The organism is Klebsiella sp. 1SOBk5mer, from assembly GCF_046603115.1.
Classification (GTDB): domain Bacteria; phylum Pseudomonadota; class Gammaproteobacteria; order Enterobacterales; family Enterobacteriaceae; genus Klebsiella; species Klebsiella quasipneumoniae.
Genome location: NZ_JBKIUU010000006.1, coordinates 286,611 through 343,218, shown reverse-complemented (window position 1 = coordinate 343,218; position 56,608 = coordinate 286,611). Strand labels below are relative to the sequence as shown.

Genomic DNA, 56,608 nt, shown 5'->3' with positions numbered 1-56,608 from the left:
GAATGATGATCAGTTGTAAATAAATCGCTGGCAAATAATGACTTATGAAAATATTCGCCTGTTATGAGGGAAAAGAATAAGCAAAGGATTTTTTACGTCAGATATTTACCCGTCGCACCGGCTATGGCTAAATGGCGGCCTTATTGACCTGCGAAAAGAACAACATGACTGCATTTTTTCATTTCCTGCTGGCGCTGGCGGTGATCCTCGCCCTGGCCTGGCTTGTCAGCTATGACAGACAAAAAATTCGTATTCGTTATATTCTCCAGTTGATTATTATCGAAATAGCGCTCGCTTTCTTTTTCCTGCACGCCGAAAGCGGCCTGTGGCTGGTGAAAAATATCTCCGGCTTTTTTGCTTCGCTATTAGGCTTTGCCGCCGAAGGGACCAATTTCGTCTTTGGCGGCATGAGCGAAAAAGGCTTAGCCTTTATTTTCCTTGGCGTCCTGTGTCCGATTGTGTTTATTTCCGCGCTGATTGGTATTCTCCAGCACTGGCGGATCCTGCCGATTTTTATTCGCATCATTGGCACCCTGCTGTCGAAGGTCAACGGCATGGGTAAGCTGGAATCTTTTAACGCCGTCAGCTCACTGATCCTCGGCCAGTCAGAAAACTTCATCGCCTACAAAGGCGTGCTGGGCGACCTCTCCTCGCGGCGTCTGTTCACCATGGCGGCGACGGCCATGTCGACCGTATCGCTGTCGATCGTCGGCGCCTATATGACCATGCTGGACGCCAAATATGTCGTCGCGGCGCTGATCCTGAATATGTTCAGCACCTTTATCGTGCTGTCGGTGATTAATCCGACGCGGCCGGGCAGCGAGCAGGAAATAAAGCTGGAGAAGCTGCATGAATCGCAGAGTTTCTTTGAAATGCTCGGGGAATATATTCTGGCCGGCTTTAAGGTGGCGATGATTATTCTGGCGATGCTGATCGGCTTTATCGCGCTGATCAGCGCCATTAACGCGCTGTTCGCTACCCTGTTTGGCCTCAGCTTCCAGCAGATCCTCGGCTACGTCTTCTATCCGCTGGCCTGGCTTATCGGCATTCCGCTGAGCGATGCGCTGAACGCCGGCAGCATCATGGCCACCAAGCTGGTCGCTAACGAATTTGTGGCGATGATTGAGCTGCAAAAGATTGCCGCCAGCATGACGCCGCGCGGGCTCGGCATTCTCTCGGTCTTTCTGGTGTCGTTTGCCAACTTTGCCTCGATCGGCATTATCGCCGGAGCGATCAAAGGCCTGAATGAACCGCAGGGCAATATCGTCTCCCGCTTCGGCCTGCGGCTGGTGTATAGCGCCACGCTGGTGAGCCTGCTTTCGGCCAGCTTCGCCGGGCTGGTGCTGTAAGACAAACGGCGGGGCTGCCCCCGCCGTTAACTCAAAACTGTACGCAGACCGGCTGGTCGACACGCATCACCGACTCCTGCGCGAACCGTGATTTATAGCCCTGGCGCAGCGCCTCAATACCGGCCTCGCTCTGCGCGTCGTTGCCATGGATCACCATCAGCGCCTTACTCTGCTCCCGCACCACCTGTCCATTCTGGCCCAGCCACTGGCCGCGAGCGTCAAACACCGTCAGCCCGTCGCGAAAACGCGGCGTGACGTCGCGGTCGACAAACTGTTGCCACTCATCAGGGGTGATGTCTTTCCCCACCGGGCGGCTCAGGCCGAAGTAAAGCGTGGTTTGCACCATGGACTTATCCGCCGGGCAGGCGCCGGGCTTCGGCGCGCTGGTCGACGAACTTCCACCCGCCGCGCAGCCGCTGAGTAACCCTGCCAGCACCAGCGCCATTGCACCCTGTCTGAACGTCATCTTTGCTATCCTCATTGTTATTAGTCAGGAAATATCAGCGGATTTTCAAATAATTAGCAAGGGTTATAATATTCCGGTCCGGCAACACGCAAAAAAAAGCCCGCCAGCGGCGGGCTCGTGAACATCAGTTGATCTTACTCAGCCGTGGCGCGTACCGGCGGCGGCGTATGGTAGTGGGCATCCGCTTCGGCGAAGCGCTGCTGCATGCTGGCCGACGGCGCTTTATCCAGCAGGCTAAAGACCACGATCCCGATGCTGCCGAAGACAAAGCCCGGAATAATTTCATACAGGCCCAGCCAGCCAAACTGCTTCCAGACGATCACGGTCAGGGCGCCAATCACCATCCCGGCCAGCGCGCCGTTACGGGTCATGCGCGACCACATCACCGAGAACAGCACCACCGGACCAAAGGCGGCGCCGAAGCCGGCCCAGGCATAGCTCACCAGACCCAGCACGCGGTTTTCCGGATTGGCCGCCAGGGCAATCGCCACCAGGGCAACCACCAGCACCATCATCCGGCCCACCCACACCAGCTCTTTCTGACCGGCGTTTTTACGCAGGAAGGCTTTATACAGGTCTTCGGTAATCGCGCTGGAGCAGACCAGCAGCTGACAGCTCAGAGTGGACATCACCGCCGCCAGAATCGCCGACAGCAGGATCCCGGCAATCCATGGGTTAAACAGGATTTGCGCCAGTTCGATAAACACGCGCTCGGCGTTCTGGTTAACCGCGCCCGCCAGGCTCGGGTTGCTATTGAAGTAGGCGATACCAAAGAAGCCGACGGCCACCGCCCCGGCGAGGCAGAGGATCATCCAGGTCATACTAATGCGACGCGCGTGGACGATGCTGTGGTGCGAATCCGCCGCCATAAAGCGCGCCAGAATATGCGGCTGACCGAAATAGCCCAGACCCCAGCCCATCAGCGAAATAATCGCCACGAAATTCAGCCCTTTCAGCATGTCGATATTTTCGATGCTCTTTTGCTTAATGACTTCCAGCGAATCGCCAAAGCCGCCGACGGAAACAATCACGATCACCGGGGTGAGGATCAGCGCGAAAATCATCAGGCTGGCCTGCACGGTATCCGTCCAGCTGACGGCGAGGAAGCCGCCGACAAAGGTATAGATAATCGTCGCCGCCGCGCCGGCCCACAGCGCGGTTTCATAACTCATGCCGAAGGTGCTTTCAAACAGACGCGCCCCCGCCACAATTCCCGAGGCGCAATAGATGGTAAAGAACAGCAGAATAACCAGCGCTGAAATAATTCTCAGCACCCGGCTTTTATCTTCAAAACGGCCGGTAAAATAATCGGGCAGCGTCAGGGCGTTATTATTCACCTCGGTATGCACGCGCAGGCGCCCGGCTACCAGCTTCCAGTTAACCCACGCCCCCAGCGTTAAGCCGATGGCGATCCAGCTTTCGGAAATCCCGGAGAGGAAAATGGCGCCCGGCAGGCCCATCAGCAGCCAGCCGCTCATGTCCGAGGCGCCGGCGGAAAGCGCGGTCACAAATGGCCCCAGACTGCGTCCCCCGAGAATATAATCATCAAAGTTTTTGGTCGAACGCCAGGCAATAAACCCTATCAATACCATACCAAGAATATAAATAATAAATGTCACCAGCATCGGTGTGCTAATAGCCATGCAAAGTCTCCAGAATTTTTATCGACAGCGTCCAACTTCGTCGTTTTTTTCCACTACCGGAACGGGGTAATGGCGCATTGTTTAATTGGGCGACCGTATCCTGACGGAAGCTTCGGTTTTTCACAAATGATTTAACACAGCATTTACACGAAAAACCGACGGCGCAAAACGTCAATTTGCGAGAGGTTGCACTCTCTCACGTTTTTAAAGGTTGCACCAAACAAAAGTGTTAACTCACGCATACAAATACCCTATGAGCCCGGGGTTAAAATTCTGCTATTTTAGGCACTATTTTTAACAAATCCGCCATTTCACGGCTTTCGTCACATGCCTCAATTAACAAGGTTGCACAAAGTTGCAACATAGTGGATATTTCCAGGCAACCGCATAAGCCTAACGATAAATGACAGGAGTTTTGAGCATGGGCACCACCACCATGGGTGTTAAGCTTGACGACGCAACCCGCGAGCGCATTAAGTCCGCCGCGAGCCGCATTGACCGCACGCCGCACTGGCTGATTAAGCAGGCCATCTTCAACTATCTGGAAAAGCTGGAGAACGACGAAACGCTGCCCGAACTGCCGGCGCTGCTCTCCGGGGCCGCCAATGAAAGCGATGAAGCGGGTTCCCCGGCGGAAGAGCCGTATCAGCCGTTCCTCGAATTCGCCGAGCAGATCCTGCCGCAGTCGGTTAGCCGCGCGGCGATCACCGCCGCCTGGCGTCGCCCGGAAACCGACGCGGTGCCGATGCTGCTGGAGCAGGCCCGACTGCCGCAGCCGCTGGGCGAGCAGGCGCATAAGCTGGCGTATCAGCTGGCGGAAAAACTGCGCAACCAGAAGACCGCCAGCGGCCGCGCCGGCATGGTGCAGAGTCTGCTGCAGGAGTTCTCCCTCTCCTCACAGGAAGGGGTGGCGCTGATGTGCCTGGCGGAAGCCCTGCTGCGTATTCCGGATAAAGCCACCCGCGATGCGCTGATCCGCGACAAAATCAGCAACGGCAACTGGCAGTCGCACATCGGCCGCAGCCCGTCGCTGTTCGTCAATGCCGCCACCTGGGGGCTGCTGTTCACCGGCAAACTGGTCTCCACCCACAACGAAACCAGCCTCTCACGCTCGCTGAACCGCATCATCGGCAAGAGCGGCGAACCACTGATCCGTAAGGGCGTGGATATGGCGATGCGCCTGATGGGCGAGCAGTTCGTCACCGGGGAAACCATCGCCGAAGCGCTGGCTAACGCCCGCAAGCTGGAAGATAAAGGTTTCCGCTACTCCTACGATATGCTCGGCGAAGCGGCCCTGACCGCCGCCGACGCCCAGGCCTATATGGTCTCTTATCAGCAGGCGATCCATGCCATCGGCAAAGCTTCCAACGGCCGCGGCATTTATGAAGGCCCGGGCATCTCCATTAAGCTCTCGGCTCTGCACCCGCGCTACAGCCGCGCCCAGTATGACCGGGTGATGGAAGAGCTCTATCCGCGTCTGAAATCGCTGACCCTGCTGGCGCGCCAGTATGACATCGGCATTAACATCGATGCTGAAGAGGCCGACCGTCTCGAGATCTCCCTCGACCTGCTGGAAAAACTGTGCTTCGAGCCGGAGCTGGCGGGCTGGAACGGCATCGGTTTTGTTATTCAGGCCTACCAGAAGCGCTGCCCGTTCGTCATCGACGCGCTGATCGATCTCGCCACCCGCAGCCGTCGTCGCCTGATGATCCGTCTGGTGAAAGGCGCCTACTGGGACAGCGAAATCAAACGCGCGCAGATGGAAGGTCTCGAAGGCTACCCGGTCTACACCCGCAAGGTTTACACCGACGTCTCCTATCTCGCCTGCGCGAAAAAGCTGCTGGCGGTGCCGAACCTGATTTATCCGCAGTTCGCCACTCACAACGCCCATACTCTGGCGGCTATCTACCAGCTGGCGGGCCAGAACTACTACCCTGGCCAGTATGAGTTCCAGTGCCTGCACGGCATGGGCGAACCGCTGTACGAGCAGGTGGTGGGCAAAGTCGCCGACGGCAAACTGAACCGGCCGTGCCGGATCTACGCCCCGGTGGGCACCCACGAGACGCTGCTGGCGTATCTGGTGCGTCGTCTGCTGGAGAATGGCGCCAATACCTCCTTCGTCAACCGTATCGCGGACAATACCCTGCCGCTGGACGAGCTGGTGGCCGACCCGGTTAGCGCGGTGGAAAAACTGGCGCAGCAGGAAGGCCAGGCCGGTCTGCCGCACCCGAAAATTCCGCTGCCGCGCGATCTCTACGGCAGCGGCCGGAGCAACTCCGCCGGTCTGGATCTGGCTAACGAGCATCGTCTGGCCTCCCTCTCCTCTTCCCTGCTCAACAGCGCCCTGCATAAATGGCAGGCATTGCCGATGCTGGAGCAGCCGATGCTGGAGCAGCCGGTGGCCGAAGGCGAGATGCAGCCGGTGGTCAACCCGGCGGAGCCGAAGGATATCGTCGGTTACGTCCGCGAAGCCAGCGATGACGAAGTGCAGCAGGCGCTGACCAGCGCTATCAACAACGCGCCCATCTGGTTCGCCACCCCGCCGCAGGAGCGCGCCGCCATTCTTGAGCGCGCCGCGGTGCTGATGGAAAGCCAGATGCCGACCCTGATGGGGATCCTGGTGCGCGAAGCGGGTAAAACCTTCAGCAACGCCATCGCCGAAGTGCGCGAAGCCGTTGACTTCCTCCACTACTACGCCGGTCAGGTGCGCGACGATTTCGATAATGAAACCCACCGTCCGCTGGGTCCGGTGGTCTGTATCAGCCCGTGGAACTTCCCGCTGGCGATCTTCACCGGGCAGATTGCCGCCGCGCTGGCGGCCGGCAACAGCGTGCTGGCGAAACCGGCGGAGCAGACGCCGCTTATCGCCGCTCAGGGCGTGGCGATCCTGCTGGAAGCCGGCGTGCCGCCAGGGGTGATCCAGCTGCTGCCGGGCCGCGGGGAAACCGTCGGCGCCGCGCTGACATCCGATGAGCGCGTGCGCGGCGTGATGTTCACCGGCTCCACCGAAGTGGCCACCCTGCTGCAACGCAATATCGCCAGCCGCCTCGACGCTCAGGGACGCCCAACGCCGCTGATCGCCGAAACCGGCGGGATGAACGCGATGATCGTCGACTCGTCGGCGCTTACCGAGCAGGTGGTGATCGACGTCCTGGCTTCCGCGTTCGACAGCGCCGGTCAGCGCTGCTCCGCCCTGCGCGTCCTCTGCCTGCAGGAAGAGGTAGCCGACCACACCTTAACCATGCTGCGCGGCGCGATGAGCGAGTGCCGGATGGGCAATCCCGGCCGCCTGACCACCGATATCGGCCCGGTTATCGATGCGGAAGCGAAAGAGAATATCGAACGCCATATTCAGACGATGCGCGCCAAAGGCCGCACCGTCTATCAGGCGGTGCGCGAGAATAGCGAAGACGCCCGCGAATGGAACCACGGGACCTTTGTGCCGCCGACGCTTATCGAACTCGACAGCTTCGACGAGCTGAAAAAAGAGGTCTTCGGCCCGGTGCTGCACGTGGTGCGCTATAACCGTAACGAGCTGGACAAACTGGTGGAGCAGATTAACGCTTCCGGCTACGGCCTGACCCTCGGCGTACATACCCGTATCGACGAGACCATCGCCCAGGTCACCGGCAGCGCGAAGGTGGGCAACCTGTACGTCAACCGCAATATGGTTGGCGCGGTGGTCGGCGTGCAGCCGTTCGGCGGCGAAGGGTTGTCCGGTACCGGTCCAAAAGCCGGCGGTCCGCTGTACCTTTACCGCCTGCTCTCCAGCCGTCCGCAGGGCGCGGTTGGCGTGACCTTCGCCCGCCAGGATGCAGAGCGTCCACTGGACGCCCAGCTGAAAACGCTGCTGGAAAAACCGCTGCAGGCGCTGCAGCAGTGGGCGGCGGGCCGTCCTGAGCTGCAGGCGCTGTGCCAGCAGTACAGCGAGCAGGCGCAAAGCGGCACCCAACGCCTGCTTCCGGGACCCACCGGCGAGCGCAACACCCTGACGCTGATGCCTCGCGAGCGCGTGCTGTGCGTGGCGGATAATGAGCAGGATGCGCTGATCCAGCTGGCGGCCGTGCTGGCGGTCGGTTGTGAAGTGCTGTGGCCGGACAGCGCCCTGCAGCGCGATCTGGCGAAGAAACTCCCGCGGGACGTCAGCGAGCGGATCCGTTTCGCCAAAGCGGAGCAGTTGCCTGGTCAGGCCTTCGACGCGGTTATCTATCACGGCGACTCCGACCAGCTGCGCGAACTGTGCGAGCAGGTGGCGGCGCGCGACGGGGCGATTGTCTCCGTGCAGGGCTTCGCCCGCGGCGAAACCAATCTGCTGCTGGAGCGGTTGTACATCGAGCGTTCGCTGAGCGTCAACACCGCGGCGGCAGGCGGTAACGCCAGCCTGATGACCATCGGCTAAGACGGGCTCCCCGGTGGCGCTGTGCGCCGCCATCCGGGAAATCGGCGATGCGATCAGCTAATGACAGCCGACGTCAGCTGTGCTTAATTAAGGCTCCCGGACGGGAGCCTTTTTTATGGGAGCAGAACAATGAAACGCATGTTATTTGCCGCGGCGGTCTTGCTGGCCAGCGGCGCGGCGCTGGCGGACGAGTGCAGCAACGCCAACACCCAAACCGAAATGAATCAGTGCGCGGCCGCGCAGTATCAGGCAGCCGACAAAAAGCTGAACGACACCTGGCAGCAGGCTCTGCAGCGTGCGGTGGGTAAACAGCAGACATTACTGAAGCAGGCCCAGCAGGCATGGATCGCCCTGCGCGACGCCGACTGCGCTTTCCTCGCGTCCGGAGCCGATGGCGGCAGCATGCAGCCGATGCTGGTGAGCCAGTGCATGACCGATAAGAGCGTGGAGCGGGAATCTTTCCTCGCCTCGCTGCTACAGTGCGAGGACGGCGATCAAAGCTGCCCGCTGCCGCCGGCCAATTAACGGACGCGAATGCCTTCGATAATCATCCGCTGGACATTATCGACCGTTTGCTCAAAAAAGGCCGCGTCCTGCAGCGTGGCGCCGGTGACCGCCTCCACCTGGGTGGCGAAGTCGGCGTAATGCTGGGTAGTGGCCCAGATCATAAAGATTAAATGCTGCGGATCGACCGGCGCCAGCTTGCCGCGGTCGATCCAGCCGGAAACAATCGCCGATTTCTCATCGACCAGCGCTTTCAGATCCCCGGTCAGTTCGCCCATCAGCAGCGGCGCGCCCTGCAACATCTCAAGGCAGAAGAGCTTCGAGGCCTGGGGGTGATCGCGGGACACCTCCAGCTTCAGACGAATATACTCGCGGATCGCCACCAGCGGGCTGATATCCTCGCGAAAGGCCTTCAGCGGCGCCAGCCAGATGGCGAGGATCTGCTGCAGAACGGCCACGTACAGCGCCTCTTTCGAAGGGTAGTAATAGAGCAGATTGGTTTTCGACACCCCGGCGCGCTCAGCCACCTGCTCCAGCCGCGTACCGTGAATACCAAATTGCGAAAATGCCTCCAGCGCGGCGGCCAGAATGGCCTCCTTTTTGGCGCTGACCGCTTGTGAACGTTTGCCGTTTTTCTTCACCGCGCCCTGTGCCATACATCCTCTCCTTCAGTTGACGCCACCAGCATAGCAAAAGCCCTTCGCCGACACGACCCCATGCACCCTGATTGCGCATGACTGCCGTTTTTTCGTGCACTGATTTTGACCATCCAGTCCACTTTTTTATCGTCCTTTTTAGCAACCCAATAGTAACACATTAATAACATTAGCATTTATAAAACTGGCATCGCGTTTGCTTTACCTCTTCTGCGAGGTGGTCCAGGGAGAGGCAGGATGCCGCGCCACCGCAACCCATCTTCCATGACTGTAGAGAGGTAGGTATGAAAATTGGTGTTTTCGTTCCCATTGGCAACAACGGCTGGCTGATCTCCACCCATGCCCCGCAGTATATGCCGACCTTCGAACTGAATAAGGCTATCGTACAGAAAGCCGAGCACTACCATTTCGACTTCGCGCTCTCCATGATCAAGCTGCGCGGCTTCGGCGGGAAAACCGAATTCTGGGATCACAACCTGGAGTCCTTCACCCTGATGGCCGGCCTGGCCGCGGTGACCTCGAAGATCCAGATCTACGCCACCGCCGCCACCCTCACGCTGCCGCCGGCGATCGTCGCCCGGATGGCCTCCACCATCGACTCCATCTCCGGCGGCCGGTTTGGCGTCAATCTGGTGACCGGCTGGCAAAAACCGGAATATGACCAGATGGGCATGTGGCCGGGGGATGACTATTTCGCCAGCCGCTATGACTATCTCACCGAATACGTTCAGGTGCTCCGCGACCTGTGGGGCACCGGGCGCAGCGATTTCAAAGGCGACTACTTCACCATGAACGACTGCCGGGTCAGCCCGCGCCCTTCGCAGCCGATGAAGGTGATCTGCGCCGGGCAGAGTGACGCCGGCATGGCCTTCTCCGCCCAGCACGCCGACTATAACTTCTGCTTTGGCAAAGGGGTCAACACGCCAACGGCCTTCGCGCCGACCGCGGCGCGCATGATGCAGGCGGCGGAAAAAACCGGCCGTGACGTAGGCTCCTATGTGCTGTTCATGGTGATCGCTGACGAAACCGACGAAGCGGCGCGCGCCAAATGGGAGCACTACAAAGCGGGCGCCGATGAAGAAGCGCTGGCGTGGCTCACCGAGCAGAGTCAGAAAGACACCCGCTCCGGCAGCGATACTAACGTGCGCCAGATGGCCGACCCCACCTCGGCGGTCAATATCAACATGGGCACCCTTGTCGGATCCTATGCCAGCGTCGCCCGTATGCTTGATGAAGTCGCGAGCGTGCCCGGCACCGACGGCGTGCTGCTGACCTTTGATGATTTTCTTGCCGGCATCGACGCCTTTGGCGAACGCATTCAGCCGCTGATGCGCTGCCGGGACCATATTGCTCCTGTTACCCGTGAGGTGGCCTGATGATTACCCTTCCCGCTCGCCCGGAATCCCTGACCTTCGCGCCGCAGCAGAGCGCGCTGATTGTTGTCGATATGCAGAACGCCTACGCCAGCCTGGGCGGTTATCTGGATCTCGCCGGATTTGACGTCTCCGCCACCCGGCCGGTTATCGACAATATTAATACCGCCGTCGCCGCCGCCCGCGCCGCGGGCATGCTGATTATCTGGTTCCAGAACGGCTGGGATGACCAGTATGTTGAAGCCGGCGGCCCGGGCTCGCCGAACTACCATAAGTCCAACGCGCTGAAAACGATGCGTCAGCGCCCGGAACTGCAGGGCAAGCTGCTGGCGAAAGGCGGCTGGGATTATCAGCTGGTGGACGAGCTGACGCCGCAGGAAGGCGACATCGTGTTGCCGAAACCGCGCTACAGCGGCTTCTTTAACACTCCGCTCGACAGCATTTTGCGCAGCCGCGGCATCCGTCATCTGGTGTTCACCGGGATCGCCACCAACGTCTGCGTCGAATCGACGCTGCGCGATGGTTTCTTCCTCGAATACTTCGGCGTGGTGCTGGAGGATGCTACCCATCAGGCCGGACCGGCCTTCGCCCAGCAGGCGGCGCTGTTCAATATAGAAACCTTTTTCGGCTGGGTCAGCGATGTCGAGAGCTTCTGCCGCGCGCTGTCCCCTGCCACCCCGCTGTCTTTAGCCAAGGAGAAACGTTATGCCTAAACAGGTGATTATTCCGCCAGGCACCACCACGCCGATTGCCCCCTTTGTTCCGGGGACGCTCGCCGATGGCGTGATCTACGTCTCCGGCACTCTACCGTTTGATAAGCAAAACAATGTGGTGCACATCGGCGACCCAAAGGCGCAAACCCGCCACGTGCTGGAGACCATCAAGAGCGTTATCGAAACGGCGGGCGGGAGTATGGCGGATGTGACTTTCAACAGCATCTTTATCACCGACTGGACAAATTACGCCGCGATTAACGAGGTTTACGCCGAGTTCTTCCCCGGCGATAAACCCGCGCGCTTCTGCATTCAGTGCGGGCTGGTGAAGCCCGATGCGCTGGTGGAAATCGCCAGCGTCGCCCATATCGGCACCCCGACATGATGAGGCTCAATATTGCTCCGGCCCCATGGCCCGGCGCGCCGGTGGTGGTCCTCAGCGCAGGTCTGGGCGGCGGCGGCGGCTACTGGCTGGCGCAGCGCGCGGCGCTGGAGGAACAGTATCAGCTGGTAAGTTATGACCATAACGGGACCGGGGAGAACGCCGGTCCGCTGCCCGCCGACTACAGCATGGCGACGATGGCCGGGGAGCTGTTCAGCGCTCTGCAGGCGGCGGGGATCGCCCGCTTCGCGCTGGTGGGCCACGCGCTGGGGGCGCTGATTGGCCTGCAGCTGGCGCTCGATCGCCCCGAGGCGGTGAGCGCCCTGGTGCTGGTCAACGGCTGGCTGTCGCTGTCGCCGCACACCCGCCGCTGCTTCCTGGTGCGCGAGCGTCTGCTGCATGCCGGCGGCGCGCAGGCGTGGGTCGAAGCGCAGCCGCTGTTTCTCTACCCGGCGGAATGGATGGCCGCGCGCCTGCCGCGCCTCGAAGCCGAAGATGCGCTTGCCATCAGCCATTTTCAGGGCAAGGAGAACCTGCTGAAGCGGCTGCAGGCCCTGAAGCAGGCTGATTTTTCCCGTCGCGCGGCGGCCATCGCCTGCCCGACGCTGATGGTTAGCGCCGCTGACGACCTGCTGGTCCCGGCCTCCTGCTCCCGCGTGCTGCAGACGGCGATCCCCGGCAGCCAGCGCGTGGAAATGCCGTGGGGCGGGCATGCCTGCAACGTCACCGACGCCGATACCTTTAATACCATTTTACGCGACGGGCTGGCCGCTATGCTGCCGGTCGCCAGGGAGACCCGATGAACGACGCGATAAACCAGACGGCCTGCGAGACGCTGTTTACCCAGGCCCGGACCCACAACGGCTGGCTGGATAAGCCAGTGAGCGATGCGCAGCTGCAGGCAGTCTGGGACCTGATGAAAATGGGGCCGACTTCCGCCAACTGTTCGCCGGCGCGCATCGTGTTCGTGCGCAGCGCGGAAGGCAAAGAGAAGCTCCGCCCGACGCTCTCCAGCGGCAATCTGCAGAAAACCATGCAGGCGCCGGTGACCGCCATCGTGGCGTGGGACAGCGCCTTTTACGACCGGCTACCGACCCTGTTTCCCCACGGCGATGCCCGCAGCTGGTTCACCTCCAGCCCGCAGCTGGCGGAAGAGACGGCGTTTCGCAACAGCTCCCTGCAGGCGGCGTATCTGATTTTCGCCTGCCGGGCGCTGGGACTCGACACCGGGCCGATGTCCGGTTTCGATCGGGAAAAAGTCGATGCAGCGTTTTTCGCCGACAACGGCTGGAAAAGCAACCTGCTGGTGAACATCGGCTATGGCGACCCCAGCAAACTGTATGGACGCCTGCCGCGTCTGTCCTTTGATGAAGCCTGCCTGCTGGCATAAGGAGTTGGCGATGAAGTTAGCGGACAAAGAGAGTTTTCGTGACGCCATGGCCCGCGTCGGCGCCGCGGTTAACATTATTACCACCGATGGCCCGGCGGGCCGGGCGGGCTTTACCGCCAGCGCGGTCTGCAGCGTGACCGACACCCCGCCGACCCTGTTGGTCTGTCTGAACCGCTCAGCCTCCGTGTGGCCGGTGTTCAGCGAACACCACACGCTGTGCGTCAATACCCTGGCGGCGGGACAGGAGGCGCTGTCAACGCTGTTTGGCGGTAAAACGGCGATGGACGAGCGCTTTGCCGCCGCCGACTGGCAGACCGGCGCCACCGGCTGCCCGCGGCTGGAGGCGGCGCTGGTCAGCTTTGACTGCCGCATCGACCAGCGCGTCAGCGTCGGCACGCACGACATTCTGTTTTGTCACGTCGTGGCCATTACCCGTCACCCGGAACCCCGGGGTCTGATGTGGTTTGACCGCGGCTATCACACGCTTATGCGACCCGCTTGTTAACCTTTAACCCGGGATATCATCATGGCACTCTTCGATTTTCCTCGCTGGAAGCTGACCTCCCCCGCCGCCGAATCCGGCGTTGTCGCGCCCGATGAACGCTTATCGGCCGGGCAAACGCTGGTGATGGGCGTGCAGCACGCCGTTGCGATGTTCGGCGCGACGGTGCTGATGCCGTTGTTGATGGGGCTCGACCCAAACCTGTCCATACTGATGTCGGGGGTCGGCACCCTGCTGTTCTTTGTCGTCACCGGCGGACGGGTACCGAGCTATCTCGGCTCCAGCGCCGCCTTTGTCGGGGTGGTGATCGCCATTACCGGCTTTAACGGCCAGGGACTCAACCCTCACCTCAGCGTCGCCCTTGGCGGGATCATCGCCTGCGGGCTGGTCTATACCCTGATCGGTCTGGTGGTGATGAAGATCGGCACCCGCTGGATCGAGCGCCTGATGCCGCCGGTGGTGACCGGGGCGGTGGTGATGGCTATCGGCCTGAACCTGGCGCCGATTGCCGTGCGCAGCGTCTCCGCCAGCGCCTTCGACAGCTGGATGGCGGTGTTAACCGTGCTCTGTATCGGCATAGTCGCGGTATTTACCCGCGGGATGCTGCAGCGTCTGCTGATCCTGGTCGGCCTGATCGTCGCCTGCGCGCTGTACGCCCTGCTGGCTAACGGCTTTGGCCTCGGCAAACCGCTGGACTTCTCTCCCCTCGCCCAGGCGGCGTGGTTCGGGCTGCCGCACTTTACCACCCCATCCTTTAACGGCCAGGCGATGATGTTGATTGCCCCGGTCGCGGTGATCCTGGTGGCCGAGAACCTCGGGCACCTGAAGGCCGTCGCCGGGATGACCGGGCGCAATATGGATCCGTACATGGGGCGCGCCTTCGTCGGCGATGGTCTGGCGACCATGCTCTCCGGCTCGGTCGGCGGCAGCGGGGTCACGACCTATGCGGAGAACATCGGCGTCATGGCGGTGACCAAGGTCTACTCGACGCTGGTGTTTGTCGCCGCAGCGCTGATTGCCATGCTGCTGGGCTTCTCGCCGAAATTCGGCGCATTAATCCACACCATTCCCGGGCCGGTGATCGGCGGCGCCTCGATCGTGGTCTTTGGCCTGATCGCCGTCGCCGGGGCGCGGATCTGGGTGCAAAACCGCGTCGACCTCAGCCAGAACAGCAATCTGATCATGGTGTCTGTGACCCTGGTGCTGGGCGCCGGCGATTTCGCGCTGTCGCTGGGCGGCTTTACGCTGGGCGGGATTGGTACCGCCACCTTCGGGGCGATCCTGCTGCACGCGCTGCTTCATCGCGGGACGCGTGAGGCGAAGGAGGCCAGGGTAACACCGGTTTAAGCCACATTAGCGCGGCGTTGGCGCAGGGAGCGGTGGGGGCCGGATAAGTCGATACAGTTATCGGTTTGCAACGGTTTCGCCCCGGAAAAACGGCTGTTCTGGGTTATATCCAGGCAGATGGCGCTCCCGATATGTCTTCTGCGTTATGTCTCTCATGGCGCCGGGAGCGCACAGGGGGCGGCCAGTCGCCGCCGCCCCCTGTACCCCCGGGCTCCGGCCAGCAAAATCGCCACTGCGTGGTCCCTTCGACTTATCCCTGCAGGCTTCGGGTCGGGCCGAGGCAGCGTCCATGCAAAACACGGCCCTCAGCCCGCATCCATGCGGGCTGCCCCGGCCTTCCGGGAACGTCTCAGCGATTTTGAGGCCGTCAGCACCGGCAGTTTCAGCAACAATGGTGAATAAATTAACGGCAGGTCGTACGAACGTAGGCCGGGTAAAGCGCAACCGCCACCCGGCATAAAAGCGACGCCGTGCCTGATGCCATCGCCCGGCGGCGCTGCGCTTGCGCGGGCCTACGATGAGAGTTAACCATCTGATATAGAAATGGTTATGTAGGCCGGATAAGGCAGTTATGCCGCCATCCGGCACCGCCGCGGGTATGGAGTCTGACCGCCCGGCGGCGCTGCGCTTGCGCGGGCCTACGATAAGAGTTAACCATCTGATATAGAAATGGTTATGTAGGCCGGAGAAGGCATTTATGCCGCCATCCGGCACCAGGACGGGTACGACGGCTGAGGGATATGGCCTGATGGAACCTCGCCATTTGCCTGGCAGAATAAGCGCCGCTGCCGGGACAGAAAGAAAGATTACGGCTCGCGACGATCGGCCAGGTCCGGGAGCGGTTGCGCATCGTTATTCGTTGACATCTGCGGCGGCGGTTTGCGCTTCCACTTCAGCTCGCTCACCAGCACTCCCGCGAGGATAAAGACGCAGCCGAGGAGGGCCAGCAGCGGCAGACGCTCACCGGCCAACCGGCCAAAAATACCGGCCCACACCGGTTCGCCGGTATAGATCAGCGTGGCCCGCGTCGGCGAGACGCTGCGCTGCGCCCAGTTCATGGTCACCTGAATGATCGCGCTGAAAATGCCCAGCCCCAGCGCCACGCCGAGCAGCGCCGGCGTCAACGGCGGCACTGACTCACCGGCCGGCTTCATGGCGGCGAAAGCCACCAGCGACGCGGTCGCCAGCTGCACCACCGTCACCCGCCGAACATCCACTTTCCCGGCCCAGGCGCTGATAAGGATAATCTCCGCGGCAATCGCCAGCGCGCTCGCCAGCGTGATCATCTCCCCCACGCCAAGCGCCAGCAGATTGTTTTCCGGCCCGGCCAGCAGGATCAAACCGATAAAGGCCAGCACAATCCCCACGCAGGACATCACCCCCGGCATACGACCCAGGCACAGCCACTGCAGCAGCGGCACCAGCGGCACATACATCGCCGTGATAAAGGCAGACTTACTGCTGGAGATCGACTGCAGTCCCCAGGTCTGCAGCCCATACCCCAGCGCAATCGCCACGCCAATCGCCACCCCCGCCTTCACCTCCAGCCATGTCATACCGCGCAGGGTGCGCAGCGAGAGCAGACCCACCGCCAGCGCGGCGGTCGCGAAACGCAGGCCGACAAAAAACAGCGGCCCGCTGAGGCTGACCGCATACTGCACGGCAAGGAAGGTCCCTCCCCAGAACATGGTGATCATGATAAGGAGCGCTTCCTGGCGGCAAACGGAGAATTTTAACGAAGACATAAAACAGCCATGACGATTAACGGGCGACCAGTGTGCAATCGGCCCGGCGGGAGCGCAACCTCCGACTGCTAAAAAAAAACCGCCGGCTGATGCCGGCGGCGAGGGCGATGCGGTTGGGTCGGGGAGATTAACACCGCATCAAAGAGAACAGTGCGAGTCGCGCGTTAACTCTCACGACTACCGTGACTGTTTTTACCCCCTTTTTTACCAGCCTCTGAGGCGCGCTGAGGGTCATTTTTAAAATTCCCCCCGCTATGCTGGCCACCTTTACGTCCTGCTTCTGATGCTCTTTCACGGTCTTCAGCAAAGTTGCCAGAACCGCCACGATGGTTTGCCATTACTGACCTCCATTAGGTTAGACATCATAGTGCATTACGCGGGAGCGGCGACGCCGCTGTCCTGCCGCGTATCTATAAGGTTAGTGAATGACTGCCGCTGACGATGGCAAATGTCACATTCAGAAACAAAGCCTGGCGAAAAAAATCCCCTCGCGCCGCGTGATGGCGCTAACCTCCTCTGCTGACGAAGAAAAAATAGTTAGCGAAAATGTATCCTGATGCTACATCCTCGCCGCACCGGCCAGAATGGCGGAGGCATCGCTTCCCGCTTCTCCGCCGCTCAGGCCGCGCTGCGCAAGGAAAAGTAAATAATGCTTTGTCATTTTGTTATAAATCAAATAAATGCCCGTTGGATTTGCACTCTTCGGCAGAGGCTTTATCTTTAAAGGTACCAGCTATTTGGCTGGCTTATAATGCAACCGAGGAGTGATGGAAATGGCTAAAATTCTGGTGCTTTATTATTCCATGTATGGACACATTGAAACCATGGCTCACGCCGTCGCCGATGGGGCGAACCGGGTGGACGGCGTTGAGGTGGTTGTGAAGCGCGTGCCGGAAACCATGCAGGCAGAAGCGTTTGCCAAAGCAGGCGGTAAAACGCAAAACGCGCCTGTCGCTACGCCGCAGGAACTGGCTGAGTATGACGCCATCATCTTTGGTACCCCGACTCGTTTCGGCAATATGTCCGGACAAATGCGCACCTTCCTCGATCAGACCGGCGGCCTGTGGGCATCCGGCGCGCTGTATGGCAAGATCGCCAGCGTATTCAGCTCAACCGGCACCGGCGGCGGCCAGGAACAAACCATTACCTCCACCTGGACGACGCTGGCCCACCACGGCATGATCATCGTGCCGATCGGCTACGGCGCCCAGGAGCTGTTCGATATCTCCCAGGTCCGCGGCGGGACGCCTTATGGCGCAACCACTATTGCCGGCGGCGACGGCTCGCGTCAGCCAAGCGAGGAAGAGTTAGCCATCGCCCGCTATCAGGGTGAACATGTCGCCAAACTGGCCGTTAAACTGCACGGCTAATCTTCCGCAGGAGGAGCACTATGCCAACTCAAGAAGCAAAAGCACATCGCGTCGGCGAATGGGCAAGTTTACGTAACACCTCGCCGGAGATCGCTGAGGCGATTTTCGAAGTCGCCCACTATGATGAAAAACTGGCGGAGCAAATCTGGGAGGAAGGCAGCGACGAAGTGCTGGCGCTGGCCTTTGCCAAAACCGATAAAGATGCGCTGTTCTGGGGTGAACAGACGATTGAGCGTAAAAACGTTTAGGACGTTTATCCCTGCCGAGTCTCACCCTAACCTGCTAAAAAACCCGGATTGCTCCGGGTTTTTTCGTTATTTCGCCGCCTCGTTGATCACCTTTTTAAAGGTCTCCAGCGGGCAGAAACCCTGGTCATCGACCGGGCAGCCGTTAAGCGCCAGCGTGACCCGCTGCGGCGGGGTCTGCAACGTCAATGGGTCGGCGTTACGCAGCTGCTCGGTGCTCTGGTACACATACTCAATCTTCATCAGATCGCGGTTGCTGCCGCTGTCGTGCCAGCGTTGAAACAGCAGTTTGCCGCCGATAGGCGTGCGCTCATACTGGCCGGGCAGTTGATAGGGCTTAAAGTCCAGCGCCGTCAGCAGCGAGGCAATATTCGAGTCGTGTCCCACCAGCAGCGTGACTTTCGCCTTGCTGGCCCCCTCGCCCACCAGCGCGTTATCGATATAGTTGACCAGCGGCTTGGCCACGTTTTGCGCCACCGCCACCGAAGTAAACAGACTATCCTGATAGCCGTTTTTCAGCTTCGACAGCACCTGCCACTGCTTATCGCTGGTGATCTCCCCCCACGCCACCTGGTCTTTGGGGAAGCCTTCATAATATTGCAGGGTGAAGGCGTCCACCAGCGAGTTGCCCACCTTCAGCGGCCCGGACACCCCCGGCTCCTGCTGATAACCGGCGCTAAAGGTATCTTTACCCTCGCTCAGGGAACAGACCTGCTTCTCTTTGCAGGAGGGCGAGTTGCGGTAATCGATCATCGTCTCCAGCAGCTTGTAACTCTCGGTCAACTGCATCCCCTGGCGCTCTTTTTCCATCGCCTGCAGCGCTTTCTCACGAAACGCCGGGGAGTCGTCGGTGATAACCGGGTTGAAGGTCGGGTCCATGGTGCCCATCTGCGGCTGATGATGCACCGCAATGCCGCAGCCCGGGAACGCGCCGGTGATAAAGAACTGCGCGGTGGCGACGGTGCGTTGCAGGCTGTTAGCGTAGGCGTAAACGGCGTTTTCCGGCGGGCACTCGCCGCTGGTCACCAGCTTCTGCTGCGCCAGCCATTCGCGCATATAGTGGCCCATATACACCTCCAGCACGCCACCCTTGGTGGTCAGCTGGCCGCCCGGCACATCCCACTGCGGCCAGGCTTTGGCGGTGGACTGCTCCAGCACGCTACCGTTATTGGCCAGCGGCGCGCGCAGGTTGTGACGACTCATGATCAGCACCTGCTGCAGCTGATACCCCTCCGGGGCGGCCGTGTCCTGCGCCAGAGCGCCGGCGGATAACATGACCGCGCCGGCTACGGCGGCGGCGAGTAGACGTTTGTTCATCCCTTCATCCTTAGTCATTTATTATCATCGGGTTAATTGTGACGGATTTATGCCATTTTTCCTGGCATTCGCTCGCAAACTTAGACCGCCGCCGAAAATTTCCTCTGCCGACCAAATAGTTTTATAATGAAACAACTAACCCGGAGGCTTTCGTGAAACGTACCCGTCTTGAAAACAGCTGCTGTCCTGTCGCCCGCTCCCTCGACGTTATCGGTGACTGGTGGTCGCTGCTTATCGTCCGCGATGCCCTGCGCGGGGCGTGCCGTTTTAGTGAATTCCAGAAAAACCTCGGCATTGCCAAAAATATGCTCGCCGGACGCCTGAAAATGCTGGTGGATGAAGGCATCCTGCGTCTGCAGCCGGCCTCCGACGGCAGCGCCTGGCAGGAGTACGTCCTGACGGATAAGGGCCGCGCCCTGCAGACCGTGCTGGTCGCCCTTTCCCAGTGGGCGGATGACTTTCTGTTCGATCCTGACGAACCGGCAACCCGGCTCATTGACCGCCAGCAGCGCCAGCCCCTGCGTAAACTGGTCCTGCAGGCGGCGGATGGCCGTGAGCTGGCCCCGGCGGATATCACCATCGCCGTTCCGCTGAACGACTAATCGCTGCCCGCGGCAGGCAAAAATAAAAAAAGCCCGGCAAAATGGTTGCATTATTAAACCAAGTATCTCATGCTGAATTTGGTTTAATAATGCAACCTTTTAAGAGGCAATACTCATGTCCCAGTCATCGCACACTGCTTTTATCACCGGCGCTTCCTCAGGTATCGGCGCGATCTATGCCGAACGACTCGCCGCTCGCGGCTACGATCTGATCCTCGCCGCCCGCCGTGAAGATCGGCTGCAGTCGCTCGCCGGGCAGCTGCAGGCGCGCTACGCCATCCGGGCCAGCATCGTCAAGGCCGACCTGAGCGAGGAGCAAGGCATTGAAGCCGTGGAGCAGCATCTGCAGCACGATCCCGCCATTGACCTGTTCATCAACAACGCCGGCACGGCAAAAATGGCGGGCTTTCTCGCCAGTACGCCGCGCGAGCACCAGGCGATTCATACGCTCAACACCACCGCGCTCCTGCGCCTGAGCTATGCCGCGCTGGCCGCTTTCGCTCCCCGGGGCCGCGGAACGCTGATCAATATTGCCTCTATTCTCGCGCTGCATACGCTGCCGGGCAGCGCGGTCTACAGCGCCAGCAAAGCGTGGGTGTTGAGCTTTACCCGTGGCCTGCAGGATGAGTTTGCCGACAGCGGCGTGCGTATTCAGGCGGTATTGCCGGCGGCGACCGCCACCGATCTGTGGCCGACCTCCGGCGTGGCGCTGGACGCCCTGCCCACCGGTACGGTCATGACCACCGAGGATCTGGTTGACGCCGCCCTCAGAGGACTGGAGATGGGGGAAAAGGTCACCTTACCGCCCGTGCATGACCTGGGATTGTGGGAGGCTTTCGAGCAGACGCGACTGGCGTTGTTTACCAGCGCGCGAACCGGGCAACCGGCGCCGCGATATCGCTAACTCACTCCGGCAGTGGAACCGCCGCCAGGGTACAGATCGCCTCGTGCTCACCGCCGCGGCGATCGGTGATCACCACCTTATCGCCCGCTTTTTTACCTTCACACGGTTTCAGGACCTGCTCCACGATCCGCTCGCGGATCGCCTGACGTTCATTTTCAGCCTGACTGGCGAAGGCCGTCAGCGCCAGCGCCACGCCCAGCAGGCTGAGGGTTTTCTTATACATGTCTTGCTCTCAGATCATTCTAATTCGCGGTCAGCGTAACCCGCTGCTGGCCGCACTTCTGTAAAATCACTTAACGGAGTGTTACGCCCTTTCAGCTGAAACCCAGGCTTTCACATTCCTGCGGGAAATATTTTATCACAACCCCTGCGGCGGATATTCCCGCGATGAGGCGTCATCTTTCAGACATATCCCGATGTTATCTTCAACTGAGCCCTGTATCTTTTTCCCTTTCTAAACAGAATTTTAGGTTGGTCTATGTCGGGTCTTATTCTCTTTATCGTCGCGGTGGCGCTGCTGGGCGTCGCCATCTACAGTCTGGTGTCGTACCTCAAAGAGCGGCGCGCCAGTCAGTTACCTGTCCATAAAAAGAAGAAATAATACCTTCCGTTCTCCGCCGTTTTCTGCTGATTTCTTTACCATCCTGTACTGTCCCTTACCGATGCCATAACAAAGGCAGGCCTGCGGGCCTGCCTTTGTTCGGTTTCTGCGTCAGGCTCTAGGACTCCCAGGCCTGCTCCGCCTTGGCGGCATCGAACTGCGGCGGCGGTTTACGGAAGCGTCGGGTCAGATAAGCCAGATACAGCAGACCAAGCGCCGCCCACACCAGACCGAGCGTCAGGGAAGTGGCCTCGAGGTTGATCCACAGCACCCCTACCGTCAACGCCCCGACCATCGGCAGCAGCAGATAGTGCAGTCGATCCTTCCAGGTTTTGTTGTACCCTTTGCGCCGCCAGAAGTGGTTGAACACCGACAGGTTAACGAAGGTGAAGGCCACCAGCGCGCCGAAGTTAATCAACGCGGTGGCGGTCACCAGGTCGAAGAACAGCGCCGACAGCGCGACAATACCCACCATAATCACGTTCAACGCCGGGGTTCGCCATTTCGGATGCACATAGCCGAAAATGCGCTCCGGGAAGACGTTATCGCGGCCCATCACGTACAGCAGACGGGAGACGCTGGCATGGGACGCCAGGCCGGACGCCAGGGTGTTAACAAAGGTGGTGCAGAGGAAAATTGACTGAAACAGCTTGCCGCCCACGTACAGCGCAATCTCCGGCAGCGCGGCGTCCGGGTCTTTAAAGCGATGAATATCCGGGAAAAACAGCTGCATAAAGAACGACGCGACGATGAAAATAATGCCGCCGTACATCGCGGTGAGAAAAATCGCCTTCGGGATCACCCGCGCGGCGTCAGGCGTCTCTTCCGACAGCGTGGTCACCGCGTCGAAGCCGAGAAACGAAAAGCAGACGATGGTCGCCCCGGTAATAATCGGGATCAGATGCGCATTCTGGCTGATAAACGGCTGCAGCGACCAGACGGTCCCTACCCCCTCGCCTTTGTGCAGCCCCTGGACCACCAGAATGACAAACACCACCATAATCGAGATCTGCACCAGCACGAACAGGGTGTTGAAGTTGGCCACCAGGTTAACGCTTTTCAGGTTCGCGGCGGTCAGAATGGCGACAAAGGTCACCACCCACACCCATGGCGGCACTTCCGGGAACAGCGCCGAGAGATAGATCTTCGCCAGCAGGACGTTGATCATCGGCAGGAACAGATAATCCAGCAGCGACGACCAGCCGACCATAAAGCCGACGTGCGGGCTGATGGATTTTTGCGCGTAGGTGTAGGCAGAGCCGGCTTCCGGGAACTGGCGCACCAGTTTGCCGTAGCTGATGGCGGTGAACAGCACGCCAGCCAGCGCCAGCAAATACGACGCCGGGACGTGGCCGTTGCTGATGCCGGAGACAATGCCGAAGGTATCAAACACCGTCATCGGCGTCAGATAGGCGAGCCCCATCATCACCACTTGCCAGAGTTTGAGGGATTTACGCAGACGCGGTCTGCCCGCCTGAGCGGCGTTATGCGCAGGAAGATTAATTGCCATCGACCATTCCCCCCTTGCGGATAACAGTTTGCGGGCACAACGTTCGCGTGACAAACCTGCTTAGCAAGGGGGTAAGGCATAAATAAAAGGGTAAGACGGACCGGTGAGCGGTTGCTGGCTGGCATCCAATGCGGCCTGAGCGGCCTCCCTCTCCCTGCGGATATTTGAACATCTGCATCATCTCATTTCCTCGTCACACACTGTGTCGTTAACTGAAGCCCCGTTGCCGCCTGCGCTCCTTAACGCGACATCCGGGAAATGGCTGGGCTCCCAGCAAAAAGGACGACCAGGCTCCGCTCAGGCCGTATGATGCTACTCATGACTCAACTCATGCGCCCCTCGCGGGGCGACCATCAGGCGTTTTTCAACATCCACTCAATTTCAGTTTCTGTGATAAGACGCTCAAACTGCAATAATTCATCATGCTTGCAGGCATGGAAAACGTGGCAGAAACGCTCGCCGAGACGCTCACGCAGGTGATCGTTCTGCATAAACTCCCACAGCGCGTCGCTCTGACGGATCGGGAACGGCAGCCCTTCTTGTTCCAGGCCGTTACCTTCCACCTCTTCCTGCAAAGGCAGCTGAGGGTTATCCAGCCCGTGCAGGATACCGGCGAAAATCGCCGCCATCACCAGATACGGGTTGGCGTCCGCTCCCGCCACGCGATACTCCACGCGGTGGTTCTGCCGCTCGCCGCACGGGATCCGCAGCGCCACGGTACGGTTGTTATGGCCCCAGGAAGCCTGCGTCGGGACATACATCCCCGGCTGGAAGCGGCGATACGAGTTCACGTTCGGCGCCAGCAGCGCCATCGAGGCCGGCATCAGATCGATCATCCCGGCCAGCGCGCGTTTAAGCAGCGCGGAGTCTTCCCCGTCGCCGTCCACCAGCACGTTTTCCCCTTTATTGTTCAGCATGCTGATGTGGATATGCATCCCGCTGCCCGCATGCTCTTCATAAGGCTTGGCCATAAAAGTGGCGTGCATCTTATGCTTCTCCGCCATTAAACGCACGAGACGTTTTAACGCCAGCGCATCATCGCAGGCGTCCAGCACGTTATCGGTATGGTGGAGGTTGATTTCAAACTGGCCCGGCGAGGCTTCGGCCACCGCGCCGTCGGCGGGGATCAGCTGCAGTTTCGCCAGCTCGTCGATGTCGTTGAGCACGTCGGCAAAGTGGTTCAGGTTATCGACCGAGTAGACCTGGCTTTGGGTGTTGCGATCGTCGGTACCCGGCGCGCACGGCGGCTGCAGGTAGCCTTCGGCATCGCGTTTGCGGTCCAGTAAATAGAACTCCAGCTCTACCGCTACCACGGGGAACAGCCCGCGCTGGCGCAGCTGCTGCCAGAGGCGGTTGAGTACGTTCCGCGGCTCAACGTCAAAGGGAGCGCCATCTTCATCAACCATGGTCAGCTGTACCTGGGCTATCGACTGCGGATCGGCCGCTGAAGGCGTTAAGGTACCGGGCACCGGGATGCAGCTGCGATCCGGCTCGCCCATCTCCTGGCCCAGACCGGCCTCTTCCACGACGTTGCCGAGAATATCCATCGCAAACACCGAGGCCGGAAAATAACAGCCTTTCTCCAGCTTGCTCAGGCCGGCAACGGGGATGCGCTTGCCGCGGAAGCAGCCGTTCAGATCAGTGAGGAGGACATCGACATATTGGGTATCAGGGTAGGTTTCGAGGTAGCGCTTCACTTCTTTCGCGAACGCGCTGACCCGTCTCTCTTCCGTTTGCTGAACAAAATTCTCAACTTCTACGATATTGGTTTCCATGATTCACCGCCGTTGGTTTGGTTTCGGTCCTGCACTCAGACCGTTAAATATAATGTCCACCCCATCGACTGTGTATGCAAATAAATTGTTTGTCAAATGTTAAATTAAGTTTGCAAAGGGCTATTTACACTGCTAGATTGAGAAAATATTGAACGATATGGCCGTTAAACCCGCTATAGCGGTCATAATTTAGTCCACTTTGTGAGGGCGATCATGGAAAATATAATGTACAAGCCAGTTATTGGCGTCGTGATGTGTAGAAACAGGCTTAAGGGTCACCAGACCCAGACCTTGCAAGAAAAGTACCTGAATGCAATTGTTAACGCCGGCGGACTGCCGATCGCCCTGCCGCATGCGCTGGCGGAGCCGGAGCTGCTGAACGCGTTAGTCGATAAACTGGACGGGATATACCTGCCAGGCAGCCCCAGTAACGTGCAGCCGCACCTTTATGGTGAAAACGGCGATGAGCCTGACGCCGACCCCGGGCGTGATCTTCTGAGCATGGCGCTGATTAACGCCGCACTCGAAAGGCGCATCCCCATTTTCGCCATCTGTCGTGGACTGCAGGAACTGGTTGTCGCCACCGGTGGGACTCTGTATCGTCGTCTGTTCGAGCAGCCTGAGCTGCTGGAGCATCGCGAAGATCCTGAACTGCCCGTCGAGCAGCAGTATGCCCCGTCCCATCAGGTTGAGGTTCAGGAAGGAGGATTGCTGTCGCAATTGATACCGGGCTGCAACACGTTTTGGGTAAACTCGCTACACGGACAAGGGGCAAAAACCCTGAGTCCTCAGCTGCGCGTGGAGGCGCGAGCGCCGGATGGACTGGTGGAAGCGGTCAGCGTGAACGATCACCCTTTCGCGCTGGGCGTACAGTGGCATCCTGAATGGAACAGTAGCGAATACGCCCTGTCGCGTATGTTGTTTGATGGTTTTATCACCGCCTGTCAGGGCCATCATGCTGAAAAGCGGCGGCGCTGACCACTACCGTTAAGGAAATGCAAATATGAGCGATGACGGACTGGCGCCAGGGAAACGTCTGTCAGAGATCCGCCAACAGCTGGGTCTCTCGCAGCGTCGTGCCGCCGAACTGTCTGGGTTAACACATAGTGCCATCAGCACCATAGAGCAGGACAAAGTCAGTCCCGCCATCAGTACGCTGCAAAAGCTGCTGAAAGTCTATGGGCTGTCGCTCTCGGAATTCTTTTCTGAACCCGAAAAGCCGGACGAACCCCAGGTGGTCATTAATCAGGATGACCTTATCGAAATGGGCAGTCAGGGCGTTTCCATGAAGCTGGTTCATAACGGAAATCCGAACCGTACGCTGGCGATGATTTTTGAAACTTACCAGCCTGGAACCACGACCGGGGAGAGGATTAAGCATCAGGGTGAGGAAATAGGCACCATACTGGAGGGGGAGATCGTGCTGACCATTAACGGTCAGTCGTACCACCTGGTGGCTGGACAGAGCTATGCCATTAACACCGGCATCCCGCACAGCTTCAGCAACACCTCGGCAGGCATCTGCCGCATCATCAGTGCCCACACCCCCACCACATTCTGAATAGTTAGCCTGAACGAGGTTCAGGCTTTCTTCAGACCTGCGACGGCGGAAATTTTATTTTCGTCGCCGCGAAAAACTCGCCGTCATAACGTTTGTGCCGGAAGGGAATCCTATTTCCTGCTGGCCCTGAAATAATTAACGCCGTGAATGGCGACTCGCCCCTGAATTATTCGGCATGCAGACAACCTGCCGAAATTTAGGGCAATAAAACGGTATTCAACTCCGGGGATTCACGATGCCCTGCGCCTGGCGCAGCGCCCCCGTGCAGCCTGAAAACGCCGAAATGATTTATTTGCCGATAATGTTTTTAAGGAGTCATGATGAATTTTCAGCACCTGGCTTACTGGCAGGAAAAAGCGAAAAGCCTGGCCATTGAAACACGATTATTTATTAACGGCGAATATTGCGCCGCGGTCGATAATACCACCTTTGAAACCATTGACCCTGCCGCGCAGCAAACGTTAGCCCATGTCGCCCGCGGCAAAAAAGCCGACGTTGAGCTGGCGGTGAAGGCCGCGCGCCGGGTCTTTGATAACGGCGACTGGTCACAGGCCGCCCCCGCGCAGCGTAAAGCGATTCTCACACGCTTCGCCGACCTGATGGAGGCCCACCGCGAAGAACTGGCGCTGCTGGAAACGCTGGATACCGGCAAACCGATTCGCCACAGCCTGCGCGACGATATTCCCGGCGCCGCCCGCGCCATCCGCTGGTATGCCGAAGCGCTGGATAAAGTCTATGGCGAAGTGGCCCCCACCGGCAGCAACGAGCTGGCGATGATCGTCCGCGAACCGATTGGCGTCATCGCCGCGGTGGTGCCATGGAACTTCCCGCTGCTGCTGGCCTGCTGGAAGCTCGGTCCGGCGCTGGCGGCAGGCAACAGCGTGATCCTTAAGCCGTCGGAAAAATCGCCGCTCACCGCCCTGCGCCTCGCCGGGCTGGCGAAAGAGGCTGGCCTGCCGGACGGCGTGCTGAACGTGGTCAGCGGCTTTGGTCACGAGGCCGGACAGGCGCTGGCCCTGCATCCTGACGTGGAGGTCATTACTTTTACCGGCTCCACCCGCACCGGCAAGCAGCTGCTGAAAGACGCCGGCGACAGCAATATGAAGCGCGTCTGGCTGGAAGCGGGCGGCAAGAGCGCCAACATCGTCTTCGCCGACTGCCCGGATCTGCAAAAAGCGGTCAGCGCCACCGCCGGCGGCATCTTCTACAACCAGGGCCAGGTGTGCATCGCCGGCACCCGCCTGCTGCTGGAGGAGAGCATCGCCGACGAGTTCCTGGCGCGACTGAAAACCGAAGCGCAACACTGGCAGCCGGGCAACCCGCTCGACCCAAACACCACCATGGGCATGCTGATTGACAACACCCATGCCGACAGCGTGCACAGTTTTATTCGCGGCGGCGAAAGTAAAAGCCCCCTGTTCCTCGACGGGCGGAAAAATCCATGGCCTGCCGCCGTCGGCCCGACCATTTTCATTGACGTCGACCCGGCCTCCACCCTCAGCCGGGAAGAGATCTTCGGCCCGGTGCTGGTGGTGACGCGATTCAAAAGCGAAGACGAAGCCCTGCGGCTTGCCAACGACAGCGACTACGGCCTCGGCGCCGCGGTATGGACTCGCGATCTCTCACGCGCCCACCGCATGAGCCGCCGCCTGAAGGCCGGTTCGGTCTTCGTCAACAACTATAACGATGGTGATATGACCGTCCCCTTCGGCGGTTACAAACAGAGCGGCAACGGGCGCGATAAGTCGCTGCACGCCCTGGAAAAATTCACCGAACTGAAAACCATCTGGATTGCCCTGGAGTCTTAATCATGACCGAACATACCACCAGCTATTACGCCGCCAGCGCCAACAAATATGAACCCTTTCCGACGCTGGACGAATCGATAAGCTGCGACGTCTGCGTCGTCGGCGGCGGCTACACCGGCCTCTCCTCTGCCCTGCATCTTGCCGAAATGGGCTACGACGTGGTGGTGCTGGAAGGGGCGCGCATCGGCTTCGGCGCCAGCGGCCGCAACGGCGGTCAGCTGGTTAACTCCTACAGCCGCGATATCGACGTGATTGAAAAAAACTACGGCCCGGATGCGGCGAAAATGCTCGGCAGCATGATGTTCGAAGGCGGCGATATTATCCGCGAACGCATCCAGCGCTATCAGATCCAGTGCGATTACCGACCGGGCGGCCTGTTCGTGGCGATGAACCATAAACAGCTGGAGACGCTGGAAGAACAGAAAGCCAACTGGGAGCGCTACGGCAACACGCAGCTGGAGCTGCTGGACAGAGAGGCGATTCGTCGCGAAGTGGACAGCGACCGCTACGTCGGCGCCCTGCTCGACCACAGCGGCGGCCATATTCACCCGCTCAACCTCGCCATCGGCGAAGCGGACGCTATTCGCCTGAACGGCGGCCGGGTGTATGAGCAGTCGCCGGTCACCCGCATTCAGCACACCAGCCCGGCAGTGGTCAGCACCGCCCGCGGCCAGGTCACTGCCCGCTATGTGATCGTCGCCGGCAACGCCTATCTCGGTGACAAACTGGAGCCGGAGCTGGCGAAGCGCAGCATGCCGTGCGGCACCCAGGTGGTCACCACCGCGCCGCTGTCGGAGGAGGTCGCCCGCTCGCTGATCCCGAAAAACTACTGTGTGGAAGACTGTAACTACCTGCTGGACTACTACCGTCTGACCGGCGATAACCGCCTGCTGTACGGCGGCGGCGTGGTCTACGGCGCCCGCGACCCGGACGATGTGGAGCGGCTGATTATGCCAAAGCTGCTGAAAACCTTCCCACAGCTGCAGGGGGTGAAGCTTGACTACCGCTGGACGGGCAACTTCCTGCTGACCTTGTCGCGGATGCCGCAGTTTGGTCGCCTGGATAGCAACATCTACTACATGCAGGGCTACAGCGGGCATGGGGTCACCTGTACCCACCTCGCCGGACGATTGATTTCGGAACTGCTGCGCGGCGACGCCGAGCGTTTCGACGCCTTTGCCAAACTGCCGCACTACCCGTTCCCGGGCGGCCGCAGCCTGCGTATCCCCTTTACCGCGATGGGCGCCGCCTACTACAGCCTGCGCGACCGCCTTGGGGTTTAATCGTCTTTGCCGACGGCCCTGGCCGTCGGCTCATGCTGCGGATAGTGTTGCTGGAAATAGTGGCGCAGAAACTCCACGGTGGTGCGAATTTTAGCCGACGTCGCCAGGCGGGAGACGTAAACCGCCCAGACGTTGGCCGATTGCCAGTAGTCCGGCAGCGCCTGCACCAGATGCCCGCTGGCGATATTCTCCCTGACGTCCCACCACGAACGGAGCGCAATCCCCTGCCCGTCCAGACACCACTGATGAACAATTTCGCCATGGTTGGACGACAGCGGCCCGGTCACTTTGATGGCGTGCTGGCCCTCTTTGCTATGCAGCTGCCAGACGCCGAACGGATGATCCCGCTCTTTAATCACCAGGCACGGCAGAGCCGCCAGATCACTCAGCTGTTTCGGCGGCGCATGGCGGGCGAGGAACTGCGGCGACGCACAGAGCACGCGGTGATTGCGCGCCAGCTGGCGGGCAATCAGATTCGGCGCGATATCGTCGCCGAGGCGAATATCGAGATCCACCCCTTCATTGACTAAATCCACCAGCCGGTCCTGAACATCAAAACGCAGCTCCAGCTGCGGGTACTGAAGCGCCAGCGCCGACAGCGCGGGGGCCACCACCCGGCGGCCAAAGCCGAAGCTGCTGATAATCCGCAGCGTTCCCTGCGGCACCTGACGCACGTCGGAGAGCTCGTCCATCATCTCATCGACATCCTGCAGAATGCGCTGCGCCCACTCGTAGATCCGCTCTCCCTCTTCGGTAATGGTGACCCGGCGGGTGGTCCGGTGCAGCAACATCACATTCAGGGTTTGCTCCAGCAGCGAAACCCGCTTGCTGACAAAAGCCGGCGATACGCCCAGCTCCTCAGCGGCGGCGGCAAACCCGGCCCGGCGGGCGACCAGCATAAAGACGCGTAAATCATTCAGCAGCGGCAGATTATTCATGAACTGTGTTTTATGTTTCACCAGTTAGCGTGATTAATTATGAATCAGTCAATTATAGGATAAGCAGGTGGTCAAACATCATCGCTAAAAAGTGAGAACCGGAATGAAAAAAACCTGTCGTATTGCCGCCATCCCGGGTGACGGAATTGGCAAAGAAGTTCTGCCTGAAGGGATCCGCGTACTGAAAGCCGCCGCGCAGCGGTGGGATCTGGCGCTGAGCTTCGAGCAGATGGAGTGGGCAAGCTGCGAATATTATGCTCATCACGGTAAGATGATGCCGGACGACTGGCGCGAGCAGTTACAGGGGTTCGACGCCATCTACTTTGGCGCCGTCGGCTGGCCGGATACCGTCCCGGATCATATCTCGCTGTGGGGGTCGCTGCTGAAGTTCCGCCGCGAGTTCGATCAGTACGTCAACCTGCGCCCGGTGCGCCTGTTCCCCGGCGTCCCCTGCCCGCTGGCGGGGAAAAAGGCTGGCGATATCGATTTCTACGTGGTGCGCGAGAACACCGAAGGCGAATATTCCGCTCTGGGCGGGCGCGCCAATGAAGGCACCGAGCATGAAGTGGTGATTCAGGAGTCGATCTTTACCCGCCGGGGCGTTGACCGTATCCTGCGCTACGCCTTCGAGCTGGCGCAAAGCCGCCCGCGCAAAACGCTGACCTCGGCGACGAAATCCAACGGGCTGGCCATCAGCATGCCCTACTGGGATGAGCGGGTGGAGGAGATAGCCAAAAACTATCCCGAGATCCGCTGGGACAAGCAGCATATCGATATTCTCTGCGCCCGCTTCGTGCTGCAGCCGGAGCGGTTTGACGTGGTCGTCGGCTCCAATCTGTTCGGTGATATTCTCTCCGATCTCGGCCCGGCCTGCACCGGTACCATTGGTATTGCGCCATCGGCCAATCTCAACCCGGAGCGCACCTTCCCGTCGCTGTTCGAGCCGGTCCACGGTTCAGCGCCGGATATCTACGGGAAAAATATCGCCAATCCGATCGCCACCATATGGGCCGGGGCGATGATGCTTGATTTTCTCGGGAACGGCGATGCGCGCTATCACGCTGCGCACAACGGCATCCTGGCGGCAATTGAGCACACGATCGCCAGTGGGCCGAAGACGCCGGATATGCAGGGCAGCGCGTCAACGCAGCAGGTCAGCGACGCCATCTGCAAGGCTATTTTGGCGTAATTATCCCGGCCGCTCACAGGTCGCGCTACGGCTGACCTGGGCTACAAAAGGCACGATAATGGAGTGAGTAGGCCGGGTTAGGCGCAGCCGCCACCCGGCACAAAATCGTCTCCGCGCCTGATGCCATCGCCCGGCGGTGCGGCGCTTGCGCGGGCCGACTGACGGTCAGAGCTGGATTAATCGATATAGTTATCAGTTTGCAACGGTTTCGCCCCGGAAAAACGGTTGTTCTGTGTTATGTCCGGGCAGATGGCGCTCCCGATATGTCTTCTGCGTTAAGTCTCTCCTGGCACCGGGAGCACATAGGGAGAGGCCCGTCGCCACCTCCACCAGCATCCACGGGCTCAGGCCAGCGGCGCGGGCCGGATAACCGATCACAACTCCAGCTCGCGGCGCAGCAGTTGCGCGATAGCCTCGCTGCTCTCTGCGGATACCAGCGCCTGGCGGAACTCGGCGTGCATAATGCGCCGCGCCAGGCGCGAGAAGATGCGCATATGCTGGTCGCCCGCCGAATGCTTGTTTAGCGTCAGCATAATCACAAACTGCGCTTCTTCATCACCCCACTTCACCGGCTGCGCCAGGCGGGCGACGCTAATGGTCGACTGCTCAATATGCTCGGATTTACTATGCGGAATGGCAAAACTGAAGCCCAGCCCGGTGGAGAACACCGCCTCGCGGGCCCAGAGATCGGCCTCCAGCTTGCGTGGATAGCGGCAGCGCCCGGCCAGCAGCAGGTTATCCGTCATCCCCTTCAGCACCTCCTCCTTGCTGCGCCAGTCACTGTTGAGGGTGATGCACTGGCGGCTAATCAACGGCACATCCTGCTGGCGCATGCGGAACTGGGCCAACAGATGCTCCACTTCCAGCGAGGTACGGCACTGCATCGCCTGATTCAGCAGCTGACGGCAGGCGCGGCTGTCCAGCTGCGCCAGACGCGCTTTGGTCGCCGGGATCGCCGGCGCGCTCATGCTCAGTTCATCCAGGCCGAGGCCGACCAGCAGCGGCAGCACCGAACCTTTGGCCCCCAGCTCGCCGCACAGGCCGATCCATTTCCCCTGCCGGTGCGCCGCCTGCACGGCATAGTCCAGCGCACGCAGGAAGGCCGGGTTGAGACTGTTGTAATGGCGCGTCACTTTCGCGTTATCGCGGTCGACCGCCAGCAGATATTGCGTTAAGTCATTGCTGCCGATGCTAAAGAAGTCCACCTCTTCGCAGCACTGATCGATGATGAACATCACCGACGGCACCTCCAGCATGATGCCCAGCGGGATTTTTTCATCAAACGGGATCTGTTCGACGCGCAGCGACTGTTTGGCCTCCGCCAACCGCTCTTTCACCCACAGGATCTCTTCCATTGAGGAAATCATCGGGATCATGATCTTCAGCGAGCCGTGCGCCGAAGCGCGTAGAATCGCCCGCAGCTGAGTATGAAACAGCGCCTGGTACTCTTCATAGATGCGCACCGCGCGGTAGCCGAGGAAAGGGTTATTTTCCGCCGGAATGTTGAGGTAGGCCACCGGCTTATCACCGCCGATATCCATAGTCCGCACGATGATGCTGCGCCCGGCGGCAGGCTCCAGCGCCTGGCAGAAAATGTTGTAGAGTTCGTCTTCCGATGGCGCGCCGGGCCGGTCCATATAGAGCATCTCCGTGCGGAACAGGCCAACCGACTGCGCGCCGTTGTTGAAGGCCGCCACCGCCTCTACCGAATGGGCGATGTTCGCCGCGATCTCGACGCGGATACCGTCTTCCGTCTGCCCCGCCTTATCCAGCCATACCTGCTGCTGTTGCTGGATCTGCGCCTGAACCCACGACTCCTGCTGATAGTAGCGCGCCACCGCCGGACTCAGGTCGACCACCAGCAGCCCGGCGTTGCCGTCGATCTGCACCTGAGTATCCTCCCAGGGCAACAGTGCGTCGAGGTCAACCCCCACCAGGGTCGGGATATTGAATGAGCGGGCAAGGATCACGGTGTGCGACGTAGTGCCGCCGCTGCGCAGCAGCAGCCCTTTGAGATGCGTTTTATCCAGTTCGAGGAACTGGCTGGGGGTGAGTTCGTCGGCAAGGCAAATGGCGGCTTCCCGCAGTTGACCCGGCGCCGGGAAACGGGCTTCGCCGTAGATATGCTGCAACAGCTGGAAGCAGACATCGCGCACATCCAGCACTCGCTCCTGCAGATAGCTGCTGCCGGAATCGCGGAACTGGGCGCAGAAGTGGTCACTGGTGGCGACGATCGCCTGGGCGCAGCTGAGACCGGTGAGGATCCCGCCGAGCAGATGCTGGCGCAGCGAGGCATCCGTCGCCAGCGAACGGTGAGCTTCCAGTATCGCGCTGGCGGTACCGTCATTGTCCAGCAGCCGCAGTTCGATATCTTTCACCAGCAGGCGCAGGCCGTTATCCAGTGCCGCCTGCTCCTGTTCAGGACTGCTGGCGACGGGCAGTGCGCCAAGCTCGTGCAAATCGCGGGATTTTAGATGGATGAGTCTGCCCCCCGCGCTGCCGGCGCAGACCGGACTGGCATGGAACAGCGTCGGGTTCAGGCGTGAGAGTGACTCCGGCACCGGCTGGACGTCCAGCGCTTGTGCCGTAGGCAGCGGCGCGTCGCAGTGAGGAAATTCATCACGCAGAAAGGCCGTTAACGCGGCGTAAGCCTCGGCTTCATCTTCGCCGCTGATAAGCAGCTGGCAGGTGTCGCCCTTCAGGGTGTTCGTGCCGATGACCGCCAACGCGCTTTTGGCATTGCCACCGGTATCGCAGCGCAGGTTCCGCCACTCAATTGCCGATGAAAAACGGTTACACAGCGTTTCGACCAGACTGGCCGGACGCGCATGCACGCCGTTGGGCAAATCACATGTAAATTCAATGACCAGAGCCATCGCCTTCCTCCTGAGTAATCCATTAATTCCCCAAAAGGTAATGAAAGATGGTCAAGTGGACTAGGTGACAAAACTGGCAATTACTGGACTATTGTACACACGATACTTTTTTATGCCCGCCATCACAATTCCACCCTTTTAGCGCTCACTCCTCCTGTCATCACTAAGATTTGAGGTGGATCGCAATTCTTTTCTAACCTTACAAATATCCAGTAAATGCACTTTTTCTCTACTGTTTTATGCGGCGCCCTTTTTCTAATGTTGAGCCATCAATACTGTCACGGGCCCTACAGCGCTCAGGAGCAAGCAATGAACGAACTGGTGCAAATACTAAAAAATACTCGCCAGCATCTGATGACCGGCGTGTCACATATGATCCCCTTCGTGGTCTCCGGCGGGATCCTGCTGGCGGTGTCCGTCATGTTGTATGGCAAAGGTGCGGTTCCGGATGCCGCCACCGATCCCAACCTGAAGAAACTGTTTGATATTGGCGTCGCCGGCCTGACGCTGATGGTCCCTTTTCTCGCCGCCTACATTGGCTACTCCATCGCCGACCGCGCCGCGCTGGCCCCCTGCGCCATCGGCGCCTGGGTAGGAAACAGCTTCGGCGCCGGCTTCTTTGGCGCGCTGATCGCTGGGATGATCGGCGGTCTGGTGGTCTATTACCTGAAAAAAATACCGGTCCACAAGGTGCTGCGCTCGGTGATGCCGATTTTCATTATTCCCATCATCGGCACCTTTATTACTGCCGGGATCATGATGTGGGGGCTCGGCGAACCGGTAGGCGCGCTCACGGCAAACCTGACCAACTGGCTGCAGGGCATGCGTGAAGGCAGCATCGTGGTGCTGGCCATCGTTATGGGCCTGATGCTGGCGTTTGATATGGGCGGCCCGGTGAACAAAGTGGCCTACGCCTTCATGCTGATTTGCGTTTCACAGGGGGTCTACAGCGTAGTGGCTATCGCCGCCGTCGGCATCGCCGTACCGCCGCTGGGGATGGGACTGGCGACGCTGATCGGCCGCAAATATTTCACCGCCGAAGAGAGGGAAACCGGCAAAGCGGCGCTGGTGATGGGCTGCGTCGGGGTCACCGAAGGGGCGATTCCCTTTGCCGCTGCCGACCCGCTGCGCGTTATTCCGGCCAATATGATTGGCGCGGCCAGCGGCTGCGTCACCGCGGCGCTGTTGGGCGCCCAGTGTTACGCCGGCTGGGGCGGGCTCATCGTGCTGCCGGTGGTCCAGGGCAAACTCGGCTTTATCGCCGCGCTGCTGGTCGGCGCCTGCGTCAGCGCCGCCTGCGTCATTGTGCTGAAAGCGCTGGCTAAAAAGAAATCGTCTGACGCCAAAGCCGACGACGAATTAGACCTTGATTTTGAAATTAACTAACAGACTGGAAGGAACAGATTATGACCCACATTATCGCTGTCACCGCCTGCCCGTCGGGTGTGGCTCACACCTATATGGCCGCCGAATCGTTAGAAAGCGCCGCTAAGGCCAAAGGCTGGCAGGTCAAAGTTGAAACCCAGGGTTCTATCGGCATTGAAAACGAGCTGACCGCGGAAGAGATCGCCGCCGCCGATATGGTCATTCTGACCAAAGATATCGGTATCAAATTCGAAGAGCGTTTTGCCGGGAAAACTATCGTACGCGTCAATATCAGCGATGCGGTCAAACGCGCCGACGCCATCATGAACAAGATAGACAGCCACCTTTCCCAACGAGCCTGAAGCCTTAAAAGGGGCGCCCGCGCGCCCTTCGCCACAACATGGAGTTTGTCATGACGAATCGTACTCAACGCCTGAAAGCCAGCCTGTTCGCCCAACCGCGCGAAATATCACTTGAACGCGCCCTGCTCTATACCGCCAGCCATCGGCAAACGGAGGGCGAGCCGGTGATTATTCGCCGGGCGAAGGCCACCGCCTGGATCCTCGATAAGGTAGACATTTCGATTCGTGATGATGAACTGATTGCCGGCAACCGTACCATCAAACCGCGGGCCGGCATTATGTCGCCGGAGATGGATCCCTACTGGCTGCTTAACGAGCTTGACACCTTCCCGACCCGACCGCAGGACCGCTTCGCGATAAGCGAAGAAGATAAGCGCGTCTATCGGGAAACGCTGTTCCCCTACTGGGAAAAGCGCTCAATGAAAGATTTCATCAACGGCCAGATGACCGACGAGGTCAAAGCCGCCGTCAGCACCCAAATATTCAGCGTGAACCAGACCGATAAAGGCCAGGGCCATATCATTATCGACTATCCGCACCTGTTGAATAATGGCCTGGACGCGCTGGTTGCGGAGATGCAATCACACTGCGACCGGCAGCCTGATAACCCTTTTTATCAGGCGGTATTGATCCTGCTGGAGGCCTCTCAGCGCCATATTCTGCGCTACGCCGCGCTGGCCGAGGAGATGGCTGGACACTGTCAGGATCCGCAGCGTCAGCGGGAGCTGTTAACCATCGCCGCGATTTCGCGCCACAATGCGCAGCACCGGCCAACGGACTTCCCCCAGGCCTGCCAGCTGTTCTGGTATATGAACATCATTCTGCAGTACGAATCCAATGCCAGCTCCATTTCGCTCGGCCGTTTTGACCAGTACATGCTGCCGTTTTATCAGGCGTCGCTGAATCAAGGACAGGATCCGGCGTCGCTCAAGGAGCTGCTGGAGTCGCTTTGGGTAAAATGCAACGACATCGTGCTGCTGCGCTCCTCCAGTAGCGCACGCTATTTCGCCGGTTTTCCCACCGGGTATACCGCCCTGCTCGGTGGGCTAACGGAAACCGGGCGCAGCGCGGTCAACGTGCTGTCATTTTTATGCCTCGATGCCTATCAAAACGTGCAATTGCCGCAGCCGAATCTTGGCGTGCGGGTGAACGAGCTGATTGACCGCCCGTTCCTGCGTAAAACCGCCGAAACCATCCGCCTGGGCACCGGCATTCCACAGATTTTCAACGACGAGGTGGTGGTCCCCGCCTTCCTCAATCGTGGCGTGTCGCTGGAAGACGCCCGCGACTACGCGGTGGTCGGCTGCGTCGAGTTGTCGATCCCCGGCCGCACCTACGGCCTGCATGATATCGCCATGTTCAACCTGCTGAAGGTCATGGAACTTGTCCTGCAGGAAAATGAAGGGCAACCGGAGGTCAGCTGGGAAGGGCTTATCCGCCAGATGCGCGACAAAATTCGCTATTACATCAAGCTGATGGTCGAGGGCAGCAATATCTGCGATATCGGCCATCGCGACTGGGCGCCAGTGCCTCTCCTCTCCTCGTTCATTAAAGATTGCGTGCAGCACGGTAAAGACATCACCGCCGGCGGAGCGCGCTATAACTTCTCCGGCGTCCAGGGCATCGGGATCGCCAACCTGAGCGATTCGCTTTATGCCCTGAAGGGGATGGTCTTTGACCAGCAGCGCCTTAGCTTTGACCAACTGATGGCGGTACTGAAAGCCAACTTCCAGACGCCAGAGGGAGAGAAAATCCGCGCCCGGTTGATCAACCGTTTTGAAAAATACGGCAACGATATCGACGACGTCGATAATATCAGCGCCGATCTGCTGCGCTTTTACTGCAAAGAGGTGGAACAATATCTGAATCCGCGCGGCGGGCGTTTTACGCCCGGCTCCTATACCGTCTCGGCGCACGTGCCGCTGGGCTCGGTGGTGGGGGCTACCCCGGACGGGCGGCTGGCTGGCGAACAGTTAGCGGACGGCGGCCTGTCGCCAATGGTCGGCCAGGATGCCCAGGGGCCGACGGCGGTGCTGAAATCAGTCAGCAAGCTGGATAACTATCTGCTGTCGAACGGTACGCTGCTCAACGTTAAATTCACCCCGGCGACGCTGGCCGGCGACGGCGGGCTAAACAAGCTGGCAGACTTTTTACAGGCTTTCTGCAAGCTCAAGCTGCAGCATATTCAGTTTAACGTGGTCAATGCCGACACCCTGCGTGAAGCGCAGCAACGGCCGCAGGACTTTGCCGGCCTGGTGGTGCGCGTCGCGGGCTACAGCGCCTTCTTTGTTGAGCTGTCGAAGGAGATTCAGGATGACATTATCCGCCGCACCGCGCATCAGCTGTGAGGTGATGGAGACGCGCGCCGACCGGGCGCGCATTTTTAATCTGCAGCGCTACTCGCTCAATGATGGCCAGGGGATCCGCACGGTGGTCTTTTTCAAAGGCTGCCCCCACACCTGCCCGTGGTGCGCCAACCCGGAGTCAATGTCACCCAGGATCCAGACCCTGCGCCGGCAGAGTAAATGCCTGGGTTGCGCCCGCTGCCAGCAGGATGTCGTCGAGTGTCCCTCCGGGGCATGGGAGCAGATCGGTCGCGACATGACGCTGGATAACCTCCTTCATGAGGTGCTGAAGGATGAAGTCTTCTTCCGCGCCTCCGGTGGCGGTGTCACCCTCTCCGGCGGTGAAGTGCTCATGCAGGCCGAATTTGCCGCCCGCTTTCTCCAGCGCCTGCGCCAGTGGGGGATCCGCACCGCCATCGAAACCGCTGGCGACGGGCCCTTCAACCGTTTTTTACCGGTGGCTGAAGCCTGCGACGAGGTGTTATTTGATTTTAAAATCATGGAACCTGAGCGGGCATTGTCGCTACTGCGAATCAATCAGCCGCGGGTACTGGATAATTTTCGCCAGCTGGCGGCTAGAGAGATCAACCTCATCCCACGCGTGCCGCTGATCCCGGGCTATACCATGAGCGTCGATAATTTTCGCCAGATTCTGAACTTTCTCGCACCTTTTAATCTTACAGAATTGCACCTGCTGCCATTTCATCAATACGGCGAGCCCAAATACCGTCTGCTGGGCAAACCCTGGGCGCTGGCCAGGGTGAAAGCGCCTGACGAAGCGGACATTCAACCTTATCGGGTAATGGCCGAAGCGGCCGGATTCCACGTCACTATCGGCGGTTAACGCCAGGAGGATGTTATGGACTTCAATATTATCGCCGTCACCGCCTGCGTCAGCGGAGTGGCGCACACCTATATGGCTGCCGAACGGCTGGAAAAGGTCGGTCATCATGAAAAATGGCATCTTAAGGTGGAAACTCAGGGCGCGCTCGGCGTTGAAAATCGCATTACCGCAGAAGATATCGCCCGCGCCGAAGTGGTGCTGCTGGTGACGGATATCGAAATTGACGACGCCCAGCGCTTTCGCGGCCTGCGGACGATTAAAACCAGCATCAAGAGCTTCCTGCTGCAGCCGCAGCAGATCGTCGAGGCCGTGAAAAGCATCATGAAAAAGCCGGTCGTCTATGTTGAACTTCCCTGACCGGCGACAGACCTTACTCTACATCCAGCAACCACTTTTGCGCTGGCGTCAGGCGGCTGGCCGTCTCGGGCGTCAACCAGCGCCGCTGGTCCTGCTGCGGCGTATCCGCGCGATCGATGTATAACCCATGCAGCACACGTCGTCTGCTGCCCTCACGATTACGCGTGCCGCCGTGCCAGGCGTGAGCGTTGTAAATCATCACGCTCCCGGCCGGCGCAGCAAACACGATTTCATCAGGGTGGGCCTGCTCCGGGTCGGCCAGTACCTCTTCCGGGAGCTCAGGACGCAGGTGGGTACCGGGGATAATCCGCGGCGCGCCGTTGGCGGCGCTCAAATCGTCTATCGCCCAGATGGTATTCACCAGGTGGACTTTGGGAAAATCCGGGCGCGGCTTTTTCCAGTCGGCGTGCAGCGGCTGGTGGCCGCCGTTATATAACGCCTCGCGCGCGTTGAGGCTGGAGACTTTAAAATGGCCGTTGAAGATATAGCGGCAGGCGGAGAGGATCAGCGGATGAGCCCAGACTTTCTCCCAGATAACCCCCTTATTCACCAGGTTGGCGATCCGCGTCGCGGTCGCTTCCTGATGATGTTCCATCGCCAGATTGTCGCCTTCGCGCTCAACCAGGGTATCAATTAGCCGTCGCATTTCGCTCAGCCACTGGGCGTCAACGACATTATGCACAACGGTGTAGCCGAGGGTGTCGAGCTCGTGTTTCATTTGCGCGCTGAGCGCCAGGCTGGCGCCTAACGCATCGAGAAAGCTAGCTGATGATGAGTTCATGTTGCGTTCCTTTTTAACGTTCCGATAACACAAACAAACTCTACTGGTCCATCCGCGGCATGACAGGAGGCGAACGCTACGAAAAACTGGACATACCTACGCGAGCCAACAAAGTGTGATGGGCGTCAACAATCACGTTTTCGGCGATGGCTGTGCTGTAGCTGACCGGGAATCCACCGCGCAAAATGGCTTAACAAACGCTGCCGGGGAGGAAAAAATAGATTATCATCAACAGGATAATGCGCATGCTGAGGGCAAAGAATGATTGAAGATCTGCCGGATATACTGCATCGGTTAATCGCTCAAAAAGATCGCTTACAGGTGAGATTTCCTGAGCCGGATATTTCCGTGCCTGCCCTTGCCTTCAACGTACCGTTTCCACGTCTGGAAATTGTGCTGGAGGGTCAGCTTAATGAACAGGGGCTGCCGCTAGCCGCTTCGACGTTAACCGCGCTGCAGGTACTCTACGTGCAGGCGGGAAAGTGGACGCTGCCGCAGTGGGCCGGCCCGGCCACTACCCTGAGTATCCTGTTTGGCCGGCAGAAACTGGGATTCAGTATTCAGCGCTGGGACGGGAAAAGCCTGCACACGGAGAAGCAAAGCGTTGCCCGCCTCGGGCCGCGCGTGGGCTCTTACCTGCTGCTGAGCCTGAATGAAGTCAGCCTGCAGCCCGATCCGCTGACCGCCCGGCTGGTGGTCGCCGCGCTACTGAGCCACTGTCGCGAACAGCTGGTTGGGCTGGAAATGCGCGTCAGTCGCAGCCGGGATCTGTTTCTTGCCGTTCAGGACTATCTCGAGGAAAATCTGAGCCTGCCGCTGACGCGGGAATCAGTGGCCAGACGTTTTCACATCACGCCCAACTATCTTTCGCATATTTTTCAGAAATCAGGCTCGGTGGGATTTAACGAATATCTGACCCGGGTGCGTCTTGAAAAGGCAAAACAGCTGCTGCGCGGCTATGACCTGAAGGTGAAAGAGATCGCCCATAACTGCGGCTTTGTCGACAGCAACTATTTTTGCCGGGTCTTCAAACGCTACACCGAGCGTTCGCCGTCAGAGTATCGGCGACACTGCCGCAGCGCACAGCAGGCCTAACCTGCCGTGTCGGAATATTACGCCCACTCCACGCGCCCGCGCCCGTTGTGCTTGGCCTTGTACAACGCCTCGTCGACTTTGCGGATAAACGTCTCCTGCGCTTCGCCCGGCCGCCAGGTTCCGACGCCAATGCTGATCGACAGCGGTGTTTGATGATTGATCAGGATGGTGCGGGCATTGTCGAGGATCGCCTGCGCCAGATCGTGCAGCTCAGGCTCCGACAGGCCATCGACGATAATGGCAAACTCTTCCCCACCGATACGCGCCGGCAGGACCTGCTCGCTGGTCAGTTTCGCCAGCTGTTTCCCCAGGGAAAATAACACTTCATCCCCCACCAGGTGGCCCCAGGTATCGTTGATTTTCTTAAAAAAATCGATATCCAGGATCATGAGCCCCAACGCATGTCCGGACTTTTCGCGAATGGTATCGATAAAAAAGCGGCGGTTGGGCAACTGAGTGAGCTCATCTTTTAGGGATTGCGAGCGCGCGTCAACGTACAGCAGGTTGATGCGCTCAATAATTTTGTAGACGCCCACCACGGTAAGCAGCATCCCGGAGAGGCGCAGCAGATCTTCGCAGTAGTAGCCCATCCAGCGCGGCTGAACCACCATCTCATCCATCACATCGAACGTGCCGCCGGCAATCCACAGCAGCAGCCCATAGCGCACCCAGTTGACGGCAATATGGCTCATCCGCACCTTCGCTGAGCTCCACAGCATAAACACCAGAAACAGCAGCGCCAGCAAATCGATATAGAGTCCGGGGTTGGCCAGGATTTCTCGCCACGAGCCGATGGGCGGCGACACCAGCGCACAGCCGACAGCGACGGCGACGATAACCAGCAGCGCAGGCAGTAGCGTACCCCGCGCCAAAGCGGACGGAATGGGGCGTTTCGCAGGAATAAGGCATTCAGGCATAGCGATGTCTCATGGTAACCACAGGGCCGATCGCGGGACAGGATAGCAGTTAAGCGCAGCGGGACGAATGAAAAAGCGACGCGCCGACAAAACGGCGGTGAGGTAGACTGACCCCGCGGAATTGTTCCAACGTACTACCACTCCATGGCGACGAGGTCAGTGGCGCGGATACTATCGGCTAAATCCATCAGCTGATTAGCTTTCCGTGCGGCGCCACCGATAACCGGCGGCGCCTGCTCAGAGATTAGCCGCTGAACACTCGCGCCTTGCCGCTGACCGTCAATCGCACCGTCGCGCCGGGCTGCCACGCCGGCTGGCTTACGGTTCGCAGGACAATCGGCCGATCGTGCCCGGACATCGACAGCGTCAGCGTGGAGAGCTGGCCGGAGAAATCAACATCGCGGATGGTGGCGGTACTTTCCTGCGGCCCGCTCACGCTGACGCTCAGCTGTTCCGGACGCAACATCACCTTACCTTCACCAGCAGGATGCCCTGCGTCTGTCGCCAGGTCGCCCAGCGCGCAGCTGGCCCGCCCGGGGCTCAGCCGTGCGGGGAGGATCAGGGCATCGCCGAGAAACAGCGCCGTCTCTTCATCCACCGGCTGCGAGTAAACCGCCAGCGGGGTCCCCACCTGGGCGAAACGCCCCTGGCGCATCACCGCCACCTGTGTGGCGAACGACAGCGCTTCGGTCTGGTCATGGGTCACCAGAATCGAGGCGATGCCGGTCTCCGCCAGCAGATCGGCGGTCGCTTTGCGCGTGCTGGCGCGCAGTCCGGTGTCCAGGGCAGAAAAGGGTTCATCGAGCAGCATCAGCGCCGGCTGCTGGGCCAGGGCGCGAGCCAGAGCCACACGCTGCTGCTGGCCCCCGGAGATCTCATGCGGCCAGTGGCGCGCCAGGCTGTGGTCGAGGGCGACCATCTCCATCAGCGCGCCCATCCGGCGACGTTTTTCCTCGCGGCTGGCGTCCAGTCCCCAGGCGATATTGTCCGCCACATTGAGGTGAGGAAACAGCGCCCCCTCCTGCGGAACGTAGCCGATCCGTCGCTGGTGGGCAGGAACAAACACGCCCTCGGCAAACAGCGGCGCGCCGTGCATCACGATCCGCCCGCTGTCGGGCGTTTCGAAACCGGCGAGAATGCGCAGCAGCGTGGTTTTTCCCGAACCCGACGGACCCACTATAGCCGTCCGGCTACCCGGCGCCACCTGAAGATGAATATTATCGAGGACCTGCGCGTCGGCGAAGGATTTCGAAACAGAAGACAATTCCAGCATGTTACAACCCTGCCATTTTTTTCGACTGCATATAGAGAACCGCCGTCAGCGGCAGCGAAATGACGATCATCAACAGCGCGTAGGGCGCCGCCGCCACGTAGTCGATCTCGCTGGTTAACGCCCAGAATCCGGTCGACAACGTGCGGGTGCCTAACGGCGAGAGCAGCAGCGTGGCGGTCAGCTCATTGCTGACGCCGAGGAACACCAGCGCGGCGCCGGCGGCCGCCCCCGGGGCGGCAAGCCGCATGGTGATACTCCACAGGGCGCGGGCCGGGCTGCGTCCGAGACTGCGGGCGACGTTTTCCAGCTCCACCGGCGCCTGGGCGATACCGGCGCGCAGGTTAATCAGCGCCCGCGGCATAAACATCAGCAAATAGGCCAGAAACAGCGTCACTTCTGTCTGGTACACCGGACGGGCATAGTGGATGGTGACGGTGACCAGCGCCAGCGCGGTCACGATGCCGGGCAGCGAGCTGGTGATGTAATTACACCCCTCCAGCAGGCGGAACAGCGGACGCGGATAGCGCACGCCGAGCCAGGCGATGGGGATCGCGCAGACCGTCGTCAGCAGCGCCCCGCCCGCCCCCAGCAGCAGCGTTTGACGCAGGGAATGCCACAGATCGGCATGCAGCCAGTTGTCGATACCGCCCAGCCACAGCCAGCGTCCCAGGACCAGCAACGGCACCCCCATCGCCAGCAACACCAGCAACAGAAGCAGCAGCTGCGCGCCGAAAGCGGCCCCTTTACCCAGCACCAGGCGCTTCTGCTCGCGCGCCGCCCCGGCGCCGATACGCGCATAGCGCGCTTTACCGCGCGAAGCGCTCTCCAGCAGCAGGATCGCCAGACAGCACAGAGCCAGCACGCCCGCCAGCATATTGGCGGCCGGACCGCTGAAGGTCGACTGGAACTGATCGTAAATGGCGGTAGTGAAAGTATCGAAGCGGATCATCACATACAGACCATATTCCGCCAGCAGATGCAGAGCCACCAGCAGCGCACCGCCGCAGATAGCCAGCCGCAGCTGCGGGAGGACCACCCGAAAGAACACTTTCCACGGCGGAGTGCCCAGCGATGCGGCGACATCTTCAAGCGTGGGATCGAGTCGGCGCAGCACGGCCGCCACTGGCATATAGATAAACGGATAGTAGGCCAGCACGGAAAGAAACACCCCGGCGCCCAGGCCATGCAGCGAGGGCGCAGCGCTGACCCACGCGTAGCTCTGAACAAAGGCTGGAATGGCCAGCGGGGCCACCGCCAGCGCCGACCACAGCTGCCGCCCGGCCAGCGCGGTACGTTCCGTCAGCCAGGCCAGCGTCACGCCAAGCACAATGCTGATGGGGACCGCCAGCACCGTCAGCCACAGGGTATTGCTGAGCAGCTCGCCTACCCGCGGGCGAAAGACCAGCGCTTTGATTGTCGGCCAGCCGGTCTCGAATCCGACCGCCACCACAAACCCTAACGGCAACAGCGCCAGCAATGAAAACAGGAGCGCTAAGGCAACCATCGGAAATGCAGGACGCCTGCGCTCGGGCAGGCGTCCTGTTTTCTTTCCGAGCGACAGACTCAGAACAGACATAGCAACATCACTTCCTCAGGATCAGAGCAGGCCAGCCTGCGTCATCAGTTCAATGACCTTTTTACTGTTCAGCGAGGAAGGTTCTACCTTCGGGGCGTCCAGATCTTTCAGCGGGGTCAGTTTCGGGTTAGAGGCCGCGTCTACCCCCACCGCATATTCGAAGGCGTTATTGGTGCGCAGCGCATCCTGTCCCTGCTTACCGGTGATCCATTTAATAAAGGCCTGCGCCTGCGCTTTATGTTTGCTGGAGGCCAGCACGCCGCCGCCGGAAATGCTGACGAAGGCCCCTGGATCCTGGTGTTTGAAGTAATACAGTTGGGTGTTTTTGCTGTTCTCGCCGGTTTTTGACTGGTCAACGAAGCGATAGTAATGGTAGATCACCCCGCCGTCGATCTGCCCGGCGTTGACCGCTTTCATCACCGTGCTGTTGCCTTTATAGGCGACAAAGTTGGTTTTCATCGCCTTCAGCCAGTTGAGAGTCGCCTGCTCGCCCTTCAGCGCCAGCATCGCGCTGACGATAGCCTGGAAATCCGCCCCCGATGGCGAAGCCGCCCAGCGGCCCTTCCACTCCGGTTTTGCCAGATCCATCAGCGAGTGCGGCAGCTGCGCCTCGCTGATTTTCGCCGGGTTATAGACGAAGACGGTGCTGCGCGCGGCGATGCCGATCCAGCGACCGTGCTGAGGGCGGTACTGCGCCGGAACCTGCTGCAGGGTCGCCGCATCCAGCGGGGCGAAAAGTTTGGCATTATCAACCAGCACCATCGACGGCGAGTTCTCGGTCAGAAACACATCGGCTGGCGACGCGGCGCCTTCCTGAACCAGCTGATTACCCAGCTCGCTGTCATCACCATTGCGCAGCGTGACTTTAATACCGGTCTCTTTCGTAAATCCATCCACCCACGACTTCACCAGATTTTCGTGTTGGGCGTTGTAGACCACAATCCCGTCCTGACCGTCAGCCGCCATCCCTTGCGGCGCCAGAAACAGAGAAGCGGCAACCAGCGCTGCCGTGCGGAGGGGCGATAAGCGAGATTTCATGAACGCATCCTTAATGAAATAGGGCAATTAATGGTAAATAGCCTGAGCGGAGAGGATTAAATCACAGCAAAAAAAGAATGATAATGAAAACAATTATCATAAACTTAAAAAAGCAAAAAATAGCGCCGGTCTGTTATTAGGGATTAGAAAATGCTTAAAACCATCCGTTCCCGAAATTTAGATTAAGAAAACATTAAGCTGTGATTATTTTATTGCCTTCGTGACAGAGCAGCCGCCTCTGCACGTTATCTGCGGTCTTTGCCGGCGGGTATTGTGATACTGATCATGTTTTTAATATGCGCCGTCATCACGAAAGATATCCCCCTTCTACGATCATTAAAAAGCCTTTACCGTCAGAGGGATGGTTAACTTTATGCACACTCACCCTGGCACGCACGATAAATGAAAGAGATAAAGCGGCGAAACGCATGGATTGCCTTTTCCCTCGCGCTGGTGGTATTTCTGGCTGGCGTGTTCGTCATTAACTGGCAACTGTGGCATTCCGACCAGGCCGCCCATGTCGCCGCCGCCCGCCAGGCGGCGACGAAAATCGCCGTTATTCTGGATGAGGCCCGCACAGCAACGGTGACGGCGATGAACGTTAGCCGCAGCGGGTGCTCGGAACAGGGTCAGTTTCAGCTCGGAACGGAGGCCGCCCTGCAGCCGCATCTGCGCACCATTATGCTGATAAAAGAGGGCCAGGTGTGGTGCTCGTCCCTGCCCGGCAACCGGGTCCTGACGCTCAGCCCTGTTTCTTTATCTGACGAACCTCTGATGCTGCTCCCGGCCAGAATGATGGTCAATAAGCGTCCGGTGCTGATCTATCAGACGCACTCAGCGCAGATCCGGGTGATTGTCACTATCAGCGACGTCCATTTGCGCGATGCGCTATATAGCGATTCGGATAGCAATGGGCTGGCGCTATGGGTTCAGGATCAAATGATTACCAGGCATGGCGATGTCCAGCCACAGGCTGCGGATCCAAGCCGGAGCGTTTTTACCTCGCCGGCCTATCCGTTTCGCATTGCCTATCCCGAGTCATCTTTTTTAAGCCCCGGCCGCCTGGTGAATAATGGCGCCGGTTTACTGATTTTTATTTTCTCTGTTTCGCTGCTGTTTTATTTTCTGATGCGTAAATTTCTCAATGTTTACACCTCTGAAGAGGAAAAGTTGCGCTACGCCATCGCCCAGGGCTATATCGTTCCCTACTACCAGCCTTTGGTGAACGGGAAAACCGGTGAGATATACGGTGTGGAAATACTGGCACGCTGGCAAAACACCACCACGCCCTCGCGTTCACCTGCTGAATTTATACCGCTGGCCGAGCGTACCGGCCTAATTATTCCGCTGACCCGCAGCCTGATGGCGCAGGTAACCGCCCAGATGAGACCGCTCTTTAATAAACTACCGGATGGGTTTCATATTGGCCTCAACATCAGCGCGTCGCATATTAACTCGCCGACGTTTATCGATGATTGTCTGCACTTTCAGCGCGGCTTTGAGGGTAAAGCGGTAAAGCTGATGCTGGAGATCACCGAGCAGGAACCGCTGTTACTCAATGGGGCGGTGGTCGACAAGCTCAACAGGTTACACAACTGCGGGTTTTCCATCGCACTGGACGACTTTGGTACCGGCTATTCCGGGCTTTCCTATCTGCACGAACTGGTGTTTGATTACATTAAAATCGATCAGAGCTTTGTCGGTCGCGTGACCGGAGAGACGCCGTCAAGCAAGCTGCTGGACTGCGTGATAGAGATGGCCCGAACGCTTTCACTGCGCATCATTGCCGAGGGCGTTGAAACCCAGGCCCAGCTGGATTACCTCAATCGCCAGAATATTCCTCTGCTGCAGGGCTACTTCTTCTGGAAGCCGATGCCCTACGTCGCGCTGGTGATGCTCCTGCTGAGTAAACCGAAGGCACGGATTATCGAAGAATAAGCGGGCGGTCAGTAACCCGGCGGCAATCCTGCCCTGCACAAACCTCATCCCTGAGCAAACAGGTTCAGCGCCTCCTGACGGTTCTCTTTAATAGAAAAGATACGATCCATACGGGTAAGCTTGAACAGGTTCTGGATCGTCCCGTTGAGCGAACACAGCACCAGCTCTCCCTGCCCACTGACGCTCTTGAGTATGGATACCAGGGCACCCAGGCAACTGCTGTCGATAAACTCGACATGGCTCAGATCCAGCAGTACGTTTTTCGTCTCCCCGTCGATGGCCTCGAGGACCTGCTGCTTAAACGCCGAGACAACGGAAGCATCCAGTCGACGCACCAGGGGCACGATAATTTTGACGCCCTGCTCAGTATGTAATTCAACGTTCATCTTTATCCTCAATGTTGGCTGACACCTGTCAACGCGACTCAGTTCTGTTCGGCGTGTGCTTTTTTAGCGGGTCATGCCCCAGATATCCCTGGCGTAGCCGCGGATAGTTCTGTCGCTGGAAAACTCCCCCATCCGGCAAATGTTGAGCAAGGCCCGGCGGTGCCAGCGATCCGGTTGTTCAAAATCAGCCATCGCCTGCTGTTGCACCTGACAATAACTGTCGAAATCCAGCAGATGGCAGTAATGATCGGCCCCCGTCAGCATCTGATGCAGCGGCGCAAATCGTTCGCGATCGGCGGTAAACTGCCCGGACACCAGGCTATCGACCACTCGCGCGATAGCCGGATTCTGATGATAGAACGCATGGTGACGCCCGAGGCGTCGGCTCTCTTCAATCTCTTCCGCCACCGCGCCAAACAGATAAAAATTATCGATCCCCACTGCCTCGCGGATTTCGATATTCGCCCCATCATAGGTGCCGATAGTTAACGCGCCGTTCATGGCAAACTTCATATTGCTGGTGCCGGACGCCTCGGTCCCGGCGGTGGAAATTTGCTCAGAGAGATCCGTGGCGGGAATAATTTTTTCCGCCAGCGAGACTTTATAATCTTCGAGGAAAACCACTTTAAGCTGCCCGGCGACCTGCGGGTCACTGTTAATTTTTCGGGCAACGGTATTAATCAACTGAATAATCAGCTTCGCCATCCGGTAGCCCGGCGCCGCTTTACCCGCAAACAAATGGACCTTAGGCGCAATCGTTCTCCCTGCCTCTTTGATCTCCAGGTACAGCGCGATCACGTGAAGAATATTGAGTAACTGTCGTTTGTATTCGTGAATACGTTTGACCTGACAGTCAAACATGGCCAGCGGATCCAGCGGGATGCCGTAGCGTTGCGCCACCAGCTGGCTGAGCGCGGTTTTGTTAGCAAATTTTATGGCCCGGATATTGTCAATAACGGCCGGATCGTCCACCAGGTTTTCCAGACGGGAGAGCTGGGGTAAATCGGTTGGCCACCCCTCCCCCAATTGTTTGTGCAAAAACTCTGCCAGCCCAGGGTTAGCCTGCTGCACCCAACGACGCGGTGTGACGCCGTTGGTCTGATTAATGAATTTCTCCGGGGTGATAAAATAGAAATCAGGCACCAGCTGTTTTTTGACCAATTCTGAGTGCAGCCACGCCACCCCATTCACGCGATGGCTACCGACAATGGCCAGATTAGCCATGCGGATTTGCTTATCATGATGTTCGTCAATTAAAGACAGCGAAGATAACAGATGATTTTTATCCGGCCAGCGCCGGGCCACCGCTTCGAGAAAACGGTGGTTAATCTCAAATATAATCTGCAAGTGACGCGGCAGAAGTTTCTCAAACAACGACACCGGCCAGGTCTCCAGCGCTTCCGGCATCAGCGTATGATTGGTGTAGGCGCAGGTATTTTGCGTTATCTCCCACGCCTGCTCCCAGGGCAGTCGGTATTCGTCCACGAGGATCCGCATCAGCTCCACCACCGCCAATGCCGGATGGGTGTCATTAAGCTGAATAGCCACATGCTGCGCCAGCAAAGTAATGTCGTCATTAACCTCAGCGTAGTCACGAAATATATCCCGCAGCGTACAGGCCACCAGAAAATATTCTTGGGTCAGCCGCAGCTCTTTTCCGGTCAGCACCTCATCGGAAGGATAGAGTATTTTTGAAATATTCTCCGAGGCGATTTTTTCACTCACCGCCTTGATATAATCGCCGCGATTAAAAATATGGATATTAAAGGAGTCAGAGGCTACCGCGCTGTAGAGACGCAGCTTGTTGGTGGTCGTATCCCGGTAGCCGGAAACAAAATAGTCATGGGGAATACCAACGATAGTTTTCCAGCCGAGCCACATCGGGTTGTAATTACCATCAATATCTTCGCTATGCTCGATATACCCCCCCAGCGGGATCAGAATGTGCTGGGCGTGATGCTCCACCAGCCATGGGGAATGCATGGAGTGCCAGTCATCAGGATGTTCGATCTGCTGATCGTTTTGAAAGGACTGGCGAAAAAGGCCATATTCGTATTTGATGCCATGCCCGGACGCTGCAATGTCAAGGGTGGCCATCGAGTCGATAAAGCAAGCGGCTAAGCGCCCTAATCCGCCGTTACCCAGCGCGGCGTCAGGCTCCTCGTCAAGGAGGCGTTCAAGATCAAACCCCAGGTCATTGACCACCTGGCGCATCTCCGACAGTAAATTCATATTCACCAGGTTATTACGCAGCGACTGGCCGAGTAAAAACTCCATCGACAGGTAGTAAACTCGCTTTTTTCGCGCTTCGCGCTGCCGCGCCTGGCTCGACAGAAAATGGTCCTGCTGAAAATGACGAATGGCCAGCGCCACCGCGTTAAAAATATCGCCTAGCGTGGCTTTATTTAAGCTGACACACAGCGTGTATTTTAATTGTTCTTCAACCAACGCCCGTAATTCTTTGATATCTTGCGGATTAATGACAGGCATGCTGACCTCACTGGTCTCTTTTCTGCGTAAAACCGTGGCAGGTAAATCATCATTTTTCCAAGTATAGACGAAGTTTTTTTGCGGAAAGTTTTTATTCCTGAGCATCAATTCGCTTATATCGTGCTTCGGAACAATTAACATTCCGCCTTTTAAACGGATTGGTGGTTTCATTTTCGCCAGCTGATTACGCTGCGGCGCTGACAGAGTCAACGAGATTTCGCATGGCGGGTTTGCGAAGTCGAAGGTCAGGATGAAGCGCGGTTGGGATGGTCAAAGGGAAAAGCAAAAAGGGGTTACCTTTCGGTAACCCCTTCTTTTATATGGCGGAAGCGCAGAGATTCGAACTCTGGAACCCTTTCGGGTCGCCGGTTTTCAAGACCGGTGCCTTCAACCGCTCGGCCACACTTCCGGTGTGAGGCGCACTATAAACACCTCGGCGGATGCTGTAAAGCACCATTTTGTTCAACTGCCTTAAAAACAAACAAATCTGTGTTATTCGTCTGAATTTCAGGCAGTTCGCACAGAAAATCAGCGCCCATCGCCGCTCGCGGACGGCAGTTTCTTTATGTACATATCTTTGGTGTAGTAGTACCCCAGTTTGTCCGGCGTGAAGCCGCCCACCCAGGGCTTCACTAAATGGGTACGCACATAGTGATAGACCGGAATGGCGGGAACATCCTGCGCCAGCAGATCTTCCGCCTGCTGATAGTATTTGCCGCGGGTCGCCACGTCGGTGGCTTTCGCCGCGTTGTGCATGGCCTCATCGTAAGCCGGGTTGCTGTACTGACTGGTGTTCTCGCTATCCCCGGTGCGGAAGGTATTGAGGAAGGAGGCGGCATCGTCGTAGTCGGCAATCCACGCGTAGCGGACGGCGTCAAAATTATGCGTATGCATCGTATCCAGCATCGTCTTCCACTCCTGGTTCTGCAGCTTCACCTCGACGCCGAGGTTTTTCTTCCACATAGAGCTGGCGGCGATGGCGATGCGCTGATGTGACTCGTAGGTGTTATATAGCAGGGTAAAGACCAGTGGGTGCCGCTCATCGTACCCTGCCTGCGCCAGCAGTTTTTTCGCCTCGGCAATCCGCTTCTCGCGCGGCCAGCTGGCATAGTCCGGGTTGTGTAGCGTCACGCCGCCAATATCCGGCTGACTGATTACCCAGGCCGGGCGCTGGCCCTGGCCAAGTACTTTTCCGGCAATGATATCTTTATCAAGCGCCATATTCAGCGCCCGACGCACGCGCGCGTCGTTAAACGGCGGCCGGGTGGTATTGAACTCGTAGTAATAGGTCGCCAACTGTGGCGAAACGTCCAGCTGGTCGCCCATGGTTTTCTGCAACTGCGCAAACTGATTGATCGGCACCGTGTAAACAATATCGATCTCCCCCGCTTTGTAGCGATTGACATCGGCGGCCTCGGAAGAGACTGGCAGGTAAGTGACTTTATTGATAACCGTGTGCGCATTGTCCCAGTACTTCACATTACGTTCAGCCACCAGCCGTTCATTCACCACCCATTGGGTCAGCTTATAGGGCCCGCTGGTGACGATATGCTCTGGCCGGGTCCATTTATCGGCAAAACGCTCCACCAGCACTTTGTCGATCGGCACCAGCGCGGGGTGCGCCAGCATCGCCAGGAAGGCAGCATTCGGCTGAGTCAGGGTGACCTGCAGCGTGGTGTCGTTTAGGGCTTTCACCCCCAGCGTCTCGGGGCCCTTTTGCCCCAGGGCAATCTCTCGGGCGTTGGTGATATGCATATTGCCGGGGTAGCTTGCATAGGGGGAGGCGGTGGCCGGCGAGACCAGCCGTTGCCAGCTCCAGACGATATCCTGCGCCGTGATGGCCGTGCCGTCGGACCAGGTCAGGCCGGGACGTAAATGGAAGGTCCACAGCTGGTTGTCCTTGTTTTCCCAGCGTTCCGCCAGCCGGGGCTCGACCACCCCCGCAGGCGATACGCTGACCAGACCTTCGAAGAGATCGCTAATAATATTATTTTCAACGTCGCTCTCGACTTTGTGCGGATCGAGCGAGGCTGGTTCACTGCCGTTATTTCTGACCAGCTCCTGCTTTTCCGCCAGCTGGGCGCCCGGCGGCACCTGCGCCGCCTGGGCCCCGCCGATCATTGCTATCATACTGACTGCCAGCAGCGTTCGCGTGATGTGATTGTTTTGATGTAATGTCATTTCCCTTTGCCTTTAACGTACGGAGTTATTCCCCCTTCCACACTTAGTCGCAGAATTTCAATAAAGCAATATTTTTCAGTAACCTATAAGATTTCGATCGGCTCACCGAAGCGAAACGCGAAAACATATCGCTTTTTCCAATCCATGCAGAATTTTATGCTAGTCAAAAGCGGCAAAAGCTAAGTAAAGATGGGTAAAAGCATTAGGGCTTCACGCTTGTTTTTCTTATTCTTTATACCTAATTACATCTGTCATAAGAGAGTGACTCATGGATCGCATAATTACATCATCGCGTGACCGTTCCTCGCTGCTCAGCACGCACAAGGTTCTGCGTAACACCTACTTCCTGCTCAGCCTGACGCTGGCGTTTTCCGCCATCACCGCTACCGCCAGCACGGTGCTGATGCTTCCTTCCCCGGGGCTGATTTTAACCCTCGTGGGGATGTACGGTCTGATGTTCCTGACCTATAAAACGGCGAATAAGCCCACCGGGATTATTTCCGCCTTCGCCTTCACCGGGTTCCTCGGCTATATCCTTGGACCGATGCTGAACGCGTACCTTTCTGCCGGCATGGGCGATTTGATCGGCCTGGCGCTGGGCGGTACGGCGCTGGTCTTCTTCTGCTGCTCGGCCTACGTGCTGACCACGCGTAAAGATATGTCTTTCCTCGGCGGGATGCTGATGGCCGGCGTGGTCGTGGTGCTGATTGGTATGGTCGCTAACCTGTTCCTGCAGCTGCCGGCGCTGCACCTGGCGATTAGCGCGGTGTTCATCCTGATCTCTTCGGGCGCCATCCTGTTCGAGACCAGCAACATCATCCGCGGTGGTGAAACCAACTACATTCGCGCCACGGTCAGCCTGTATGTCTCGCTGTACAACATCTTTGTCAGCCTGCTGAGCATCCTGGGCTTCGCCAGCCGGGACTAACCGTTCCCCTGCTAACAAAGGCCTCGCTTATGCGGGGCCTTTTTTTTTGCTACACTGCGGCCAGTTTCAGGCGGTATGTGAAAAATTATGTTTATTTTTGAAGGCAACGAAATTGAGACGGATAGCGAAGGCTATCTGAAAGATACCACCCAGTGGAGCGAGGCGATGGCCGACGTCATCGCCGCGCAAGAAGGGATAACGCTCGCCGTTGAGCACTGGGAGGTGGTGCGCTTTGTGCGCGAGTTTTACCTTGAATTCAACACCTCGCCAGCGATCCGCATGCTGGTAAAGGCGATGGCCAACAAGTTTGGCGAAGAGAAAGGCAACAGCCGCTATCTCTATCGCCTGTTTCCGAAAGGCCCCGCCAAACAAGCGACCAAAATCGCCGGTCTGCCGAAGCCGGTGAAGTGCATCTAATAGAGGATCGCGAACTTGTCCCAGCTGCGGGTGGGTTGATGGGGTTCAGTCAACACTCGGTCAACCCGCGCGCTGCGCGGCCCACCGGCTTTCAGCCAGGCGATGAGTTTCTCCACCTGCTCCGCCTCGCCGCAGGCAAGCACTTCCACCCCGCCGTCGTCCAGATTACGGGCATAGCCGGTCAATCCCAGCTGCAGCGCTTCCCGCTGTGTCGAATAGCGAAACCCTACGCCCTGAACTGAACCGTAAACCCATGCCATCGTGCAGATACTGGCCATCATCGTCTCCTTTTCGCTCACCCTTTACGCTGAGGATAGCAAATTCATTCAGCGTACGTGCTTTGGCAGTAAACCATAGTGCTGACGGAAGCGCGCGGTAAAGCGCGATCCCGACTGATATCCGCTGTTCTGCGCAATTTCCCCGATGGGCCGCGAAGTGGTCTGCAGCTGCCCCAGGGCATGGGCCATCCGCACTTCCTCGACAATCTGGCGAAAACTCTGCGATTCCTGCTGCAGCCGACGGCGCAGCGTGGACTCGCCGAGAAAGAGCATTTTCGCCACCCGCGACACGCTCCACGCTTGCGCTGGCGACAGCATGACCAGTTGTCGAACCTGCGCCGACAGATCCTGCTGCCGCTCGACGAGCAGCGGGCCGGCATAACCCGCCTCGTGCAAGGCCAGCAGCAGGCCCATGGTCTGATGCTGCTGCAGAGAGGAGGACAAGCCTTCCCGCACCGCCTGCAGAACGCTTTGCCACATAAACGCCAGCTCAGTCGTCACCGGGGCGCAGAGCGAGGTCAGACGCCCGGGCGGTGGTTCACTGACATAGCGGGTCTTGAACGCCGTCAACAGCTCGGGCGTCAGCGACAGCAGATCGGAGCAAAAGAGGCCATTCTCCGGCTGGTTAATCACCTCCAGCTCAACGTCTGCCGGCAAAACAATCAGCTGTTGCGGGGTCGCCAGCACCCGGCTCTCCCCTTGCACAATCACCTTGCTGCCGCGCTTTACCCGACAGAGCGCCGGGGCGAACAGACGCACCCGATGCAGCCTGCATAGCCGTCGGGTGGTGATCTCCGCGGCGGTCAGGGCGTTATGCTGAAAATGAATACTCTCCATCCGACCACCCTTTTATTTTAGCGCCCGGCCGTCGCCGTCAACTGGGCGCTGGCGAGAGCATGGCTGTGTAACAGATACCCGACCAGCGCCCCGCTGGCATCGGCGTTCACCGGCAGCGTGGGGATATCCAGCGCCCACACCGTAAAACGGTAGCGATGTGGTTTATCTCCCGCCGGCGGGCAGGCGCCGCCGAAGCCGGCATAGCCAAAATCGTTGCGGCCCTGTACCGCTCCGCCCGGCAGTGTAGCGCTGTTTTTATCTCCCGCGCCAGCGGGCAGAGAAGAGACGCTGCTGGCAATGTTGACTAACGTCCAGTGCCACCAGCCGCTGCCGGTAGGCGCATCAGGATCCCGGACGGTGACCGCGAAACTGCGCGTGCCTGCCGGGGCGTTTTTCCATGCCAGCTGTGGAGAGACATTGCCTCCTGAGCAGCCGAAACCGGTAAACCAGTGCTTCTGGGCCAGCGGCTGCCCGTCACGCATATCATTGCTGCTCACGCTAAACGGCGCGGCCATCGCGCCACTGCTCACTGCCGCAACCATCGCCACAACTATCCGCATACCTGTTTTCATCGTCTTCTCCTCCTGGGGGTGAGAAGACAGAGTATGAAACGCCGCGCAAGGTGAATGTGCTGAAGCGCCTGCATTTTGTGCCGAAACGCTCAACCGCGCCTGGCGGGGGAAAGATGCTTGTATGCGCCAGGTGTGCTAATCTACGCGCCATTTTTCGGTGCCGACATTCCCGTTGCTTAA

General features: G+C 58.9%; 51 protein-coding genes, 1 tRNA gene and 1 pseudogene. 30 read left to right on the top strand and 23 right to left on the bottom strand.

The features are described from left to right. Positions 1-164: 164 nt before the first annotated feature. On the top strand, positions 165-1,349 hold the full coding sequence (locus ACLH1U_RS16065) for a NupC/NupG family nucleoside CNT transporter (protein ID WP_101861929.1): 1,185 nt from the start codon (positions 165-167) through the stop codon (positions 1,347-1,349). 31 nt (positions 1,350-1,380) lie between these two features. Here the strand turns inward: ACLH1U_RS16065 and ACLH1U_RS16060 are convergent, their stop codons facing one another. Next, entirely contained in the window at positions 1,381-1,815 is a 435-nt protein-coding gene (locus tag ACLH1U_RS16060) for a DUF3574 domain-containing protein (RefSeq protein WP_101861887.1), read from the bottom strand. A 134-nt stretch (positions 1,816-1,949) separates the two neighbouring features. Continuing rightward, positions 1,950-3,458, bottom strand: coding sequence for a sodium/proline symporter PutP (putP, locus tag ACLH1U_RS16055; RefSeq protein WP_032452415.1), 1,509 nt, complete (start codon positions 3,456-3,458; stop codon positions 1,950-1,952). A 421-nt stretch (positions 3,459-3,879) separates the two neighbouring features. Between putP and putA the strand changes: the two genes are divergently transcribed. Together putA and ACLH1U_RS16045 are read left to right on the top strand one after the other, a co-directional pair. Continuing rightward, the gene (putA, locus tag ACLH1U_RS16050) at positions 3,880-7,857 is read left to right on the top strand and encodes a trifunctional transcriptional regulator/proline dehydrogenase/L-glutamate gamma-semialdehyde dehydrogenase (RefSeq protein ID WP_411299340.1); all 3,978 of its coding nucleotides are present in this window, start codon (positions 3,880-3,882) and stop codon (positions 7,855-7,857) included. A gap of 129 nt (positions 7,858-7,986) precedes the next feature. Beyond that, positions 7,987-8,382 carry a lysozyme inhibitor LprI family protein gene (locus tag ACLH1U_RS16045; protein ID WP_072420444.1) on the top strand — a complete coding sequence of 132 codons (396 nt, stop codon included), beginning with the start codon at positions 7,987-7,989 and terminating at the stop codon, positions 8,380-8,382. On the opposite strand, the gene rutR is transcribed toward ACLH1U_RS16045, so the two are convergent. After that, positions 8,379-9,017: an HTH-type transcriptional regulator RutR gene (rutR, locus tag ACLH1U_RS16040; protein ID WP_004204508.1), complete on the bottom strand. Its 639-nt coding sequence runs from the start codon at positions 9,015-9,017 to the stop codon at positions 8,379-8,381. The genes ACLH1U_RS16045 and rutR overlap by 4 nt on opposite strands. A 284-nt stretch (positions 9,018-9,301) precedes the next feature. Between rutR and rutA the strand changes: the two genes are divergently transcribed. The 7 genes from rutA to rutG are packed head-to-tail and all read left to right on the top strand — an operon-like array spanning position 9,302 to position 14,724. Beyond that, positions 9,302-10,393 carry a pyrimidine utilization protein A gene (gene rutA / locus ACLH1U_RS16035; RefSeq protein WP_004204507.1) on the top strand — a complete coding sequence of 364 codons (1,092 nt, stop codon included), beginning with the start codon at positions 9,302-9,304 and terminating at the stop codon, positions 10,391-10,393. After that, positions 10,393-11,103: a pyrimidine utilization protein B gene (gene rutB, locus ACLH1U_RS16030; protein ID WP_023289100.1), complete on the top strand. Its 711-nt coding sequence runs from the start codon at positions 10,393-10,395 to the stop codon at positions 11,101-11,103. The genes rutA and rutB overlap by 1 nt, the downstream gene beginning before the upstream one ends. Next, positions 11,096-11,488 carry a pyrimidine utilization protein C gene (gene rutC, locus ACLH1U_RS16025; protein WP_023289099.1) on the top strand — a complete coding sequence of 131 codons (393 nt, stop codon included), beginning with the start codon at positions 11,096-11,098 and terminating at the stop codon, positions 11,486-11,488. The genes rutB and rutC overlap by 8 nt, the downstream gene beginning before the upstream one ends. Beyond that, positions 11,485-12,288, top strand: coding sequence for a pyrimidine utilization protein D (rutD, locus tag ACLH1U_RS16020; protein ID WP_044522016.1), 804 nt, complete (start codon positions 11,485-11,487; stop codon positions 12,286-12,288). Before rutC ends, rutD begins: the two co-directional genes overlap by 4 nt. Beyond that, the gene (locus tag ACLH1U_RS16015) at positions 12,285-12,875 is read left to right on the top strand and encodes a malonic semialdehyde reductase (RefSeq protein WP_411299339.1); all 591 of its coding nucleotides are present in this window, start codon (positions 12,285-12,287) and stop codon (positions 12,873-12,875) included. The genes rutD and ACLH1U_RS16015 overlap by 4 nt, the downstream gene beginning before the upstream one ends. A gap of 10 nt (positions 12,876-12,885) precedes the next feature. Then, positions 12,886-13,380 (top strand): NADH-dependent FMN reductase RutF, encoded by a 495-nt coding sequence (rutF, locus tag ACLH1U_RS16010; protein WP_023289097.1) that lies wholly within the window; start codon positions 12,886-12,888, stop codon positions 13,378-13,380. A gap of 21 nt (positions 13,381-13,401) precedes the next feature. After that, positions 13,402-14,724: a pyrimidine utilization transport protein G gene (gene rutG / locus ACLH1U_RS16005; RefSeq protein WP_008805937.1), complete on the top strand. Its 1,323-nt coding sequence runs from the start codon at positions 13,402-13,404 to the stop codon at positions 14,722-14,724. Positions 14,725-15,530: 806 nt separating this feature from the next. Here the strand turns inward: rutG and ACLH1U_RS16000 are convergent. Then, positions 15,531-16,469 carry a DMT family transporter gene (locus tag ACLH1U_RS16000; RefSeq protein ID WP_236948133.1) on the bottom strand — a complete coding sequence of 313 codons (939 nt, stop codon included), beginning with the start codon at positions 16,467-16,469 and terminating at the stop codon, positions 15,531-15,533. A 164-nt stretch (positions 16,470-16,633) separates the two neighbouring features. After that, positions 16,634-16,807, bottom strand: a complete 174-nt coding sequence (locus ACLH1U_RS15995; protein WP_002898708.1) for a general stress protein — start codon at positions 16,805-16,807, stop codon at positions 16,634-16,636. A gap of 435 nt (positions 16,808-17,242) precedes the next feature. Between ACLH1U_RS15995 and wrbA the strand changes: the two genes are divergently transcribed. Together wrbA and ACLH1U_RS15985 are read left to right on the top strand one after the other, a co-directional pair. Then, positions 17,243-17,839 carry an NAD(P)H:quinone oxidoreductase gene (gene wrbA, locus ACLH1U_RS15990; RefSeq protein ID WP_002898704.1) on the top strand — a complete coding sequence of 199 codons (597 nt, stop codon included), beginning with the start codon at positions 17,243-17,245 and terminating at the stop codon, positions 17,837-17,839. Between the two features lie 20 nt (positions 17,840-17,859). Next, complete coding sequence (locus ACLH1U_RS15985) at positions 17,860-18,087, top strand: YccJ family protein (protein WP_008805934.1); 228 nt, start codon at positions 17,860-17,862, stop codon at positions 18,085-18,087. A 66-nt stretch (positions 18,088-18,153) separates the two neighbouring features. Here ACLH1U_RS15985 and agp read toward each other — a convergent pair whose 3' ends face one another. Next, on the bottom strand, positions 18,154-19,401 hold the full coding sequence (gene agp / locus ACLH1U_RS15980; RefSeq protein WP_077272064.1) for a bifunctional glucose-1-phosphatase/inositol phosphatase: 1,248 nt from the start codon (positions 19,399-19,401) through the stop codon (positions 18,154-18,156). Positions 19,402-19,553: 152 nt separating this feature from the next. Between agp and ACLH1U_RS15975 the strand changes: the two genes are divergently transcribed. After that, on the top strand, positions 19,554-20,003 hold the full coding sequence (locus tag ACLH1U_RS15975) for a winged helix-turn-helix transcriptional regulator (RefSeq protein WP_050532884.1): 450 nt from the start codon (positions 19,554-19,556) through the stop codon (positions 20,001-20,003). 115 nt (positions 20,004-20,118) lie between these two features. Beyond that, positions 20,119-20,907, top strand: a complete 789-nt coding sequence (locus tag ACLH1U_RS15970) for an SDR family NAD(P)-dependent oxidoreductase (RefSeq protein WP_411299338.1) — start codon at positions 20,119-20,121, stop codon at positions 20,905-20,907. 1 nt (position 20,908) lies between these two features. On the opposite strand, the gene ACLH1U_RS15965 is transcribed toward ACLH1U_RS15970, so the two are convergent. Further along, on the bottom strand, positions 20,909-21,130 hold the full coding sequence (locus ACLH1U_RS15965; protein WP_023289090.1) for a hypothetical protein: 222 nt from the start codon (positions 21,128-21,130) through the stop codon (positions 20,909-20,911). Between the two features lie 255 nt (positions 21,131-21,385). Here ACLH1U_RS15965 and ACLH1U_RS15960 point away from each other — a divergent pair, with 255 nt between their 5' ends. Beyond that, complete coding sequence (locus ACLH1U_RS15960; protein WP_002898600.1) at positions 21,386-21,508, top strand: small membrane protein; 123 nt, start codon at positions 21,386-21,388, stop codon at positions 21,506-21,508. A 118-nt stretch (positions 21,509-21,626) separates the two neighbouring features. Here ACLH1U_RS15960 and ACLH1U_RS15955 read toward each other — a convergent pair whose 3' ends face one another. Both ACLH1U_RS15955 and ACLH1U_RS15950 read right to left on the bottom strand, forming a co-directional pair. Further along, positions 21,627-23,018 carry an APC family permease gene (locus ACLH1U_RS15955; protein WP_023289089.1) on the bottom strand — a complete coding sequence of 464 codons (1,392 nt, stop codon included), beginning with the start codon at positions 23,016-23,018 and terminating at the stop codon, positions 21,627-21,629. Between the two features lie 353 nt (positions 23,019-23,371). Continuing rightward, complete coding sequence (locus ACLH1U_RS15950; RefSeq protein ID WP_002898595.1) at positions 23,372-24,793, bottom strand: glutamine synthetase family protein; 1,422 nt, start codon at positions 24,791-24,793, stop codon at positions 23,372-23,374. A 225-nt stretch (positions 24,794-25,018) separates the two neighbouring features. On the opposite strand from ACLH1U_RS15950, the gene puuD reads away from it, so the two are divergent. From puuD to ACLH1U_RS15930, 4 genes are all read left to right on the top strand, one after another. Beyond that, the gene (gene puuD / locus ACLH1U_RS15945) at positions 25,019-25,771 is read left to right on the top strand and encodes a gamma-glutamyl-gamma-aminobutyrate hydrolase (protein ID WP_072199196.1); all 753 of its coding nucleotides are present in this window, start codon (positions 25,019-25,021) and stop codon (positions 25,769-25,771) included. 25 nt (positions 25,772-25,796) lie between these two features. Next, positions 25,797-26,354: an HTH-type transcriptional regulator PuuR gene (puuR, locus tag ACLH1U_RS15940; RefSeq protein WP_002898590.1), complete on the top strand. Its 558-nt coding sequence runs from the start codon at positions 25,797-25,799 to the stop codon at positions 26,352-26,354. Positions 26,355-26,674: 320 nt separating this feature from the next. Continuing rightward, positions 26,675-28,162, top strand: a complete 1,488-nt coding sequence (puuC, locus tag ACLH1U_RS15935) for an aldehyde dehydrogenase PuuC (protein WP_101861885.1) — start codon at positions 26,675-26,677, stop codon at positions 28,160-28,162. A 2-nt stretch (positions 28,163-28,164) separates the two neighbouring features. Further along, positions 28,165-29,445 (top strand): NAD(P)/FAD-dependent oxidoreductase, encoded by a 1,281-nt coding sequence (locus tag ACLH1U_RS15930; RefSeq protein ID WP_411299337.1) that lies wholly within the window; start codon positions 28,165-28,167, stop codon positions 29,443-29,445. Here the strand turns inward: ACLH1U_RS15930 and ACLH1U_RS15925 are convergent. Next, positions 29,442-30,404: a LysR substrate-binding domain-containing protein gene (locus tag ACLH1U_RS15925; RefSeq protein WP_411299336.1), complete on the bottom strand. Its 963-nt coding sequence runs from the start codon at positions 30,402-30,404 to the stop codon at positions 29,442-29,444. The two genes, ACLH1U_RS15930 and ACLH1U_RS15925, sit on opposite strands and share 4 nt — an antisense overlap. A gap of 82 nt (positions 30,405-30,486) precedes the next feature. Between ACLH1U_RS15925 and ACLH1U_RS15920 the strand changes: the two genes are divergently transcribed. Further along, entirely contained in the window at positions 30,487-31,572 is a 1,086-nt protein-coding gene (locus ACLH1U_RS15920; RefSeq protein WP_085550668.1) for a tartrate dehydrogenase, read from the top strand. A 374-nt stretch (positions 31,573-31,946) separates the two neighbouring features. Here the strand turns inward: ACLH1U_RS15920 and ptsP are convergent, their stop codons facing one another. Continuing rightward, positions 31,947-34,448 carry a phosphoenolpyruvate--protein phosphotransferase gene (ptsP, locus tag ACLH1U_RS15915; protein WP_101861883.1) on the bottom strand — a complete coding sequence of 834 codons (2,502 nt, stop codon included), beginning with the start codon at positions 34,446-34,448 and terminating at the stop codon, positions 31,947-31,949. 309 nt (positions 34,449-34,757) lie between these two features. Between ptsP and ACLH1U_RS15910 the strand changes: the two genes are divergently transcribed. From ACLH1U_RS15910 to ACLH1U_RS15890, 5 genes are read left to right on the top strand one after another with little or no spacing between them, the layout of a single operon-like run. Next, on the top strand, positions 34,758-35,834 hold the full coding sequence (locus ACLH1U_RS15910) for a PTS fructose transporter subunit EIIC (RefSeq protein WP_065805203.1): 1,077 nt from the start codon (positions 34,758-34,760) through the stop codon (positions 35,832-35,834). A gap of 20 nt (positions 35,835-35,854) precedes the next feature. Further along, complete coding sequence (locus ACLH1U_RS15905; protein WP_023289076.1) at positions 35,855-36,175, top strand: PTS fructose-like transporter subunit IIB; 321 nt, start codon at positions 35,855-35,857, stop codon at positions 36,173-36,175. 50 nt (positions 36,176-36,225) lie between these two features. After that, entirely contained in the window at positions 36,226-38,523 is a 2,298-nt protein-coding gene (locus ACLH1U_RS15900) for a formate C-acetyltransferase (protein ID WP_032455297.1), read from the top strand. Then, on the top strand, positions 38,489-39,364 hold the full coding sequence (locus tag ACLH1U_RS15895; RefSeq protein WP_048297195.1) for a [formate-C-acetyltransferase]-activating enzyme: 876 nt from the start codon (positions 38,489-38,491) through the stop codon (positions 39,362-39,364). Before ACLH1U_RS15900 ends, ACLH1U_RS15895 begins: the two co-directional genes overlap by 35 nt. 15 nt (positions 39,365-39,379) lie before the next feature. After that, positions 39,380-39,721 carry a PTS fructose-like transporter subunit IIB gene (locus tag ACLH1U_RS15890; RefSeq protein ID WP_023289073.1) on the top strand — a complete coding sequence of 114 codons (342 nt, stop codon included), beginning with the start codon at positions 39,380-39,382 and terminating at the stop codon, positions 39,719-39,721. Between the two features lie 13 nt (positions 39,722-39,734). Here ACLH1U_RS15890 and ACLH1U_RS15885 read toward each other — a convergent pair whose 3' ends face one another. Beyond that, on the bottom strand, positions 39,735-40,502 hold the full coding sequence (locus ACLH1U_RS15885; protein ID WP_085550666.1) for a phytanoyl-CoA dioxygenase family protein: 768 nt from the start codon (positions 40,500-40,502) through the stop codon (positions 39,735-39,737). A gap of 261 nt (positions 40,503-40,763) precedes the next feature. Here ACLH1U_RS15885 and ACLH1U_RS15880 point away from each other — a divergent pair, with 261 nt between their 5' ends. Beyond that, positions 40,764-41,597: a helix-turn-helix transcriptional regulator gene (locus ACLH1U_RS15880; protein ID WP_085550665.1), complete on the top strand. Its 834-nt coding sequence runs from the start codon at positions 40,764-40,766 to the stop codon at positions 41,595-41,597. Positions 41,598-41,614: 17 nt separating this feature from the next. Here the strand turns inward: ACLH1U_RS15880 and ACLH1U_RS15875 are convergent, their stop codons facing one another. From ACLH1U_RS15875 to ACLH1U_RS15860, 4 genes are all read right to left on the bottom strand, one after another. After that, entirely contained in the window at positions 41,615-42,514 is a 900-nt protein-coding gene (locus tag ACLH1U_RS15875) for a GGDEF domain-containing protein (protein ID WP_085550664.1), read from the bottom strand. Positions 42,515-42,758: 244 nt separating this feature from the next. Next, positions 42,759-43,787, bottom strand: coding sequence for an ABC transporter ATP-binding protein (locus ACLH1U_RS15870; RefSeq protein WP_085550663.1), 1,029 nt, complete (start codon positions 43,785-43,787; stop codon positions 42,759-42,761). 1 nt (position 43,788) lies between these two features. After that, a complete protein-coding gene (locus ACLH1U_RS15865; RefSeq protein WP_172969401.1) occupies positions 43,789-45,363 on the bottom strand; it encodes an ABC transporter permease in 1,575 nt (524 codons plus the stop codon). Positions 45,364-45,384: 21 nt separating this feature from the next. Further along, entirely contained in the window at positions 45,385-46,401 is a 1,017-nt protein-coding gene (locus ACLH1U_RS15860) for an iron ABC transporter substrate-binding protein (RefSeq protein ID WP_085550661.1), read from the bottom strand. Positions 46,402-46,803: 402 nt separating this feature from the next. On the opposite strand from ACLH1U_RS15860, the pseudogene ACLH1U_RS15855 reads away from it, so the two are divergent. Both ACLH1U_RS15855 and ACLH1U_RS15850 read left to right on the top strand, forming a co-directional pair. Then, positions 46,804-47,418 (top strand): annotated as a pseudogene (locus tag ACLH1U_RS15855) (CSS-motif domain-containing protein); the annotation flags it as partial. A 111-nt stretch (positions 47,419-47,529) separates the two neighbouring features. Next, entirely contained in the window at positions 47,530-48,339 is an 810-nt protein-coding gene (locus ACLH1U_RS15850) for an EAL domain-containing protein (RefSeq protein ID WP_224252777.1), read from the top strand. Positions 48,340-48,383: 44 nt separating this feature from the next. On the opposite strand, the gene ACLH1U_RS15845 is transcribed toward ACLH1U_RS15850, so the two are convergent. From ACLH1U_RS15845 to ACLH1U_RS15830, 4 genes are all read right to left on the bottom strand, one after another. Continuing rightward, on the bottom strand, positions 48,384-48,725 hold the full coding sequence (locus ACLH1U_RS15845; RefSeq protein WP_023289065.1) for an STAS domain-containing protein: 342 nt from the start codon (positions 48,723-48,725) through the stop codon (positions 48,384-48,386). Between the two features lie 63 nt (positions 48,726-48,788). Further along, entirely contained in the window at positions 48,789-51,215 is a 2,427-nt protein-coding gene (locus tag ACLH1U_RS15840) for a glycogen/starch/alpha-glucan phosphorylase (RefSeq protein WP_411299334.1), read from the bottom strand. A 321-nt stretch (positions 51,216-51,536) separates the two neighbouring features. Then, positions 51,537-51,624: transfer RNA gene (locus ACLH1U_RS15835), tRNA-Ser, on the bottom strand. A 119-nt stretch (positions 51,625-51,743) separates the two neighbouring features. Next, a complete protein-coding gene (locus ACLH1U_RS15830; RefSeq protein WP_411299333.1) occupies positions 51,744-53,396 on the bottom strand; it encodes an ABC transporter substrate-binding protein in 1,653 nt (550 codons plus the stop codon). Positions 53,397-53,664: 268 nt separating this feature from the next. On the opposite strand from ACLH1U_RS15830, the gene yccA reads away from it, so the two are divergent. Continuing rightward, positions 53,665-54,324 carry an FtsH protease modulator YccA gene (yccA, locus tag ACLH1U_RS15825; protein ID WP_002898458.1) on the top strand — a complete coding sequence of 220 codons (660 nt, stop codon included), beginning with the start codon at positions 53,665-53,667 and terminating at the stop codon, positions 54,322-54,324. Between the two features lie 87 nt (positions 54,325-54,411). Further along, positions 54,412-54,741, top strand: coding sequence for a sulfurtransferase TusE (gene tusE / locus ACLH1U_RS15820; protein WP_004201447.1), 330 nt, complete (start codon positions 54,412-54,414; stop codon positions 54,739-54,741). On the opposite strand, the gene yccX is transcribed toward tusE, so the two are convergent. Genes yccX through ACLH1U_RS15805 form a run of 3 tightly spaced genes read right to left on the bottom strand, consistent with a single transcriptional unit; the run spans position 54,738 to position 56,428 of the window. Continuing rightward, positions 54,738-55,019, bottom strand: a complete 282-nt coding sequence (gene yccX / locus ACLH1U_RS15815) for an acylphosphatase (protein ID WP_004201446.1) — start codon at positions 55,017-55,019, stop codon at positions 54,738-54,740. The genes tusE and yccX overlap by 4 nt on opposite strands. 48 nt (positions 55,020-55,067) lie before the next feature. Next, positions 55,068-55,856, bottom strand: coding sequence for an AraC family transcriptional regulator (locus ACLH1U_RS15810; RefSeq protein WP_085550659.1), 789 nt, complete (start codon positions 55,854-55,856; stop codon positions 55,068-55,070). 17 nt (positions 55,857-55,873) lie between these two features. Further along, positions 55,874-56,428: a YbhB/YbcL family Raf kinase inhibitor-like protein gene (locus ACLH1U_RS15805; RefSeq protein WP_085550658.1), complete on the bottom strand. Its 555-nt coding sequence runs from the start codon at positions 56,426-56,428 to the stop codon at positions 55,874-55,876. Positions 56,429-56,608 lie beyond the last annotated feature (180 nt).

Coding starts and splice junctions, on each gene's coding strand:
- ACLH1U_RS16065 (WP_101861929.1), top strand. CDS start 165: ATGACTGCATTTTTTCATTTCCTGCTGGCGCTGGCGGTGATCCTCGCC.
- ACLH1U_RS16060 (WP_101861887.1), bottom strand. CDS start 1,815: ATGACGTTCAGACAGGGTGCAATGGCGCTGGTGCTGGCAGGGTTACTC.
- putP (WP_032452415.1), bottom strand. CDS start 3,458: ATGGCTATTAGCACACCGATGCTGGTGACATTTATTATTTATATTCTT.
- putA (WP_411299340.1), top strand. CDS start 3,880: ATGGGCACCACCACCATGGGTGTTAAGCTTGACGACGCAACCCGCGAG.
- ACLH1U_RS16045 (WP_072420444.1), top strand. CDS start 7,987: ATGAAACGCATGTTATTTGCCGCGGCGGTCTTGCTGGCCAGCGGCGCG.
- rutR (WP_004204508.1), bottom strand. CDS start 9,017: ATGGCACAGGGCGCGGTGAAGAAAAACGGCAAACGTTCACAAGCGGTC.
- rutA (WP_004204507.1), top strand. CDS start 9,302: ATGAAAATTGGTGTTTTCGTTCCCATTGGCAACAACGGCTGGCTGATC.
- rutB (WP_023289100.1), top strand. CDS start 10,393: ATGATTACCCTTCCCGCTCGCCCGGAATCCCTGACCTTCGCGCCGCAG.
- rutC (WP_023289099.1), top strand. CDS start 11,096: ATGCCTAAACAGGTGATTATTCCGCCAGGCACCACCACGCCGATTGCC.
- rutD (WP_044522016.1), top strand. CDS start 11,485: ATGATGAGGCTCAATATTGCTCCGGCCCCATGGCCCGGCGCGCCGGTG.
- ACLH1U_RS16015 (WP_411299339.1), top strand. CDS start 12,285: ATGAACGACGCGATAAACCAGACGGCCTGCGAGACGCTGTTTACCCAG.
- rutF (WP_023289097.1), top strand. CDS start 12,886: ATGAAGTTAGCGGACAAAGAGAGTTTTCGTGACGCCATGGCCCGCGTC.
- rutG (WP_008805937.1), top strand. CDS start 13,402: ATGGCACTCTTCGATTTTCCTCGCTGGAAGCTGACCTCCCCCGCCGCC.
- ACLH1U_RS16000 (WP_236948133.1), bottom strand. CDS start 16,469: ATGTCTTCGTTAAAATTCTCCGTTTGCCGCCAGGAAGCGCTCCTTATC.
- ACLH1U_RS15995 (WP_002898708.1), bottom strand. CDS start 16,807: ATGGCAAACCATCGTGGCGGTTCTGGCAACTTTGCTGAAGACCGTGAA.
- wrbA (WP_002898704.1), top strand. CDS start 17,243: ATGGCTAAAATTCTGGTGCTTTATTATTCCATGTATGGACACATTGAA.
- ACLH1U_RS15985 (WP_008805934.1), top strand. CDS start 17,860: ATGCCAACTCAAGAAGCAAAAGCACATCGCGTCGGCGAATGGGCAAGT.
- agp (WP_077272064.1), bottom strand. CDS start 19,401: ATGAACAAACGTCTACTCGCCGCCGCCGTAGCCGGCGCGGTCATGTTA.
- ACLH1U_RS15970 (WP_411299338.1), top strand. CDS start 20,119: ATGTCCCAGTCATCGCACACTGCTTTTATCACCGGCGCTTCCTCAGGT.
- ACLH1U_RS15965 (WP_023289090.1), bottom strand. CDS start 21,130: ATGTATAAGAAAACCCTCAGCCTGCTGGGCGTGGCGCTGGCGCTGACG.
- ACLH1U_RS15960 (WP_002898600.1), top strand. CDS start 21,386: ATGTCGGGTCTTATTCTCTTTATCGTCGCGGTGGCGCTGCTGGGCGTC.
- ACLH1U_RS15955 (WP_023289089.1), bottom strand. CDS start 23,018: ATGGCAATTAATCTTCCTGCGCATAACGCCGCTCAGGCGGGCAGACCG.
- ACLH1U_RS15950 (WP_002898595.1), bottom strand. CDS start 24,793: ATGGAAACCAATATCGTAGAAGTTGAGAATTTTGTTCAGCAAACGGAA.
- puuD (WP_072199196.1), top strand. CDS start 25,019: ATGTACAAGCCAGTTATTGGCGTCGTGATGTGTAGAAACAGGCTTAAG.
- puuR (WP_002898590.1), top strand. CDS start 25,797: ATGAGCGATGACGGACTGGCGCCAGGGAAACGTCTGTCAGAGATCCGC.
- puuC (WP_101861885.1), top strand. CDS start 26,675: ATGAATTTTCAGCACCTGGCTTACTGGCAGGAAAAAGCGAAAAGCCTG.
- ACLH1U_RS15930 (WP_411299337.1), top strand. CDS start 28,165: ATGACCGAACATACCACCAGCTATTACGCCGCCAGCGCCAACAAATAT.
- ACLH1U_RS15920 (WP_085550668.1), top strand. CDS start 30,487: ATGAAAAAAACCTGTCGTATTGCCGCCATCCCGGGTGACGGAATTGGC.
- ptsP (WP_101861883.1), bottom strand. CDS start 34,448: ATGGCTCTGGTCATTGAATTTACATGTGATTTGCCCAACGGCGTGCAT.
- ACLH1U_RS15910 (WP_065805203.1), top strand. CDS start 34,758: ATGAACGAACTGGTGCAAATACTAAAAAATACTCGCCAGCATCTGATG.
- ACLH1U_RS15905 (WP_023289076.1), top strand. CDS start 35,855: ATGACCCACATTATCGCTGTCACCGCCTGCCCGTCGGGTGTGGCTCAC.
- ACLH1U_RS15900 (WP_032455297.1), top strand. CDS start 36,226: ATGACGAATCGTACTCAACGCCTGAAAGCCAGCCTGTTCGCCCAACCG.
- ACLH1U_RS15895 (WP_048297195.1), top strand. CDS start 38,489: ATGACATTATCCGCCGCACCGCGCATCAGCTGTGAGGTGATGGAGACG.
- ACLH1U_RS15890 (WP_023289073.1), top strand. CDS start 39,380: ATGGACTTCAATATTATCGCCGTCACCGCCTGCGTCAGCGGAGTGGCG.
- ACLH1U_RS15885 (WP_085550666.1), bottom strand. CDS start 40,502: ATGAACTCATCATCAGCTAGCTTTCTCGATGCGTTAGGCGCCAGCCTG.
- ACLH1U_RS15880 (WP_085550665.1), top strand. CDS start 40,764: ATGATTGAAGATCTGCCGGATATACTGCATCGGTTAATCGCTCAAAAA.
- ACLH1U_RS15875 (WP_085550664.1), bottom strand. CDS start 42,514: ATGCCTGAATGCCTTATTCCTGCGAAACGCCCCATTCCGTCCGCTTTG.
- ACLH1U_RS15870 (WP_085550663.1), bottom strand. CDS start 43,787: ATGCTGGAATTGTCTTCTGTTTCGAAATCCTTCGCCGACGCGCAGGTC.
- ACLH1U_RS15865 (WP_172969401.1), bottom strand. CDS start 45,363: ATGTCTGTTCTGAGTCTGTCGCTCGGAAAGAAAACAGGACGCCTGCCC.
- ACLH1U_RS15860 (WP_085550661.1), bottom strand. CDS start 46,401: ATGAAATCTCGCTTATCGCCCCTCCGCACGGCAGCGCTGGTTGCCGCT.
- ACLH1U_RS15850 (WP_224252777.1), top strand. CDS start 47,530: ATGCGTAAATTTCTCAATGTTTACACCTCTGAAGAGGAAAAGTTGCGC.
- ACLH1U_RS15845 (WP_023289065.1), bottom strand. CDS start 48,725: ATGAACGTTGAATTACATACTGAGCAGGGCGTCAAAATTATCGTGCCC.
- ACLH1U_RS15840 (WP_411299334.1), bottom strand. CDS start 51,215: ATGCCTGTCATTAATCCGCAAGATATCAAAGAATTACGGGCGTTGGTT.
- ACLH1U_RS15830 (WP_411299333.1), bottom strand. CDS start 53,396: ATGACATTACATCAAAACAATCACATCACGCGAACGCTGCTGGCAGTC.
- yccA (WP_002898458.1), top strand. CDS start 53,665: ATGGATCGCATAATTACATCATCGCGTGACCGTTCCTCGCTGCTCAGC.
- tusE (WP_004201447.1), top strand. CDS start 54,412: ATGTTTATTTTTGAAGGCAACGAAATTGAGACGGATAGCGAAGGCTAT.
- yccX (WP_004201446.1), bottom strand. CDS start 55,019: ATGGCCAGTATCTGCACGATGGCATGGGTTTACGGTTCAGTTCAGGGC.
- ACLH1U_RS15810 (WP_085550659.1), bottom strand. CDS start 55,856: ATGGAGAGTATTCATTTTCAGCATAACGCCCTGACCGCCGCGGAGATC.
- ACLH1U_RS15805 (WP_085550658.1), bottom strand. CDS start 56,428: ATGAAAACAGGTATGCGGATAGTTGTGGCGATGGTTGCGGCAGTGAGC.